This is a genomic window from Sphaerisporangium fuscum (assembly GCF_018531465.1).
Classification (GTDB): Bacteria; Actinomycetota; Actinomycetes; order Streptosporangiales; family Streptosporangiaceae; genus Sphaerisporangium; species Sphaerisporangium fuscum.
Genome location: NZ_JAHDTF010000011.1, coordinates 288,358 through 329,667, shown reverse-complemented (window position 1 = coordinate 329,667; position 41,310 = coordinate 288,358). Strand labels below are relative to the sequence as shown.

38 protein-coding genes are annotated in these 41,310 nt (G+C 72.9%); 15 read left to right on the top strand and 23 right to left on the bottom strand.

Going from position 1 to position 41,310, the window contains the following annotated elements; all coding sequences use genetic code 11:
• Positions 1-139: 139 nt before the first annotated feature.
• The gene (locus KIK05_RS15130; protein ID WP_214411321.1) at positions 140-1,738 is read right to left on the bottom strand and encodes a peptide ABC transporter substrate-binding protein; all 1,599 of its coding nucleotides are present in this window, start codon (positions 1,736-1,738) and stop codon (positions 140-142) included.
• A gap of 138 nt (positions 1,739-1,876) precedes the next feature.
• Here KIK05_RS15130 and KIK05_RS15125 point away from each other — a divergent pair, with 138 nt between their 5' ends.
• On the top strand, positions 1,877-2,851 hold the full coding sequence (locus KIK05_RS15125; protein WP_214411320.1) for a helix-turn-helix transcriptional regulator: 975 nt from the start codon (positions 1,877-1,879) through the stop codon (positions 2,849-2,851).
• Positions 2,852-2,866: 15 nt separating this feature from the next.
• Here KIK05_RS15125 and KIK05_RS15120 read toward each other — a convergent pair whose 3' ends face one another.
• From KIK05_RS15120 to KIK05_RS15105, 4 genes are all read right to left on the bottom strand, one after another.
• A complete protein-coding gene (locus tag KIK05_RS15120; protein WP_214411319.1) occupies positions 2,867-3,334 on the bottom strand; it encodes an ATP-binding protein in 468 nt (155 codons plus the stop codon).
• Between the two features lie 97 nt (positions 3,335-3,431).
• On the bottom strand, positions 3,432-4,373 hold the full coding sequence (gene ppk2, locus KIK05_RS15115; protein ID WP_214411318.1) for a polyphosphate kinase 2: 942 nt from the start codon (positions 4,371-4,373) through the stop codon (positions 3,432-3,434).
• Between the two features lie 40 nt (positions 4,374-4,413).
• Positions 4,414-5,229: an inositol monophosphatase family protein gene (locus KIK05_RS15110; protein WP_214411317.1), complete on the bottom strand. Its 816-nt coding sequence runs from the start codon at positions 5,227-5,229 to the stop codon at positions 4,414-4,416.
• Position 5,230: 1 nt separating this feature from the next.
• Positions 5,231-5,884 (bottom strand): GTP cyclohydrolase II, encoded by a 654-nt coding sequence (locus KIK05_RS15105; RefSeq protein ID WP_214411316.1) that lies wholly within the window; start codon positions 5,882-5,884, stop codon positions 5,231-5,233.
• A 106-nt stretch (positions 5,885-5,990) separates the two neighbouring features.
• Here KIK05_RS15105 and KIK05_RS15100 point away from each other — a divergent pair, with 106 nt between their 5' ends.
• Positions 5,991-6,722, top strand: coding sequence for a creatininase family protein (locus KIK05_RS15100; RefSeq protein WP_214411315.1), 732 nt, complete (start codon positions 5,991-5,993; stop codon positions 6,720-6,722).
• Here KIK05_RS15100 and KIK05_RS15095 read toward each other — a convergent pair.
• The 5 genes from KIK05_RS15095 to KIK05_RS15075 all read right to left on the bottom strand — a co-directional run bounded on the left by KIK05_RS15095 (position 6,636) and on the right by KIK05_RS15075 (position 11,219).
• The gene (locus KIK05_RS15095) at positions 6,636-7,712 is read right to left on the bottom strand and encodes a lysylphosphatidylglycerol synthase transmembrane domain-containing protein (protein ID WP_214411314.1); all 1,077 of its coding nucleotides are present in this window, start codon (positions 7,710-7,712) and stop codon (positions 6,636-6,638) included. The two genes, KIK05_RS15100 and KIK05_RS15095, sit on opposite strands and share 87 nt — an antisense overlap.
• Complete coding sequence (locus KIK05_RS15090; protein ID WP_308249924.1) at positions 7,709-8,641, bottom strand: class I SAM-dependent methyltransferase; 933 nt, start codon at positions 8,639-8,641, stop codon at positions 7,709-7,711. The genes KIK05_RS15095 and KIK05_RS15090 overlap by 4 nt, the downstream gene beginning before the upstream one ends.
• Entirely contained in the window at positions 8,638-9,738 is a 1,101-nt protein-coding gene (locus tag KIK05_RS15085; protein ID WP_214411313.1) for a glycosyltransferase family 4 protein, read from the bottom strand. The genes KIK05_RS15090 and KIK05_RS15085 overlap by 4 nt, the downstream gene beginning before the upstream one ends.
• Before the next feature lie 61 nt (positions 9,739-9,799).
• Complete coding sequence (locus tag KIK05_RS15080) at positions 9,800-10,198, bottom strand: 6-pyruvoyl trahydropterin synthase family protein (protein ID WP_214411312.1); 399 nt, start codon at positions 10,196-10,198, stop codon at positions 9,800-9,802.
• A gap of 31 nt (positions 10,199-10,229) precedes the next feature.
• On the bottom strand, positions 10,230-11,219 hold the full coding sequence (locus KIK05_RS15075) for a zinc-dependent alcohol dehydrogenase (protein ID WP_250562778.1): 990 nt from the start codon (positions 11,217-11,219) through the stop codon (positions 10,230-10,232).
• Between the two features lie 181 nt (positions 11,220-11,400).
• Between KIK05_RS15075 and KIK05_RS15070 the strand changes: the two genes are divergently transcribed.
• On the top strand, positions 11,401-12,120 hold the full coding sequence (locus KIK05_RS15070) for a CDP-alcohol phosphatidyltransferase family protein (RefSeq protein ID WP_250562845.1): 720 nt from the start codon (positions 11,401-11,403) through the stop codon (positions 12,118-12,120).
• Positions 12,121-12,164: 44 nt separating this feature from the next.
• Positions 12,165-12,536, top strand: coding sequence for an STAS domain-containing protein (locus KIK05_RS15065; protein WP_214411310.1), 372 nt, complete (start codon positions 12,165-12,167; stop codon positions 12,534-12,536).
• 84 nt (positions 12,537-12,620) lie between these two features.
• Here KIK05_RS15065 and KIK05_RS15060 read toward each other — a convergent pair whose 3' ends face one another.
• From KIK05_RS15060 to KIK05_RS15045, 4 genes are all read right to left on the bottom strand, one after another.
• On the bottom strand, positions 12,621-13,970 hold the full coding sequence (locus KIK05_RS15060; protein ID WP_308249923.1) for an extracellular catalytic domain type 1 short-chain-length polyhydroxyalkanoate depolymerase: 1,350 nt from the start codon (positions 13,968-13,970) through the stop codon (positions 12,621-12,623).
• Between the two features lie 114 nt (positions 13,971-14,084).
• The gene (locus KIK05_RS15055; protein WP_214411309.1) at positions 14,085-16,469 is read right to left on the bottom strand and encodes a ricin-type beta-trefoil lectin domain protein; all 2,385 of its coding nucleotides are present in this window, start codon (positions 16,467-16,469) and stop codon (positions 14,085-14,087) included.
• A gap of 875 nt (positions 16,470-17,344) precedes the next feature.
• Entirely contained in the window at positions 17,345-18,514 is a 1,170-nt protein-coding gene (locus tag KIK05_RS15050) for a YncE family protein (protein WP_214411308.1), read from the bottom strand.
• A gap of 187 nt (positions 18,515-18,701) precedes the next feature.
• Positions 18,702-19,733, bottom strand: a complete 1,032-nt coding sequence (locus KIK05_RS15045; RefSeq protein WP_214411307.1) for a medium chain dehydrogenase/reductase family protein — start codon at positions 19,731-19,733, stop codon at positions 18,702-18,704.
• A gap of 136 nt (positions 19,734-19,869) precedes the next feature.
• Between KIK05_RS15045 and KIK05_RS15040 the strand changes: the two genes are divergently transcribed.
• Positions 19,870-20,520 carry a TetR/AcrR family transcriptional regulator gene (locus tag KIK05_RS15040; RefSeq protein WP_214411306.1) on the top strand — a complete coding sequence of 217 codons (651 nt, stop codon included), beginning with the start codon at positions 19,870-19,872 and terminating at the stop codon, positions 20,518-20,520.
• Positions 20,521-20,760: 240 nt separating this feature from the next.
• Here KIK05_RS15040 and KIK05_RS15035 read toward each other — a convergent pair whose 3' ends face one another.
• Genes KIK05_RS15035 through KIK05_RS15025 form a run of 3 tightly spaced genes read right to left on the bottom strand, consistent with a single transcriptional unit; the run spans position 20,761 to position 23,773 of the window.
• Positions 20,761-21,201, bottom strand: a complete 441-nt coding sequence (locus KIK05_RS15035; protein WP_214411305.1) for an SRPBCC family protein — start codon at positions 21,199-21,201, stop codon at positions 20,761-20,763.
• A complete protein-coding gene (locus KIK05_RS15030) occupies positions 21,198-22,538 on the bottom strand; it encodes a carotenoid oxygenase family protein (RefSeq protein WP_214411304.1) in 1,341 nt (446 codons plus the stop codon). Before KIK05_RS15030 ends, KIK05_RS15035 begins: the two co-directional genes overlap by 4 nt.
• Entirely contained in the window at positions 22,535-23,773 is a 1,239-nt protein-coding gene (locus tag KIK05_RS15025) for an MFS transporter (RefSeq protein ID WP_214411303.1), read from the bottom strand. Before KIK05_RS15025 ends, KIK05_RS15030 begins: the two co-directional genes overlap by 4 nt.
• A gap of 108 nt (positions 23,774-23,881) precedes the next feature.
• Here KIK05_RS15025 and KIK05_RS15020 point away from each other — a divergent pair, with 108 nt between their 5' ends.
• Positions 23,882-26,506, top strand: a complete 2,625-nt coding sequence (locus KIK05_RS15020) for an ATP-binding protein (RefSeq protein ID WP_214411302.1) — start codon at positions 23,882-23,884, stop codon at positions 26,504-26,506.
• On the opposite strand, the gene KIK05_RS15015 is transcribed toward KIK05_RS15020, so the two are convergent.
• From KIK05_RS15015 to KIK05_RS48865, 4 genes are all read right to left on the bottom strand, one after another.
• Entirely contained in the window at positions 26,480-26,830 is a 351-nt protein-coding gene (locus KIK05_RS15015; protein WP_214411301.1) for a DUF2255 family protein, read from the bottom strand. The genes KIK05_RS15020 and KIK05_RS15015 overlap by 27 nt on opposite strands.
• 242 nt (positions 26,831-27,072) lie before the next feature.
• Entirely contained in the window at positions 27,073-27,372 is a 300-nt protein-coding gene (locus KIK05_RS15010) for a hypothetical protein (RefSeq protein WP_214411300.1), read from the bottom strand.
• 157 nt (positions 27,373-27,529) lie between these two features.
• The gene (locus KIK05_RS15005; RefSeq protein ID WP_214411299.1) at positions 27,530-28,321 is read right to left on the bottom strand and encodes a methyltransferase domain-containing protein; all 792 of its coding nucleotides are present in this window, start codon (positions 28,319-28,321) and stop codon (positions 27,530-27,532) included.
• 32 nt (positions 28,322-28,353) lie between these two features.
• Positions 28,354-30,054 carry an IclR family transcriptional regulator domain-containing protein gene (locus KIK05_RS48865; RefSeq protein WP_214411298.1) on the bottom strand — a complete coding sequence of 567 codons (1,701 nt, stop codon included), beginning with the start codon at positions 30,052-30,054 and terminating at the stop codon, positions 28,354-28,356.
• Positions 30,055-30,207: 153 nt separating this feature from the next.
• Here KIK05_RS48865 and KIK05_RS14995 point away from each other — a divergent pair, with 153 nt between their 5' ends.
• From KIK05_RS14995 to KIK05_RS14955, 9 genes are all read left to right on the top strand, one after another.
• Positions 30,208-31,032 carry a CoA transferase subunit A gene (locus tag KIK05_RS14995; RefSeq protein ID WP_214411297.1) on the top strand — a complete coding sequence of 275 codons (825 nt, stop codon included), beginning with the start codon at positions 30,208-30,210 and terminating at the stop codon, positions 31,030-31,032.
• Positions 31,029-31,778 carry a CoA-transferase subunit beta gene (locus KIK05_RS14990; protein WP_214411296.1) on the top strand — a complete coding sequence of 250 codons (750 nt, stop codon included), beginning with the start codon at positions 31,029-31,031 and terminating at the stop codon, positions 31,776-31,778. Before KIK05_RS14995 ends, KIK05_RS14990 begins: the two co-directional genes overlap by 4 nt.
• 15 nt (positions 31,779-31,793) lie before the next feature.
• Complete coding sequence (locus KIK05_RS14985; RefSeq protein WP_214411295.1) at positions 31,794-32,975, top strand: thiolase family protein; 1,182 nt, start codon at positions 31,794-31,796, stop codon at positions 32,973-32,975.
• 5 nt (positions 32,976-32,980) lie between these two features.
• Positions 32,981-33,763 (top strand): protocatechuate 3,4-dioxygenase subunit beta, encoded by a 783-nt coding sequence (pcaH, locus tag KIK05_RS14980; protein ID WP_214411294.1) that lies wholly within the window; start codon positions 32,981-32,983, stop codon positions 33,761-33,763.
• A gap of 101 nt (positions 33,764-33,864) precedes the next feature.
• The gene (gene pcaG / locus KIK05_RS14975) at positions 33,865-34,431 is read left to right on the top strand and encodes a protocatechuate 3,4-dioxygenase subunit alpha (RefSeq protein ID WP_214411346.1); all 567 of its coding nucleotides are present in this window, start codon (positions 33,865-33,867) and stop codon (positions 34,429-34,431) included.
• Complete coding sequence (gene pcaB, locus KIK05_RS14970; RefSeq protein ID WP_250562777.1) at positions 34,418-35,869, top strand: 3-carboxy-cis,cis-muconate cycloisomerase; 1,452 nt, start codon at positions 34,418-34,420, stop codon at positions 35,867-35,869. Before pcaG ends, pcaB begins: the two co-directional genes overlap by 14 nt.
• Positions 35,866-37,095, top strand: a complete 1,230-nt coding sequence (gene pcaDC / locus KIK05_RS14965) for a bifunctional 3-oxoadipate enol-lactonase/4-carboxymuconolactone decarboxylase PcaDC (RefSeq protein WP_214411293.1) — start codon at positions 35,866-35,868, stop codon at positions 37,093-37,095. Before pcaB ends, pcaDC begins: the two co-directional genes overlap by 4 nt.
• The gene (locus KIK05_RS14960) at positions 37,095-38,270 is read left to right on the top strand and encodes a 4-hydroxybenzoate 3-monooxygenase (protein ID WP_214411292.1); all 1,176 of its coding nucleotides are present in this window, start codon (positions 37,095-37,097) and stop codon (positions 38,268-38,270) included. Before pcaDC ends, KIK05_RS14960 begins: the two co-directional genes overlap by 1 nt.
• Before the next feature lie 484 nt (positions 38,271-38,754).
• Positions 38,755-39,402: an isochorismatase family protein gene (locus KIK05_RS14955; RefSeq protein WP_214411291.1), complete on the top strand. Its 648-nt coding sequence runs from the start codon at positions 38,755-38,757 to the stop codon at positions 39,400-39,402.
• Here KIK05_RS14955 and KIK05_RS14950 read toward each other — a convergent pair.
• Complete coding sequence (locus tag KIK05_RS14950) at positions 39,399-39,884, bottom strand: MarR family winged helix-turn-helix transcriptional regulator (protein WP_214411290.1); 486 nt, start codon at positions 39,882-39,884, stop codon at positions 39,399-39,401. The genes KIK05_RS14955 and KIK05_RS14950 overlap by 4 nt on opposite strands.
• A gap of 42 nt (positions 39,885-39,926) precedes the next feature.
• On the bottom strand, positions 39,927-40,967 hold the full coding sequence (locus KIK05_RS48860) for a PP2C family protein-serine/threonine phosphatase (protein ID WP_308249922.1): 1,041 nt from the start codon (positions 40,965-40,967) through the stop codon (positions 39,927-39,929).
• Positions 40,968-41,310: the final 343 nt, after the last annotated feature.

The following is a 41,310-nucleotide window of genomic DNA, read 5'->3' as shown; positions in this document are numbered from 1 at the left end:
GCGGTCCCGCCACCCTGGGCGGGACGGCCGGCGGGCCCGGGACGGCCGCCGGTCCGGTGGGCGGGACGGCCGCCGGACGCGGCACGGGGGGACCCCGGCCGGCCGGGGGCCGTGTACGGAGTCCCCATCGCGCGCATCCTTACTTGACCGTGGTGATCGTGTCGAGGTTCGGGCTGTAGGCGTCGAGCTGCACGCCCGTGACCTTGTTGGAGTAGCCCGCCTGGTCCTGCCAGTTCCACAGCGGGATCATCGGCATCTCCGCGAGCGCGACGTCCTCGGCCTGCTGGTACAGCGGGATGCTGGCCTCCATGCTGGGCGCGGAGTTCGCCTTGGTGATCAGCTCGTTGAACTGCTTGTTGTCCCAGCCCATCCGGTTACCGGCGCCCCACATGTTCTCCAGGTAGTTCTGGGGGCTCGGGTAGTCCATGACCCAGTTGTTGCGGTAGGGGCCGTCCTCCTTCTTCGCCCGGAGGGTGGAGAGGTAGTCGGCGGCCGGGATCTTCTTGAACTGGATGTCGGCGATGCCGAGGTTCTGCTTGAGCTGGTTGGCCACCGCCTGCATCCACTGTTCGTAGCTGGGGTCGGCGTTGGAGAAGTAGAGGTTCAGCGTGCCCTTGAACCCTCCGGCCTTGTCGAACAGCGCCTTGGCCTTGGCCGGGTCGTAGGTGCACGCCTCGCCGCAGGCGTTGTCGCGGTAGCCGGGCACCAGCGGCGCCACCAGGGAGGCCATCGGCTTGAACGCGCCGTTGTAGACCGCGTCCACGATGGCCTGACGGTCGATCGCCATGGAGAACGCCTTGCGCAGGTCGGCGCTCTGGAACCGCTTGTCGAACGTCGGGAAGCCGAGGTAGTCCATGGTGCCACTGGGGGTCGGCACGAACCGGTCGCCGAGCAGCTTCTTGGCCTCCGGCGCGCTCGCCGGCGGGATCGTCTGCAGCAGGTCGACCTTGTTGGCCCGCAGGTCGGTGTACGCCGTGTCACGGCTGGCGTAGATCTTGAACAGGACGCTCTCGGACTTGGCGGGACGCGGGCCCGCGTACCCGTCGAACCTCTTCACCTTGAGCTGCTTGTTGTGCTCCCAGTCGCCGTCCAGGGCGAACGGGCCGTTGCCGATGGGCTTCTGGTCGTAGGCCTTGAGGTCCTTGAACGCCGCCTTGGGCATCGGCGCGAAGCCGGTGTAGGCCAGGGTGATCGGGAACTGGCTGAACGGCGCGGTGAGGGTCACCTGGAGGGTGTTGGGGTCGACGACCTTCAGGCCGCTCAGCTTGTCGGTCTCGGGCTTGGCGCCCTCCGCCTCGGGGTTGAGCTTGTCGTAACCCTCGATGTTGGCGAAGTAGTAGTTGTTGGTCCAGGCGTTCGGCCCGTAGGCGGTGGCGTTCCAGGCGTCGGCGAAGCTCTCGGCCGTGACCGGCTCGCCATTGTGGAACTTCTGCCCCGGCTTGATCTTGATCGTCCAGACCTTCTGGTCCTGGCTCGTCACCGACTCCGCGGCGCGCATCTGCGGCTGGCCCTTGGCGTCGATCACGACAAGCGTGTCGAACAGCGCCTGCAGCACCGTGACCGAGTAGCTGCTCGACGTGTTCCCCGGCGTCAGGTGGTCGGGCTCGGTGAGCGCGACGGAGAACTGCGAAACACCCTGCTTCCCCTGGTCACCGCTGGAATTCCCGTTGGAACCCCCACAGGCGCTCAAGGCCAGCGCCCCCGCGAGGAGGACGGCGGCACCTCGCGCCTTCTTCATGACCGTCACTGTTCCTCTGCCTCTCCGTCGCTCCGGCGTGATGCCGGAGAGGGTAAATAGGGGGCCAAGGGTCTACATCGGATGGTTTACGTATTCCCTGGGATGATCTGTGTCGGGCAAGCTGATCGTGGAGGATTGATGGACCAGATCACCCTGAGCGCACGCCACCTCCACGCGTTCACGGAAGTGGGCTTCGAGGTGGCCGGCGGGTCGGGGGCGCACGGCGCCATGACGGCGCTGCGGAAGATCGTCCCGGTGGAGGCGTACGAGTTCGTCGCGTTCGACCCCGCGACGGGCCGCCACCGCAGCCTGGTCTCGTCCGGTTACGCCCGCGTGGACGAGGACGCCGCCGAGGAGTACGCCCGCCTCGATCCCTACCGCCGCGCCATGGCCTCCCGCGTGCCGCTGCCCATGGGATCGCCCGGCACCGAGCTCTACTACCGCAGGCACCTGGAGCCGTACGGCTGGCGGTCGGGGCTGACCGCCCCGCTCTTCGTGACCGACGGCCGGTACACCGGCCTGCTGCACGTCAACTCCCGCGAGACGCTGCCGCCGGAGACCAGCACGGTGCTCAGCGCCGTCTCCAGCACCCTCGCGCACGTCACCGACCTGACGCGGTGCGTGATCGACCCGTTCGGCCTGCCCCCGGGGTTCCACGCGGTCGCGTTCGAGCGCGGCGGCCGGCGCCGCTCGGTGGCGGGGTGGCCGCCGTCGGAGGCGATCGAGCGCGAGCCGGCGATGGCGGAGCTGGCCGCCGGTTTCATCGACTCGCGCGAGCTGTCGCGCCGGGGCCTGTGGCTCGACTCCTCCGGGCAGTGGCGGGAGGTGCGCGTCCACCGTGCCGGCGTGGGCTTCCACGGCGCCATCCAGGGGGCGGTCGTCGCCGAGCGGCCCTGCGCCCTGCCCTACGACCTGACCGCGCGGGAGGTCGAGGTGCTGACGAGGGTCGCCCTCGGCGACTCCAACCCGCAGATCGCCGCGGCGCTGGTGCTCAGCGTCCGCACCGTGACCACCCACCTGGAGCACATCTTCGCCAAGCTCGGCTGTGACAGCCGCACCCGCCTGACCACCAAGGTGCTGGCCGAGGGCCTGTGCCGCCTCGACCTGTCCTGACGGCCGGCCGTACGGTCAGCGCGCCCCGCGCAGGACGCCCTGGGGCACGGCCGGCGCGGGGTTGAGCAGGTCCACGTGCATCTCGAACCAGACGTTGTTGGTGCCCGCCTCCCGAATGAAGCCCCAGCGGTGCGCGAGCGCCTCCAGCAGGAGCAGCCCCCGTCCTCCGGTGTCCAGCGGGGAGGAGGGCCGCCACCCGAAAGGGGGGTCGGGCGAGCCCGCGTCCTGGACGGCGATGCGCACCCACTCTCCCGAATAGGAGACGCTGAGGGTGAAGGAGCCGCCGTCGCCCGAGTCGGAGTGGACGACGGCGTTGGTGGCGATCTCGCTGGTCAGCAGCACACAGTCGTCGTGCAGCGGGTGCCCCGTGCCCAGCGCGGACGACACCAGCCGCCGGGCGCGCGCCACGGCGTCGGGATCCCCCGCGAGGTGCAGGACGCGATCACTGCCGGATCCGGCCGTGCCGTACCCTGTTGACGTCATTCGACCCCCTGGTCACCGATCTGCCCGCACCGCATTAAGGACGCCGCAGGCGCCCGCGGAGATGTCGCCAAAAGGTAGGAACCTGGTCCCCCGGGGGCTACGACGTCAGCAGCGAGTGGTCCTCGTCGAAGATGTCGGAGGCGGAGCGGACGATGAGCGGGTCGGGCGTGCCGACCACCTCGTCGTCCCTGTTGTCGTAGTCGAAGAGGCTGAGCACATGGCGCATGGCCTCGATGCGGCCGCGCTTCTTGTCGTTGCTCTTGATGACGGTCCAGGGCGCGTCCTCGGTGTCGGTGTTGAGGAACATGTCCTCTTTGGCCCTGGTGTAGTCGTCCCACTTGTCCAGCGAGGCGAGGTCGGTCGGCGACAGCTTCCACTGCCGCACCGGGTCGACCTGCCTGATGATGAACCGGGTGCGCTGCTCGCGGCGGGAGACCGAGAACCAGAGCTTGACCAGGTGGATGCCGTCGCGGACCAGCATGCGCTCGAACAGCGGGGCCTGGAGCATGAACTCGTCGTACTCCTCCGGGGTGCAGAAGCCCATGACCCGCTCGACGCCGGCCCGGTTGTACCAGGACCGGTCGAACAGGACGATCTCCCCGGCGGCCGGCAGATGCTGGATGTAGCGCTGGAAGTACCACTGCGTGCGCTCGCGCTCGCTCGGCTTCTCCAGCGCCACGACGGTGGCCCCGCGCGGGTTGAGGTGTTCCATGAACCGTTTGATCGTGCCGCCCTTGCCGGCGGCGTCGCGTCCTTCGAACAGGATCACCAGGCGGCCGCCGGTGTCCTTCAGCCAGTACTGCAGCTTGAGCAGCTCGATCTGCAGCAGCCGCTTGGTCTGGTCGTACTCCGGTCGCGACATCCGCTCGCCGTAGGGATAGTGCTCGCGCCAGGTGTCGACGGCGCGCCCGTCGGGGTACAGCAGCACCGGATCGTCGTCGTCGCTGGCGTCCACCCGCAGTCCCGGCGTGCGATCGAGCAGCTCGCTGGATTCGGCGGCTTCCTGAGGGCGGAGAACTTCCGAGGGGCCCGAGTCCATAGCGCACCCATTACCCACATACAGGACGGGTAACGTCGCGCTACAGGCTCTCTCGGCAGGCCCGCGCGCGGGCCTGCCGCAGCGCGGTCATGACGGGCTCCCGCAGGCCCGGGCACACCGCGATCGTGGCCGTGGAGCCGGCGGCGTGCTCGGTGCCGTCCTGGTCGAGCACCAGCCCGCCCGCCTCGCGCACCAGCAGCACCCCCGCCATGGTGTCCCACGGCAGGTTCGCCAGGATGACCGAGGCGTCGAGCCGTCCCTCGGCCACCCAGGCCAGGTCGATCGCCGCCGTCCCGATCATGCGGATCTTCTGCGCGCGGGCGCCGAGCAGCCTCAGCAGCTCGATACGGACGGCGTTCTTCGCCTCCGCGCCGTCGCCGACGGCGAAGTCGCCGATCGAGATCACCGCCTCGGACGGCTCGCGGACCCCTGACGCGCCGATGCGCTCCTCCCCCGCGTACGCCCCGTGCCCGGCCGCCGCCGTGTAGCTCGCGCCGAGGAAGGGCAGCTCGACGGCGGCCAGCACGCTCTGGCCGCCCTGCACCAGGGCGAGCGACACCGCGCACAGCGGAATGCCGCGGGCCAGGTTGGAGGTGCCGTCGACGGGGTCGAGCGCCCACCACGGCCCGTCGCCCCCGGGGCCGCTGCGCCCGTGCTCCTCGCCGAGGATCCCGATGCCGGGGGTCTCCCGCGACAGGAAGCCGCGCATGGCGTCCTCCACGGCGAGGTCGACGTCGGTGACGATGTCGCGCTCCCCCTTGGCCCGGACCGTGCCGAGCGCCCGGGACCGGATGATGCGGGTGGCCGTCGCGACGGCCTCCCTGGCGACGGGCAGCAGCTCGGCGTGGCCGGTCATCTCAGCCGCCGACGCTGTCGAGGCGGCCGGTCGCGGGGGTGCCGAGGTGCGGCAGCTCGTGCCCGAGCCGGTCGCGCTTGGCGGTCAGGTACCTGATGTTGTGGTCGTTGGCCGGGACGAGGAGCGGCACCCGGGACTCCACCACGACCCCGTTGTCCTCCAGGCCGCGGACCTTGTCGGCGTTGTTGGACATCAGGCGGACGGAGCGGATGCCCAGGTAGGTCAGCACCCGCGCCGCGGGGCCGAAGTCGCGGCTGTCCACGGGGAAGCCCATGACGGTCGCCGAGTCGACGGTGTCGAGCCCCTGTTCGTCCTGCAGGACGTGGGTGCGCACCTTGGCGACCAGGCCGATGCCGCGGCCCTCGTGCCCGCGCAGGTACACCAGCACGCCGCCGCCCTCGGCGACGATGGCGTCGAGGGCGGCCTCGAGCTGCTCGCCGCACTCGCACCGCATCGCCGCGAAGATGTCGCCGGTCACGCATTCGGAGTGCACCCGGACCAGGACGCCCTCCCGCCCCCGCGTCTCGCCGAGGACCAGGGCGAGATGCTCGTGCCCGTCGACGGGGTCCCGGAACGCGACGGTGCGGAAGGTGCCGCGGCGGGTGACGAGATCCGCCTCGGCGATGTCCTCACGGGCGATGCCGTGGTCACGCATCTGTGCCTCCTCGACTGTCGCCGCCGGCCCCGGCCGCTCGCGTGACTCCATTCCCGGCGGCTCCACGTGTTGCAAGTTCACGCGCGGCGGCAGACGCTAGCAGGCTATGAACGAATCCGCCTACTTTCTCCCGTTTCATACGACTGCGGACGAACGCGAGCGACGCGCCGACGTGGCGCTGCTGCCCGTCGGGAGTTTCGAACAGCACGGGCCCTACCTTCCCCTGGCCACCGACACGATCGTCGCCTGCACCGTCGCCGACGCGCTCGCCGCCGCCCACCCGGTGCTGCGGCTGCCGCCCGTGACGATCTCCTGCTCGCACGAGCACGAACACCCGGGCGGGGCGTGGCCGGGCACGGTCAGCATCTCCGCCACCACCCTGCACGCCGTCGTCGGCGACGTCGCCGCCTCGCTGCGGCGGTCCGGCGTCGCCAAGCTCGTGGTGGTCAACGGGCACGGAGGCAACTACGTGCTGGGCAACGTCGTGCAGGAGGCCGCCGGGAAGGGGCACCGGATGGCGCTGTTCCCCGGGCCCGCCGACTGGGACGCCGCACGCGCGGCGGGCGGCCTGGAGACCTCGGGCTGGAGCGACATGCACGCGGGCGAGCTGGAGACGTCCCTGCTCCTGCACGCCCATCCGGGGCTCGTCCGCCCCGGCTACGAGACGAGCGACCACGTCGCGGACGATCGCCGGCACCTCCTCACCCTCGGCATGGCGGCCTACACCGAGTCGGGCGTCATCGGACGCCCGTCACTGGCCTCGGCCGCGAAGGGAAAGGCCGTGCTCGAGAGCCTCGTCCGGTCGTTCGGCGACCACCTGCGAGTCCTCGGCGAATGACCCGTCCCCGGCAGGGGGTACGGCCACGGCGTCCGTCCGGTTCACCGCGGGCCGCGCGCCCGCGGTGCCGCGGCGCAGGAGGAGCACGGCGGCGCCGGGCAGGCTCGCGGCGAAGGCCAGCACCCCGTACACCACCGCCGTCGTGAGCCCCTGCCGGGCGCCCAGCCCGGCCGCGCCGAACGCCACGGCGAGGAAGGCCTCCCTCGGGCCCCACCCGCCGACGTTCACCGGCAGGGCCATCACCAGCAGCGCCAGCAGCGTCAACGGCAGGAGCCGCCCGATCGGCGCCGTCGAGCCGGCGGTGCGCGCGGCGACGACGAACAGCGTCAGGTGGCCGAGCAGCGCCGCCGCCGACAGCGCCACCACGCCCGGCCAGGTGTCCCGGGCGAGCAGCCCGTGGCGGGTGTCGGCCACGGCCGCCGTGACGGCGGCGCGCCACCTGGACTGACGCCCGCCGCGCCGGGCGCGCGCCGCCACCAGGACGCCCGCGACGGTGACGCCGGCCAGGGCGGCGACGGTGACGCCGAGGCCCGGCGCGACGTCACGCGCGACCGAGCCGGCGAGGGAGGGGTCGGCGAGCAGGACGACGATCCCGGCGGCGACGAGCACGAGCTGCCCGCCGACCCGCTCCAGCACCACGGCGCGCACACCGCGTCCGACGTCGCCGACGTGCCGTCCGTGGTTGACGGCCCGGTGGGCGTCCCCCAGCACGCCCGCGGGCAGCACCGCGTTGAGGAACAGCGCCTGGTAGTAGTCGGCCAGCGCCGAGCGCGCCGGCAGCGGCAGGCCGAGCCGGCGCGCCACCAGGCACCACCGCCAGACGCTGAACACCGTGGTCAGCAGCCCGATCGCCAGCGCCGCCACCACCGCCCGCCCATCGACGAGCCGCAGCCCGTCCACGAACGCCCCCGTCCCGAGCCGCCACGCGACCAGGGCCAGGATGCCCACCGCCAGCAGCAGGCGTAACCACGGCCACAGCCGCCGCGTCACGGGCGGCCGCCGGTCGCCGGTGCGGGGAGCGCGAGCAGGTCCTCGTGGTGGACCACGACGCCCAGGGCGCCCGACCGGCACGCTTCGAGCCTGCGCCGCAGGTGGTCGTGGGCGCGGCCGGCGAGCTCGGGGCGCTGCTCCACGGCCGCGCCGACCCAGCCGCGCAGCCACTCGGCGGTCAGCTCGGCGTGAGCGGAGCCGAGGCGCCACGGGCTCGGCGCCGTGGTGACCACCGCGCCGTGGCGCTCGAAGGCGGCGGTCGCCGCCGCCACCGCGTCCGGCCCGAGCAGGCGCCGTCCCCCGGTGACGCGGCGCTGGTGGGCGTTGAACGCCTCCTCGATCTCGGCGTCGAGCGGGTCGGCGGGGTCGAACTCGACGCGCCCGGCCACGGAGATGGTCAGCAGCGCGGGGCAGCGGGCCCCGGAGCAGGCCTCGGCGAGCGCCTCGATCTCGCCCGCGGTCAGCAGGTCCAGCAGCGCGGAGGCGGTCACCAGCGAGGTTCCGTCGAGACGCGCGGCGTCGATGAGGCCGATGTCCCCCTGCTCGGTCACGGCGGTCACCGGGCCGCCGTCCGCGGAGGGTCCGGTGACCGCGCCGGCGGCACGGGCGAGCAGGCCGGGGTCCCGGTCGTGCAGGATCCACCGCTGCGGGCCGGGCAGCCGTCCGGCCAGCCAGCGGCCCATGGAGCCGGTGCCGCAGCCGAGGTCGCGGACGACCGGCACCCCTCCGGGCGGTGGCACGGCCGCGAGGTGGGCCCTCAGTGGTCCGAGCAACTCGGCCGCCCGCGCCTCGGCGTCGGCCGGCTCCCGTAACGCGAGCCACTCGGGGGCGTAGCGGGTCTCGCCCCCGTCCGCGTCCGTCCCGGCGGGGACGGCGGCCGCCGTCCCGGCGGTGCCCACCTCGGCCGGTGACCGCTCGGGCTCGTTCACGTGGTCGTCAGGGGACGCCGTCGGAGCGCGTCCAGCACCTCTTCCAGGCGGCGCGTCGTCAACTCCCATCCGGTCAGGATGCCACGCCGATCATGCGCGTATGTCCGGATCCGCTCCCTGAGGGCGGGATCGGTGAGCCAGCGGCCCAGCGCGTCCGCGAGGGCCGCCGGGTCCTCGGGCGGGACCAGCAGACCGGGCACGCCGCCGCCGGGCGCGCGGCCGAGGGTGTCGGGAAGCGCGTCCACGGCCGTCGCGAGCACGGGGATCCCCCGGGCCAGCGCCTCGGTCACCACCATGCCGTACGTCTCGCCGCGCGAGGGCAGCACCACGAGATCGGCGGCGCCGTAGGCCTCCTCCAGCGGCCCGCCCGTCAGCGGCCCGGCCAGCCGCACCCGGCCGGTGAGCCCCAGCGCGCCGATCAGGTCCCGCAGCCGGGCGACGTACCCGCCGTCCCGCCCGAGCGCGCCCGCGAGCACACAGCTCCACGGCAGGCCCGTGAGGGACGCCAGCGCCCGGACCAGCAGATCCTGGCCCTTGCGCGGAGTGACGGCGGCGACGCAGAGCAGCCGGGAACCGCCGCCGGTGCCGGGGGCGAGCGGCGCGGGATCCACGCCGGGCGGCACGACGTGCACGCGGTCCGCCTCGAGGCCGTGGTGGGCGGCCAGCCTGCGCGCGGCCCACGGGCTCGTCGCGAGCACCGCGTGCGCCGCGCGCAGCGTCGCCCGTTCGGCGGCGTCGAGCTCCCCGGCGAGCTCGGGCGCGAGCCCGGTCTCGTCCGCCAGCGGCAGGTGCACCAGGACGGCGAGGCGCAGCCGCCGCGCCGACGGGACGACGACGTCGGGGACCCCGCACGCGACGAGGCCGTCCAGCAGCACCACCTCCCCGTCGGGGATCGCGGCGAGCGTCCGGGCCAGCGCGTCGCGGGCCGCACCGTCCGGGCGCGGCCAGGCGCCGTGGAGGGCGGTCTCGCGCACCGGCCGGCCCGCGGCGGCGAGGCCGTCGCAGACCCGACGGTCGTAGACGTTGCCGCCGCTCGGCACGCTCACGTCGTCGACGTCCCCCGGGAGCACGACGTGCAGGACGCCCCCGGCCGTCATCGCGGGCGCACCGCGGCGGCGAGGGCCGGGACGTGCCCGGCGGTGCCGCGGGACGCCGTGCTCACAGGGTGCGCTCGTAGCTCGCCCAGGCGACGTGGGACTCGTGCAGCGTGACGGTGACGCCGGCCAGGCCGCGCGCCCCCTCGCCCAGGGCCCCGGCGTGCACGCGGTCGGCGAGACGGTCGGCGATGAGCTTGGCCAGGAACTCGGTGGTGGTGTTGACGCCGGCGAGGTCCGGCTCCTCGTCCAGGTTGCGGTAGTTCAGCGGGGCGAGCACGGCGCCGAGCTCCTGGGTGGCGAGGCCGATGTCGACCACGATGTTGTCCTCGTCGAGCTCGGCCCTGCGGAAGGTCGCGTCCACGACGAACGTCGCGCCGTGCAGCCGCTGGGCGGGACCGAAGACGTCTCCGCGGAAGCTGTGCGCGACCATCAGGTGGTCGCGGACCGTGATGCTGAACAACGGTTTCCCCTCCAGGGCGGTCGGCCGTGTGTCACTCGGCCGGACCATACACGACCCGGTGGCACAAACCGGGCAGGGTCCCGTCGGTGAGTCGGGGCAGCACCTCGGGCAGATCGCCGAAATCGCACTCGCCGCTGATCAGCGCGTCGAACGCGGGGTCGGCGAGCAGCCGCAGGGCCAGCGACAGCCGGTCGCCGAAGGTGCGGCTGCTCCGGCGGGACGGCGAGACCATGCCGACCTGGCTGCCGCGCACGACCAGGCGGCGGGAGTGGAAGGCCTCGCCCAGCGGTACGGCCACCCGCCGGTCGCCGTACCAGCTCATCTCCAGCACGGTGCCCTCGTCGGCGAGCAACTCCAGCGAACGGGCGAGCCCCTCCTCGGTGGCGCTGGCGTGCACGACCAGGTCGCACTCCCCCGCCGCGTCGGCCGGCGCGGCGAACCCGACACCGAGCGCCTCGGCGACGGCCGCGCGCGAGCGGTCCACGTCGACCAGCTGCACCCGCACGCCCGGGAACCCGGCGAGCAGTCGCGCCACGCAGGACCCGACCATGCCGGCGCCGACCACGGCGATCCGATCGCCGACGAGCGGCGCGGCGTCCCACAGGGCGTTCACGGCGGTCTCCACCGTGCCGGCCAGGATCGCCCGCCCGGCCGGCACCTCGTCCGGCACCGGGGTGACCGCGGAGGCCGGCACGACGTAGCGCGTCTGGTGGGGGTAGAGGCAGAAGACGGTGCGGCCCACCAGCTCCGGCGGCCCCTGCTCGACGGTGCCGACGTTGAGGTAGCCGTACTTGACCGGGCCGGGGAAGTCGCCCTCCTGGAAGGGGGCGCGCATCGCCCGGCGCTGGCTCTCGGGCACACCACCCCGGAAGACCAGGGTCTCGGTGCCCCGGCTCAGCCCCGAGTAGAGGGTGCGCACCAGCACCTCGCCGGCGGCGGGCGCGGCCACCGGGACCCGCCGGATCTCCCCCACTCCGGGAGCCGGGACCCAAAACGCCTCTGCTTCGAACCCGATCGGCATTCTCTACGTTCCTGCTGAAAGTCGGCTCGGCTCTTCTCAGAGCCAGGTCAGCTGGATGATATTGGACGCCTTGCGTGCGGCGGCACGTGGATGTGGAGGCACGACCGTGGTCACAGTGGGTTCGGGGGTGTCGGTCCGGGGGCCGGCGGCCGGGGTGGGGGCCCAGGCCGTCCTGCTCGCGATGCTGGCGGTGGCCGTGGGGCTGCGCCCGGCGGGCTGGGTGGCCGGGGCGGCGTACGCCGTGATCCTCTCGGCCGTCCTCACCTTCGGCCTGTTCCGGTCGCACCGGCGGTCGCTCGGGCCGGCCGACCGGGTCACGCTGGCCCGCGCGGTGCTGGTCGGCGGCGTGACGGCCCTGGTCGCGACCACCTTCGCCGGCCGGCCGGCGCCCACCGCGCTCATCGTCGCCCTCGCGGCCGTGGCGCTGGTGCTGGACGGGGTCGACGGGCACGTGGCGCGGCGCACCGGCACCTCCTCCCCGCTCGGCGCGCGGTTCGACATGGAGGTCGACGCCTTCCTCATCCTGGTGCTGAGCGTCTTCGTCGCCCGGTCGCTCGGCCCGTGGGTGCTCGCGATCGGCGCCATGCGGTACGTCTTCGTCGCCGCCGCCTGGCTCGCGCCCTGGCTGCGGGCGCCGTTGCCGCCGAGCTTCGCCCGCAAGACGGTGGCGGCCCTGCAGGGGATCATCCTGGCGGTCGCGGCCTCCGGGCTGGCCCCGCTTCCGGTCGCGGCCGTCCTGGTGGGGGTGGCGCTGGCGTCGCTGTCGTGGTCCTTCGGGCGGGACACCGTCTGGCTGTTCCGCACCCGGGTGCCCGCCAGGTCTCGATCCAGGTACATAGCAGGCGAAACCCCGCCTAGGCGCATCGCCCGCTGCGATGATTGGCGGGCTATGATCACCTGAGTCCTACGCCTCCGTCCTGGACGTTCGGCAGAGGGAGCGGCCGGATGCCTCTGAAGCTGGCGGTCACCGAGCATCGTGATCCCGACTGTGTCGTCGTCGGGCTCACGGGCGACCTCGACGCTTCCACCACCCCGATGGCCCGGACACGGCTGCACGATCTCCTGGCCGAAGGGCGGACGCGGCTCGTCCTCGACGTCACCGGCCTGGCGTTCTGCGACTCGGGCGGCGTCTGGCTCCTGCTGGAGGTCCACCGCCGGGCCCGGGAGTCCGGCGGCTGGATGCGCATGGCCGGCGCCCAGGGCTTCCTGCGCCGCCTGCTGGACCTCACCCACCTGACCAAGGCGTTCGACCTGACCCCCGACCTCCCCACAGCCCTGCGAGAGGCGCGGCGGTGGTCTGAGGAGGAGGGAGGGTGAGCGTGATCACCTTCTGGATCGGGGCGGGCGCGGCGGCCTTTGCCGGGGGGCGGTGATCCCTCCCGGACGAAAGACGGCGATGTGTCAGGTGCGAGCCCAGCGTTGGTTGGTGCCGCCGTTGCAGGACCAGATCTGGAGCCTGGTGCCGTTGGCGGTGGTGTTTCCGGGTACGTCCAGACACTTGCCGGCGCCGACCGCAGTGATGCCGCCGTCGGAGTTGAAGCGCCACTGCTGGTTGTTCTGGCCGTTGCAGTCCCAGATGATCACACTGCTGCCGTCGGCGGTGGCGCCGTTGCCGACGTCCAGGCACTTGCCGCCGTACACGCGCAGTTCGCCCGAACCGGTCGGCGTCCATTGCTGGTTGGCCTGCCCGTTGCAGTCCCAGATCTGCGCCTGCGCGCCGTTGGCCTGGGATGCGCCGGCGACGTCAAGACACCTGCCCGACCCCACGTTTCTGATCGCACCCGCGCCCGTGGGGGTGGGCGTCGGTGTCGGGTTCGGCGAGGTTCCGTCGAGGCCGAGGAAGGTGAGGGCGTAGGGGAACATGCCGGTCAGCGGCAGGGAGTGGCCGTAGCCCGCGAAACTGAGCCCCTCGACCGGCGCCTGCGCGCCGGTGCCGCCGTACCGGGTCCGCGTGAGGCCCGGCTTCGGGCTGTCGGTGAACGCGGGGGTCTGGCTCACCCCGTTGAGGTTGGTCCACTGTTTGATCTCTTCGCCGAAGTTGGTGTAGGCGAGGGTGGTGTCGGTGGTGCCGTGCCACAGTTGCATCCGCGGGTAGCGGCCGGTGTATCCGGGGTACATGGCCCGCGCCTGGTCGCCCCACTGCTGGGCGGTCTTGACGAGCTGGCCGCCGGAGCACTGGCTGTTCCACAACGACCCGTTGGTGGTGGCGAAGCACCCGGCCGGGACGCCGGAGAACGCGGCGGCGGCGGAGAACACGTCGGGGTACTGCGCGGCCAGCACGTTGGTCATCATCGCGCCGGAGGAGAAACCGCTGACCACGATGCGGGCCGGGTCGACGTTGTAGCGCTGACGGGCGTAGGCGACCATCGACATGACGCCGGTGGAATCCCCGCCGCCGTTGCGCCTCAACGCGGCCGGGGTGGACACGTCGAAGCACTGACCGCTGCGGGTGGCCTCGGGGACCACGATGATGTACCCGTACCGGTCGGCCGCGGTGACGTAGTCGTGGCCGACGCCGTTGAACACCCCGGAGGCCGAGCCGGTGCAGTAGTGCACCATGACCAGCAGTGCCGGCCGTGCCGCCACCCGGTCCGGGACGTAGATGTACATGTTCAGGTTCGTCGGGTTGTCACCGAAGCCGGTCACCCGGGTCAGCGACGCGGCCGCCGCGGGACGGATCCCCACCATCATGCAGACGGCCACCAGCGATGCGACGGCGGCCGCGAGTACGCGGGGCAATCTTCGTTTCACGCCATGTCCTTCCAGTAGCTGCTCGACTCGGGCTCTGTGGTGGCCCGGTCGCGCGGACCGGGCCACCACAGGCGCGGGCGTCCCACCGGGCGCCGGCGCGTCAAGGACGGGGCGTCAGCTACGGCTCCACTTCTGGTTGGCGCCGCCGGTGCAGGTCCACAGCTCCACGAGCGTGCCGTTGCCCGTCGCCTCGCCGGTGACGTCCAGGCACAGGCCCGACTGCACGCCGGTGACCGTGCCGTCGGCGTTGAGGTTCCACTGCTGGTGGGCGCCGCCGCCGCAGTCCCAGATGATGACCCTGGTGCCGGGAGCCGTGCCGCCGCCCTCGGCGTCCAGGCACTTGCTGCCGTACACCTGGAGCTGCTTGCCCGCGGTCAGGTTCCACTGCTGGTTGGTGCCACCGTTGCAGTCCCAGATCGCCACCTGGGTGCCGTTGGCCTGCGACTGGGCGGGGACATCGAGGCAACGGCCCGACGCGGCGCTTCGCAGCACGTTGGACGGGCCACCGCCCGGACCGGGCGTGATGGACAGGTTGTCGAACTGCGCCGTCTCGGTCGCGCCGGTGCCGATGCCGGCCTGGCCGGCGCCCCACATCGCGTCGGTGGCCGTGCCCACCGTCACACCGTCGATCTTGGCGGTGATCGCGGAGCCCGAGAAGCCCAGGGACAGCGTGTGCCAGCGGTTGGTGCCGAGGGCGGCCACGGTGCCACTGCGCAGGGTCGTGACGACGTTGGCGGCGGTGTTGCGCTGGATCGACCAGGCGCCGGCATCGGTGACCCGTAGGTAGTAGGCGTTCTGTCCGGCCGGGCCGTAGTGCTGGGTGCCCCCGCGCCCGATGAGCTTGACGTAGCCGGCCTGCTCCAGCAGGACGTCGGAGGAGACGGTGTAGTTGCTCCAGTTCACGTCGCCGAGCAGCGCGTACGGATCGTAGTCCCCGTCCCATGTGATCGGCATGCGCGGGGACATCTGACGTACGCACCTGCCCGCACGGCCCCCGCCGCATGCGGTCACCTCGAAGGCCCCCTGCTGGTCCATCAGGTATTTGGCCTCCTTGCCGATCGCATACCCCTCGTAGTCGTCGGAATACGGCAGCGCCATCGACCCGGGCGCCGGACTCGTGGCGGTGCCCTTGCCCTGGCCCGTGGTGGTCGTGACGGTGTACACGCGGCCGGGCTGAACGGTCAGCGAGTACGCGCCGCCCGAGGGCGTGATGTCGCTGCCGCGCACGAGGTGGGCGGCGGGATCGGCGGAGTTGAGGTCGGTGGACCACACGTGCACGGTACCGGTGGGCAGACCGCCGGTGACGGTGAAGTTCAGGGTCTGGGCCGCGCTCGCGTCCACGGTCTCGATGATCGTGCTGTAGGCGGAGTTGTCGGGAGACTTCAGCGAGACGTAACTGCCGTTGCCGCGGACGCCACCGATGTAACCGCTGGAGGAGTCCAGATAACGCCAGCCCGGTGCCGTGAACTGTGTGGTCTGCGCCATCGTCCAGGCGTTCTTGCCCACCGCGTAGTACCCCGACCACGGCTGGGGCGCTATGGCGACGCCCATCGTGGGCCACGGGATGTTCGGGGTGATGGCGGCGACGATCGGCCAGTTCAGGTAGGCGGTCATCTTGCCGTCGATGTAGTCGCGGTTGATGCCGCGTGCGAAGGCCTTGGCGCCGTCGTTGTAGTCGTCGGACCCGTTCTCGCTGGCCCACAGCTGCTTGCCGGAGTTGATCGCGTTGGCGGAGCTGGGGCAGTTGGTCTGCGCGCTGCGATAGCCGCACACGTAGTGCGATCCGAAGATGTCCACGGCATTGCGGAAGGCCGCGTTGTTCACCGCGTCGTCCGCCGCGCCCCAACTGGTGTCATCTGCCACGATCTTGACGTTGCCGAAGCCGTTGGCGTCCAGGGCGGCGTTCAGGTTGATGTACCAGTTGAGGTCACGTCCCCTCTCGTTCCAGCCGCCGAGATAGTCGATGGTCAGCCCGTGGCTGTTCTTCGCGCACCTGAGCCAGTCGACCAGGTAGTTGATCATGTCCTGTGACCAGAAGTTCCGGTTGCCGATCCAGCCCGGCGCGCCCCACGCGAGGCCGGCCAGCCTGATGTTCGGATTGCGCGCCTTGGCCTGCTCCATCAGCCACCACTCGTAGCCCCGCCCGCAGTCCAGGTCGGCGGCGGTGTGCCGGTGGCTCGGCTCGGCGCCGCTGGTCGAGTTGGTGTCGCCGCCGATCTCCACCTTGAGGATCTGCACGGCCGCGCCGTAGCCGGGCTTGAACATGTAGTCCAGGATCTGGCCGCGCTGCGGCTCGGGGTAGTCGACGAGCAGGCGGCTGTTGCCTCCGCCGCCGCTGATGGCGCCGATGCCGTCGAGCGTACGGCCGCCGGAGCCGCCGTTGATGGTGATCGCGACGGCGGCCTGCGCCGGCGAGACACCGACCAGGGAGATCGCGGCCGTCAGTAGCGCGATCACGAGAGTGAAGGCGTACGCCATGGCCATTCGTCGCCGGCTCATGAAGCTCCTTTCGACGTGGGCAGGTGCGCGGGTGGCTGCGCCCGCGTGATGCGCTGCCGCGGCAGCCCGGCGATCACGCATGAGGTGCTCTCTGACCGGCGTCTGGTTCGACGTGGCGGAGGGCCCCTGTGAGTGGGGGCACGACCAGGATCGCTCGTTCAGGGGAAGCGCAGGGTGAGGGACGGCCGGCCGAAGGCGGCCGGGCTCGATCCGGGGGTACGGCGTTTTCGCCCATACCTGAGTCTCCAGTGCTGGGATCGATGGGGACATGGAGGAATCCCCTGGTCCACGAGCGGATCGCCGCCGATCGGTGCCGCAGCCGGGGGTTCCTGCCGCTCACCACCGACCCCGGCAGGAGGAAGCCGTCTTGGGGACTCAGTGTGGAAAGCGCCACGAAACCTGTCAAGGGTGCCGACGAATCGGTTCGACGTCAGGTCAAGGGCTTCCAGCGTGCCCATGCTCCGCGTGTGCGACCGCTCCGCACGTCGTGGGGCGGACGCGCCGCCCGCCGCGAACGTCATGAACGACTGAACGTTTCATCGCCTCGCCCTGTCACGGAAGTGCGGCCCGCGCCCTGTCGGCGCAGATGGCGCGCATCGGCGGCTCGGAGAACCATGGCCGGACCGGAGGCGGGCCCTTGACGAAGCCTCGTCGTGTCGTCTTTGCTTCACCGCACCACCACCTCGTCCGGTTCGAGTGAAGCACGACGCGCGATTCGCTCCCACAAGTGTTAGCGCTAACACCCCTTTCTCTCCCTCCCCGACACCAGGAGATGACATGGCCCGGTCCCGGCATCCGCCAGAGCGGGCCCGACTCGGTCTCCCACCTCGCTGGGGACCACCAGGTGCCGGTGGGCCGACCCGTGGCCCCCGGGATCAGCGGAAGATGCCCGTGTGGCCGAGGGAGTGCCGGCCGGGCTGGGGGTAGACGGCGAGGCCGTGCGGCCCGCGGTCGACCTTGATCCTGCGGATGACGTGCCCGTCACGGGTGTCGAAGACGTAGACCTCGCTGTTGTAGCGTCCCGCGAGCCACAGCCGTCTGCCGTCGGCGGAGACCCCGCCCATGTCCGGCGACCCTCCCCCGGGGATGCGCCAGATGGCGACCGGCCTGCGCTTGGCGAACGAGATGACCGACACCGATCCCGCGCCCCGGTTCGACACGTAAAGCTCGCGGGAGTCCCGGCTGACGTACAGGCCGTGGGCGCCCGCGCCGGTCGGGACGAAGCCGCTCACCTTGAAGGTCTCGGCGTCCACCAGCCAGACCCCGCCCTTCATCATGTCGGCGATGTAGAACGTCGTGCCGTCCGGGGAGAGCTTGACGTCCTGCGGCATGCTGTGGCGGTCCAGCCGCACCACCTCGCGGATCCGCCGGTGGGGCAGGTCGACGACGACCAGGTGCCCGGAGAACTCACAGCTGGCCAGGAAGATCGAGCCGTCCATGGTGAAGTCGGCGTGGTTGATCCCCCTGCAGGGCACGTTCATCGACTCGCGCAGTTCGAAGGTGTGCGGGTCCCGGAAGTCCAGCCGGTTCAGGCGCTCGGCCATGACCAGGGCGGTGGTGCCGTCCGGGGTGAAGTACAGGTTGTAGGGGTCCTCGACCGCGATCGGCCTGCCCGGTTCGCCCGTCGCCGGGTCGATGGGCGTGAGGGTGTTGCCGTCGTTGTTGTTCACCCACAGCGTCTTGAGGTCCCAGGACGGGACGACGTGCTGCGGGCGCCGGCCGACGACGAAGTGGCGGATCACCTTGTAGGTCTTGGGGTCGATGACGCTGACGGTGCCGCTCTCGCTGTTCGGCACGTAGACCAGGGAGGGGAAGCCCGCCACCACCGGGCTGAGCATGCCGGGGCGGTCGTGGGCGTAGACGTCGACGACGGCGCGCTGCTCGCCGTGCGCCTTCGGCAGGCCGACGGGGTCGTTCGTGTCCGAGGCCGTCGGCGACGGCGGGTCCGGGGAGACGGAGGCCGGGCCGTGGGCGTGCGGTGGCGGGCCGGAGCACGCGCACAGGACCAGGGCGAGAACGGCCGCCACGGCCGAGGCCCTGCTCATGACCCGGGCGCCGGTGGCAGGGGGGCGTGGGCGCCCCGTCGTCAGCCGCTGCATCACCCGGCCCGCTTCCCTTCTCCGATGCCCGCCGACCGGCTCCCCGGCCGGACTACGGCAACGCTAGGAGGGGAAGGGTCAGGCGACGTCCAACTGCGGGTCAGCGGCGCGTCCGCCTTCGGCGGGGGACGCGCTACGGGTTGAGCACGATCTTTCCGGCGACGGTGCCGGATTCGGCCAGCCGCAGAGCGTCGGCGACGCGGGCGAGCGGCAGCTCGACGGCGATCTGGGCGGTGACCTCCCCCCGCTGGAGGGCCGCGAAGACCTCGCCGAGGTCGGCGCGCAGCCGGGCCCGGAACCGGTCCTCGGCCAGGGCCCGCCCGGCCCAGACGTTGTAGAAGTAGGCGCGGCGGCGGTTGGGCAGCGCGTTCCACAGCCACACCCGGCCGAGCAGCTTGAGCACGGGCCACTGCTTGGACCCCTCGTCGTCGCGGGTGGAGGCGCTGCCGTAGGAGACGAGCGTGCCGCCGGGCGCGAGCAGACGCCAGGAGTCCACGACGCCGCGGCCGCCGACGTGGTCGAAGACGGCGTCCACCCCGCGGGGGGCGAGCTCGCGGACGCGCGCGGCGACGTCCTCGGTGCGGTGGTCGACCGGGACGACCCCGCGCTCCCGCAGGGCGTCGTGGTGGCGCGCGGACGCCGTGCCGATCACCTTCGCGCCCGCGGCCCGTGCCAGCTGGACCAGGACCGAGCCCACACCGCCGTTGGCGCCGTGCACCAGAACGGTCTGGCCCGCGCGGACCCGTGCCTTGCGGTGCAGCATCTGCCAGGCGGTGATGCCGTTGACCACCACGGTCTCGGCCTCCGCCGCGCCGACCCCCTCGGGAACCTCCACCACGTCCGCCGCGTGGACGATCACGTGGCTGGCCCAGCCGCCGACCTTGATCAGAGCGGCCACCCGTGTGCCGGCCAGGCCGGGCTCTACGCCCGCGCCGGTCGCCAGCACCGTCCCGACCAGGTCGTAGCCGGGCACGAACGGGAACGCCGGCTGGTCGTAGTAGCGGCCGCGGCGCATCTGCTGTTCGGCGAAGGAGACCCCGGTCGCCTCCATCCGGATCAGGACCTGGCCCGGGCCGGGGGCGGGGACCGCTCCGTGCCGGATCTGCAGCCCCTCGGGCTCTACCTTGCCGGGCAGCACGACCTCGACGAGACCTTCGGCGTTCATGACGACCTCCATCGGTTAGCTCATCTCGCTTTCGTTAGAAGATGTAACTCATCCGCCTGGGAGTGTCAATGGGTTTCGTGATAGCTTCTAACTAAACCTTGAAGATGTAGCCCTGGGCGCGGAAAGGTGGCAGGCCATGGCGGAATCCGGCACGAAGGCCCCACGTGAGCGCTACCGCGCGCAGGTGCGCGCGGAGATCAAGGAACTCGCGTGGCAGCAGATCGCGACGGCGGGGGCGTCCACGCTCTCCCTCAACGCGATCGCCAAGCGGATGGGCATGAGCGGGCCCGCGCTCTACCGGTACTACGCCAGCCGCGACGAGCTGATCACCGAGCTCATCAGGGACGCCTACCGAAGCCTCGCCGACGCCGTCCGCGCGGCCGCCGGGCCCGGCCCCGAGGGCGCCGCCGCGCTGGCCCGCGCGATACGCGGGTGGGCGCTCGACGATCCCCAGCGGTACCTCCTCATCTACGGCACGCCCGTCCCCGGCTACCACGCGCCCGAGGACGTCACCGCGATCGCGTCCGAGATCATGGCGGCCCTGCTCGACGCCTTCGCCGCGCTGCCCTCCGAGGGCACGGGGACGCCGTTCGACGCGCACCTCGAAGAGCACCGGCAGTGGGCGGGCGACCACCCCGCCCCGCCCGCGGTCCTCCACCGGGCCCTGACCTTCTGGACCCGGCTGCACGGCGTGCTGTCCCTGGAACTCGCCGGGCACTTCACCGGCATGAGCTTCGACCCCGCGCAGCTCTACGCCGCCGAAGTGGACGACCTGCTGGGGCGCTGACCCCACCCGTTCGTTCCGCCGGGCGGTGGTCCCCGGCATCGCCCGAGGTCCTGCGCCCGTTTCGGCTGCATGATGGCGCGCGGGGTCGTGCGGGCGATATTCGTAGGTGTCGACATGGGGCACCGGCCCAGGCCTCCCGGCAGCTCGCCCAGGCCGAGGAGTCCGCGGAGGTGTACGCCTCGCCCCCGGTACATGTGAAGAGCCGTGCGGTGGTGGCGCACACGGCTCTTCACAGCCCTGTCAGGAGTGCTCGGCCGCTTCCTTCAACCGCTGGAGCCAGGAGGTCAGCGAGCCTTCCAGTGCGGTGCGCATGCCCGCGATGTCGGCCAGGATCGGCTCGCCGTCCCACGATTCTTCGGTATGGACGTGGACCAGGCCGTCCTGCTCTCTGAAGGTCCACTGGTGGATGCCGGTGATGCCGTGGGCGGGGCCGCCCCACAGGATCCGGTGGGGGGCCTCGACGGCGTGAACGGTGGAGGTGATGTCCAGGCCGAAGGTGCTCCAGCGGAAGGCCGAGCCGGGGAGCGGGGGGCCGTCGGCGGAGGCGTCGGTGATGTCGCTCTGCCAGCTGGGCCAGGAGTTCACATCGGTGTGCAGGGCCCAGACCCGCTCCAGAGGTGCGTCGATCACGATGTCCAGGCGGACGACGACGGGGGCCTGCGTGTTGATGGCGGTGATCACTTGTTGTCCTCGATCCAGTGGCCGTGGATGCCCGCCGGGACGCGGCGGGGCAGCTCAACGGTGGCGATGGGGTCGTCGTTCAGGTTTGAGGCGTCCAGCACGAGCAACTGGGAGGCATTCGCCGTCAGGTCGCTGACGATGGTGAGCAGGTAGCCGTCGTCCTCCGAGGTGGCCCCGTCGGCGGGGACGAAGACGGCCTCGCCGGGCATCCGGCCCTCGCCGTGCGCGAAGAGCTGCTGCCGGCCGGTGACGGTGTCGAACTTGACGGTGTGGTAGCCGCTGAGCCCCGCGCCCGGGAATGCGATGGCGTAGCTGTAGCGGTTGGCGCTGCCGGTGTGCGCGTCGTTGATGGACGGGAACTCGGTGACCAGGCCGTCCAGCGCCTCCTCGGTGACCTTGCCGGTGGCCGGATCGAGGATCCAGCGGTGGAAGGTGGATCCGGCGTCGGGAGCGGCGCCGTACCCGGGGGCGCCGATCCACCACTTCCATGAGCTCTCCCATCCGGCGCGGTCGAAGCGCGGCCCCTCCAGGACCACCCGGCCCTGCGGGTCGGCGTAGGAGTTGGTGACGTGGAGGATGGCCCCCTGGTTCTCGACGTCGAACCAGGTGACCTCGGCGGCCCCGGTACGAGGCATGACACCGATGCGGAACGGGACGTCGTCGTGCCAGCGGTAGGGGATGCCGGAGTGCTCGGCGTGATCGAAGACGACGGGAGAGTTGATGAAGACGGCGTGCTCGCGGGTGATGGCGAAGTCGTGCATCAACGAGGGGCCCGACCCGTCCACCACGGTGGAGCGCGTGATCTGCCCGGCGACGTCGGCCACGTGGTAGGTCAGGTACGGCGGGAACGGACTGTAGGAGAAGAAGTGCAGCTCACCGGTGACCGGGTCCTCCTTGGGGTGTGCGGTCATCGAGCTGGTCAGCTTGCCGCCGAAGTCGTACACGCCGACCGTCTCCAGCTCGCCGGTCACCTCCCAGGGCAGGTTGGCCTCCTGCAGGGCCAGGTACCGGCCGCCGTGGAAGATGATGTTCGTGGCCGCGGCGCTGACCTCCAGTTCGGTGCCGGTGAACGGCACGCCGTCCAGGAAGGGCGTCTTCACCCAGCGGTTGCGGTACCACTCGGCCCGGCCACCCGCCAGGCGAACGCCGTGCAGCATGCCCTCGCCTCGGAACCAGTGCGTGGGGGTGATGCCGGGCTTGGGGTTGTGGCCGTTGCGGAAGTAGCGGCCGTTCAGCTCCGGCGGCAGGGCGCCGTGGACGGTCAGCTCCCGTGCGGTGATCTCGTCGGTGACGGGTGTGTAGTGGCCGGTGATGTACGGCTTGGTGAGTTCGTTCACGATGACGGTACTGCCTTTCCGATCATGAGGAGGGCGATGACGGCGCAGGCCAGGAAGGCTCCGCCGTAGGTGGGCAGGAGGGTGAGGAAGGACAGGCCGACGGCGCCGCCGATCTGCCGTGTGGCGTTGACCAGGCCCCCGGCCAGGCCGCTGTCTTCGGGAGGCACGCCGGCCGACGACAGCTCTGTGATCCGTACGAAGGCCACGCCCAGGCCCGCGCCCACGAGCAGCGTCGGGCCCAGCAGGTCGATCAGGAACGTTCCGTCGGCGGGCGTGCGCGCCAGCCAGGCCAGTCCCGCCGCCAGCGCGAGCAGCCCGGCCGGCAGGACGGCACGGCCACGCCGCCCGCTGACCGCCCATGACGAGAGCGTGATCATCAGGGCGAGCGGAAGCTGGGTCAGCCCGGCCTCCAGCGGCGAGTAGCCGAGGGTGCGCTGCTGGTAGAGAGGAAGGAAGTAGAACAGCCCCAGCCAGACCGCGCCCAGCAGTGCCATCAGCGCGTTGGGCAGGACCAGGCGCGCCATGCGCGGCGGCAGGAGCGGGTCGGGAGAGCGGCGCTGCAGCGCGACGAACGCGGCGAGCAGCACCAGCCCCACGAGGACCAGCGGCCAGAAGCCGGTCAGCCCGTAGGTGAGCGCGACCAGCCCGCCGGTGACCGTGACGGCTCCTGGCAGGTCCAGGCGTCCGCCGCGGACCGGAGCCGGCTCGACCAGGCGCCAGACCGCCACCAGGACGGCCAGCGTGAACGGGACCAGGACGAGGAACACCGAGCGCCAGCCGTACAGGCCGGTGAGCACGCCGCCGAGCAGCACCCCGGCCGCCCCGCCCGCGCCGGAGACCGCGCCCCACACGCCGAGCGCCCGCCCACCGGGATAGAGGCTGAGGACCAGCCCCAGCGCGGTCGGCGCCACCAGCGCGGCGCCCAGCCCCTGCAGAGCTCTTGCCGCGATCAGGGTCGCGGCGTCGGGGGCGAGCCCGGCGGCCAGCGAGGAGAGCGAAAACACGCCGGCGCCCGCGAGGAAGACACGCCGCAGACCGTACACGTCACCGGAGCGACCGCCCAGGAGCAGCAGCGCGCCGAAGACGAGCACGTAGGCGTTGATCACCCAGGACAGCCCGGAGGCGGACAGGCCCAGGCCGGTACGGATGGCCGGCAGGGCGACGTTCACGATCGAGGTGCTCAGCACGACCAGGAACTGGGCCGTGGCCAGGACCGCCAGGGGCAACTGCTTCATGCCCTCACGCTCGCAGCGCGGCGTTCACCCTCGCGTCGGTAGTTGTCGCCTATGTCTCACCTATACAGACATGCAGCTACCTAGGCGTTCGAGATAATTGCGGCATATATGGACACATTGGTTGGGCGTAAAGAGGAGCTTGCACGGCTGGACGCGCTGCTGGAGGGGGCCAGGCAGAGCCGGGGCGGCGCGCTGGTGATGCACGGGGAACCGGGCATCGGCAAGAGCGCGCTGCTGGACCATCTGGCGGACCACGCGACTGGCTTCCTGGTCATGCGAGCCTCAGGGGCCGAGTTCGAGATGGAGCTGCCTTTCGCGGCCCTGCACCAGTTGTGCATGCCCGTGCTCAGGCACGTGGCGGAGCTGCCGCCGCCGCACCGCAGGGCCCTGGAGATCGCCTTCGGCCTGGGCACCGGCACCCCCGACCCGTTCCTGGTGGGGATGGCGACGCTGGAACTGCTCGTGGAGCGGGACCGGCCGCTGCTGTGCGTCATCGACGACGCGCACTGGCTCGACCACGCCTCCGCCAGGGCGCTGGCCTTCCTGGCACGGCGGGTGAGCGCGGAACGCGTGGCCGTGGTCTTCGCCGCACGCACCGGCGCGAGGGCGCCGGCCGAGCTGGACGAGCTGCCCGGCCTGACCGTGCCAGGGCTGGCCGAGCCGGACGCCCGCGCGCTGCTGATCGGCGCGATCCGCGCACCCCTGGACGAGCGCGTACGCGACCGCATCCTGGCCGAGGCCCGCGGCAACCCGCTGGCCCTGCTCGAGCTGCCCAGGACCGCCGGCCTGACCGGCATGGCCGGCGGCTTCGACCTGCCACCGCCGGGCGCGGTCGAGCAGAGCTTCCGTGCCCGGCTGGAGATGCTGCCGCCCCAGGCCCGGCTGCTGCTGACCATCGCCGCCGCCGACCCGCTAGGAGATCCGGCACTGCTGTGGCGGGCGGCCTCGCGGCTCGGCATCCGCGACACCGCCACCGACCAGGCGGCCACGCTGGTGGAGTTCGGCACCCGGATCCGCTTCAGCCATCCGCTGGCGCGCTCGGCGGTCTACCTGGCCGCCTCCGCCGAGGAGCGGCGGCAGGCGCACGCGGCGCTGGCATCGGTGAGCGACCCGCTCGCCGACCCTGACCGGGTCGCCTGGCATCGCGCCCAGGCCAGCGCCGGGCCCGACGAGGAGGTCGCGATCGAGCTGGTCCGATCAGCCTCGCGGGCCCAGGCCAGGGGAGGCGTGGCCGCCGCCGCCGCGTTCCTCGAACGCGCCGCCGCGCTCACCCTCGATCCGCGGCTGCGCGTCGAGCGGGTGCTGACGGCGGTCGAGGCCAAGCTGTCGGTCGGCGCGTTCGATGCGGCCGCCGAACTGCTCACGACCGTGGATGCCGCCGACCCCCGCGCCGACCTCCTGCGCGGCCGGCTCTCCTTCGTCCGCCATCGGGGCGGCGACCGGCCGACGGATCACCTGCTGCGCGCGGCCGGCCGGCTCTCAGGCACGGACCCGGCCTGGGCGCGGGCCTGCTACCTGGACGCGATCGAGATGGGAATCCTGACCGGCGGGCTGGACGCCGTCATGGACGCCGCCCGCCAAGCCCCGTCCCCGCCCGGTGAGCCCTCCAGTGCCGACGTCGTCCTGGACGGCCTGGTCACCTTGGCCGGCCGGGGCCATGGGGCCGCCGCCGAGATCCTGCGCCCCGTCATCCGCGACACCGGCGACGAGGTGTGGACCCGGCGGCCCTCGCTCGGCTACCTGATCGCCGCCGAGCTGTGGGACTTCGACGCCATGCGGGACATAGCCGCCCGCACCGCGGCCGCAGGCCGAGAATCCGGCTCCCTCCATACGCTACCGATCGGGCTGGCCATGCTGGCCACCGTCACCGCGCACTCCGGCGACTTCGGCGCCGCGATGGAGATGATCTCGGAGGAGGAGGCGATCGCCGCGGCCACCGGCGCGGCACCGCTGATCTACCCGCGGATCCACCTGACCGCGCTGCGCGGGCGGGGCGAGGAGGCCGCCGAACTGTTCGCCGGTGTCGGGCCGCACATGACACTCAGCATGCAGTGGGCGACGGCCGTGCTCAACAACGGCTTGGCCGACTACCCGGCCGCGCTGAAGGCGGCCGAGCGGGCGGTAGCGCACGGCGAGGTCGGACTGGCCGGGCTGGCGCTGCCCGAACTGGTCGAGGCCGCCGTACGCTGCGGCTCGGACCAGGCGGCCCGCTCGGCGCTCGCCTCGCTGAGCGAGCGCAGCCGGGCCGGCGGGCACGCCTGGGGGCTGGGGGTCGAGGCGTACTCGCGGGCGCTGGTCCACGACGACGAGGAGGGGTACCGGGAGGTCGTCTCGCTGCTGGAATCCGGCCCGGCGATCTACCTCGGCCGCGCTCGCCTGCTCTACGGAGAGTGGCTGCGGCGGAAGGGACGGCGCCGCGACGCCCGTGCCGAGCTGCGACTGGCCCACGAGCTGTTGTCCGGCATCGGCGCGGCGGCCTTCACCGAACGGGCCGCGGGAGAGCTGCGGGCCACCGGCGAGCACGCGCGCAGCCGCTCTTCACAGGCCTCGGACCTGCTGACAGTGCAGGAGGTGCACATCGCGCGGCTGGTCGCTGAGGGGGCCACCTCCAAGGAGGTGGCGGCCAAGCTGTTCCTCAGTCCGCGTACGGTCGACGCGCACCTGCGCAACATCTTCCGCAAGCTGGGGCTCACCTCCCGCCGGCAACTACGTGACCTGCCGGACATCCGTTAGCCGCATCGTGGTGCCGGCGGCTTCCGGCCCCGTCATCGTCTCGGCCGGTCCGGGCCAGCTCGGGCCGTACTTGGCCCGGTAGGCGGCCGAGACCCGGTCGATCAGTCCGGCGTCCTCCACCAGGTCAAGGCGGGCTTCGTACACGGCGCCGCCGGCCTCCACCAGGGCCGCCGGGCATGTCCGCGCCCGCCGGTACCAGGCGCTGCGCTCGCCGAACGCGGAGCGGACATACGATTCGCCGGTCACGGTCACCACCCAGATGGGCCGGGCCGACCAGCTCCCGTCCGCATGCCGTACGCACAGCGTGATCTCATACGCTTCCATGGGCTCACGATCGTCCAGCCGCGCGGTGACTCGCGTCGGTGATGCTCACCTACGTCATTGATCTCGGCCTTTAGGCGGCTTTCACCGACGCGAGCCGGTGGCATGCTTCGCGAAGGTCGAGCCATGACCACCACAGAGAACCCCGCCATCACCGAGACGCGAGCACAGGCCGAACCTCCCGCAGAAGCAGCCGGTCGCCCCCTCTCGGGCCGCCGATCCCGCGGGAAGACGACCTCAGGCGGCTAGGACGTTCCGCCGGGACGCTCGCCCAGCTTGTCGACGATGCCGCGTGCGAAGATCGCCGATGTCTTGAGCAGGGCGCCCTTCTTGAGCCACTTGGTGTCCTGGACCTGGATCTTGCGCTGGCCGAGATATTCCAGAGTGTCCCGGGCGAAGATACATTCGGTACGGGTGCCGGCGTCCTCGCGGGCGACCGCGATCCCTGCGCGCCCTGCCGCGTCCTGGGAGTCGTCCACGATCGTCACACCGGGGATCCTGGCCACCGCTCTGTACAGCGCCGCGCCGAGCTTGGGAGGCAGCACTTCATGCTCCAGCAGGTCGCCGATGACTCACACCGCACGCCGTCCGAACCGGTGAGGAGGCGGTGACGCTGCTCACCGCACACCTCGACGAGATCCTGGGCACCGGACAGCCGCCGGACGGCGAGGCCCCGCTGAGAATCGCCTTCGGCGGATGCCCTCAGACCGACGCCACCCACAGCGTCCAGTGGTCGCTCTCGCGCACGGGGGCGGCGGCGTCGAGCCTGCCGCACACGTAGGCGGCCAGGTCCTCCAGCTGGGCGTCGTTCAGCTCGTGCAGGATCGAGCGGCCGGTGCGGGCGAGCAGGTCCGCGCGGACCTCCTCCACGCCGGCGTACTCCCTGCGCGTCTCCGCCAGCTCCAGCGTGCGGACGGCCCGGAAACCGGCCTCCCGCATGGCCGCCTCGACGGCCGCGCCGGCCGGGCGCCGGGCGCGCTCGGTCTCCAGCAGTTCGGGGAACCTCTCGAAGAAGTAACCGCGCAGGTGGGAGGGGGTGCCGGGGCGCGTCACGTCCTCGATGGTGCGGTCCTGCACGATGAGCGTCCCGCCGGGCGCGAGCAGCCTGCGGGCCTCCCGGAAGCAGGCGCCGAGGTCGTCGAGGTGGTGGATGAGCGCCCGCTCGAAGACGATGTCGGCGGCGGCGTCCGGCAGGCCCGTGTCGTACGCCCCGGCGTGCCGGAACGTGACACCCCGCAGGCCTTCGCAGTACTCCCGCGCGGCCGAGAGCATGGCGGCGGAGAAGTCGACGCCCACTACGGACGCGGCGCCGAGGCCGAGCCACGCCTTGCAGTAGACCCCGCCGCCGCAGCCGACGTCCACCACACGCCCGCCCTCCGGCGACACCACCGAGCGGATCGCCCGCGCCCAGTCGTCCCCCGCTTCACGCCCGGCATAGGTCAGGCGGTTGCTCTCGCTGTGGAAGTCGATGGCCATGAGATCCCCAGTTGTCATCTTGACGTCAACTGTCTTGACGTCAAGATAGCTCATCCCGTCGGGATGCGGGCGAAGCGCCCCGCCACGTGGAACTCCTCCTCGATGCGGGCCACCGCCGCCCTGAGCGGCGGCAGCACCTGTTCCCGGGCCTGCTCGGCGCTGCGCCGGCTGGCGTGCATCGAGACGTTGACCGCGGCGACGACGGCGCCCGTCCGGTCGCGCACCGGGACGGCGATGGACCGCAGCCCCTCCTCCAGCTCCTCGTCGACCAGCGCGTACCCGTCGGCGGCGACCTGCTCCAGCACCGCCGCCAGCCGTTCGGCCGAGGTGATGGTGTGCCGGGTGAGCGGCCGCAGGTCGGCACGGGCCAGCGACGCGGCCCGGACCTCCGGGGCCAGGCCCGCCAGCAGCACCCGGCCCATCGAGGTGGCGTAGGCGGGGAACCTCGTGCCGGTGGTGATGTCGACGCTCATGATGCGCACGGTGGGCACGCGGGCGACGTACTGGATGTCGTCCCCGGCGAGGATGGCCATGGACGCCGAATCGTGCACCTGCTCCACCAGCCACGCGATGTGCGGCTCGGCGATGCGGGGCAGGGTGAGCCGGGACAGGTACCCGAAGCCGAGCTCCAGCACCCGGGGCGCCGGCCGGAACAGCCTGCCGTCGAAGGCGACGTAGCCGAGGTGCGCCAGGGTGATCAGGGAGCGCCGCACGGTGGCGCGGGGAAGGCCGGTGGCCTCGGCGAGCGCGGCGAGGGGCGCCTCGGGGCGGTCCGCGCCGAAGGCGGTGAGGACGGAGAGGCCCCGGGCCAGCGACTCGACGAACTCCGGGCCGAGCTCCTCCTTGGAGGCCCGCGCGCGTGAGGCGGCGAGCGAGCCCGCCGCGGGCTCCGCCACGCCGGGGCCAGGGCACGGCGGGGAGGAAGGTCCGGCGGACGGGGTGGCCTCGATCGCGGCGGGCGGCGGGGCGGCCAGGGCGGCCTCCATCGCGGCGACCGCCTCGCGCAGGCGCGGCAGCATCGCCTCGCGCAGGGACCCCGCGTCGTGCCTGCTGGTGTGGCTCACCACGCTCACGGCGCAGACCTTCCGTCCCGCGCCGTCGTGCACGGGCATCGCGACCGCGACCAGGCCCGGTTCGACCAGTTGGTCGTCGAGCGACCAGCCGTCGCGCCGGGCGGCGGCGACGCGGTCCTCGAACGTCGCCGCGGCCCGCTCGGCGCCCTCCGGCAGCACCGTGAAGCCGGCGCCGCCCGGGCCGGCCTGGTGGCGCCGCAGCTCGTCGGCGGACCGGTCCGCGGCGAACAGCGCGCCCGGCGCGGCGCGCTCGGCCGGGATGAGGTCGCCGACGCGGAAGGCGATCGACATGGCCCGCCTGCGGGTCGCCTGGTGCACGAACCGGACGCCGTCGCCGTCGGGGACGGCCAGTGAGACCGACTCGTCGAGCTCGTCGGCCAGCCGGTCGGCGAGCGGCCCGAGCAGGGCGGGGAGCCGGGACGCGGCGAGGTAGGCGTTGCCGAGCTCGGTCACCGCGGGGGCGAGCACGGCGTCGCGGCCCTCGAGCCGGACATAGGCGAGGCGGGCGAGGGTGCTGAGGACGCGGTCGACCGTGGAGCGGGCGAGCCCGGTGTCGCGCACGAGGTCGCCCACGCTGCGCCGGCCCCCGGCCAGGGCCAGCCGGCGGAGCACGGCGAGGCCCCGGATCAGCGGGCCCACCGCCTCCCGGGGCGGCGCGTCGGGCGTCTGCTGGGTCATGTGCACTCCACGGTGAGCGGATCTCAGCCCGGAACGGTACCGCCCCCGCCCATTGACAGCACCCGTGACCCGGACCATATCATGAAATGAACTAAAGTTCACTAGGCGAACGACAATGGCCGCCGTTCACGCGGCGGCACGAGGGCGAGGGACATGGCCGAGATCCGTACGCTTCCCGAGGCGGTGGCCGAGCTGATCCACGACGGGGACACCGTCGCCATGGAGGGGTTCACCCACCTCATCCCCTTCGCCGCGGCGCACGAGATCATCCGCCAGGGCGTCACCGACCTGACGCTGGCCCGGATGACCCCCGACGTGATCTACGACCAGCTGATCGGCGCGGGCCTGGTGAAGAAGCTGATCTTCTCCTGGGGCGGCAACCCCGGTGTCGGGTCGCTCCACCGCTTCAGGGACGCCGTGGAGAACGGCTGGCCCCGCCCGCTGGAGATCGACGAGCACAGCCACGCCGGCATGGCCAACCGCTACGTCGCGGGCGCCTCCGGCCTGCCGTTCGCGGTGCTGCGCGGCTACCGCGGCACCGACCTCGCGCGGCGCACCGGCACGGTCTCCACGGTGCGGTGCCCCTTCACCGGCGAGGAGCTCGCCGCCGTCGCCGCGCTCAACCCCGACGTCGCCGTCATCCACGCCCAGCAGGCCGACCGCCACGGCAACGTGCAGATGTGGGGCCTGACCGGGGTGCAGAAGGAGGCCGCGCTCGCCGCCGGCCGGGTGCTGGTGACCGTGGAGGAGATCGTCGACGAGCTCGAGCCGCGCCCCGGGGGCGTGGTGCTGCCCGGCTGGGTGATCACCGCCGTCGCCCACGTGCCGGGCGGCGCCCATCCGTCGTACGCCGCCGGGTACTCCGTGCGCGACAACGACTTCTACCAGGCGTGGGACCCGATCTCCCGGGACCGCGAGAAGTTCACCGCCTGGATCCAGGACAACATCCTCGACAGCGAGGGAGCCGTACGGCGATGAGTGAGTGGACCCCCGACGAGGTGATGACGGTCAACGCGGCGCGCGCCCTGGCCCGGGCGCGCACCTGCTTCGTCGGCATCGGCCTGCCCAGCACGGCCGCCAACCTCGCCCGCCGCACCGGGCGCCCCGACCTCGTCCTGATCTACGAGTCCGGTGCCCTCGGCGCCAAGCCGTCCAGGCTGCCGCTGTCCATCGGCGACGGCGAGCTCGCCGAGACGGCCGACGCCGTGGTGTCCGTGCCCGAGATGTTCAACTACTGGCTGCAGGCGGGCCGCATCGACGTCGGCTTCCTCGGCGCGGCCCAGCTCGACCGGTACGCCAACATCAACACCACCGTCGTCGACCGCGGCCCCGGCCGTCCCGAGGGCCGGCTGCCCGGGGCCGGCGGCGCCCCCGAGATCGCCGCCAACTGCGGGGAGGTGCTCATCGTGCTGCGGCACTCCACCCGCAACTTCGTCGACAGGCTCGACTTCGTGACCTCCGTGGGGCACGGCACGGGGCGGGGCGACCGTGAGCGGCTCGGCCTGCGCGGCGGGGGGCCGGTGGCCGTCATCACCGACCTCGGCGTGCTGCGCCCCGACCCGGAGACCGCCGAGCTGATCCTCACCGACCTGCACGAGGGCGTGACCGTCGAGCAGGTCCGCGCCGCCACCGGCTGGCCGCTGAAGACGGCCGACGACGTGCGCACCACCCCTCCGCCCACCGAACGCGAGCTCGCCGCGCTGCGCGCCCTCAAGGCCGCCTGAAGGAGGAGCGCCACAATGTCAGAGGTGTACATCGTCGACGCCGTCCGGACGCCGTTCGGCAAGTACGGCGGCGCGCTGTCGGGCGTCCGTCCCGACGACCTGGCGGCACATGTCGTGCGGGCGCTCGCCGCGCGCACCCCGGGGCTCGACCCGGCGCGCGTCGGCGACGTGTTCTTCGGCAACGCCAACGGCGCCGGGGAGGACAACCGCGACGTCGCCCGCATGGCCGTGCTGCTGGCGGGCCTGCCCGTCACCGTGCCCGGCACGACGGTCAACCGCCTGTGCGGGTCGGGACTGGAGGCCGTCGTCCAGGCGGCCCGCGCCGTCGCCGCCGGCGACGTCTCCATCGCCATCGCCGGCGGCGTGGAGTCGATGTCCCGCGCGCCCTGGGTGCTGCCGAAGCCCGAGCGGGCGTTCCCGGCCGGTCACCAGGAGCTGTACTCCACCACCCTCGGCTGGCGCATGGTCAACCCCCGCATGCCGTCGGAGTGGACCGTCGCCCTGGGCGAGGGCGCCGAGCTGATCGCCGACAGGTACGGCGTCAGCCGCGAGCGGCAGGACGCCTTCGCGCTGGCCAGCCACGAGAAGGCCGCCCGCGCGTGGAAGGACGGCGCGTACGACGGCGAGATCGTCGGCGTGGAGGGCGTCGACCTGCCGCGCGACGAGGCGATCCGCGAAGACACCTCGCCGGACAAGCTCGCCAGGCTCAAGCCGGCGTTCCGCCCGGACGGGGGCACCGTCACCGCCGGGAACTCCTCCCCGCTGAACGACGGCGCGGCGGCCCTGCTGCTGTGCGACGAGGACGGCCTGCGGGCCCTCGGCCGCGAGCCGCTCGCCCGCGTACGGGCCTCGGCCGTGACCGGGGTGGAGCCGCAGTACTTCGGGCTCGGCCCGGTGGAGGCGGTGAACCGGGCCCTCGCCAAGGCGGGCAAGGGCTGGGCGGACCTCACCGTCTTCGAACTGAACGAGGCCTTCGCCGCCCAGGCCCTCGGCTGCCTCGGCGAATGGCCCGACCTCGACCCGGCCGTCGTCAACCCGCGCGGCGGCGCCATCGCCATCGGCCATCCGCTCGGCGCCTCCGGCGCCCGCCTGGCCGGGGCGGTCGCCCACCAGCTCGCCGCCGCCGGCTCCGGCACCGGCGTGGCGGCCCTGTGCATCGGCGTCGGACAGGGCCTCGCCCTGGTCCTGGAAAGGTGACGGCCATGACGACCCCGCAGCCCCGGCCCGTTTCCCAGGAGGTCATCAGCGCCGAGATCGGCCAGTTGCGCGAGGCGTACTCCAAGGCCGTCGAAGAGGGCGGCCCGCGGCGCGACCACCCCGACCGCGGGTACGCGCCGTACCGCAGCAGCGTGCTGCGCCACCCCAAGCGGCCGCTGGTCGCCGCCGGCGATCCCGAGGCGGTCGAGCTGAGCGGCCCGGTCTTCGGCGTCACCGACGTCACCGAGCTCGACCACGACCTCACCCGGCAGCACCACGGGGAGCCGCTGGGCGAGCGGATCCAGGTGACCGGGCGGGTGCTCGACCGGTACGGCCGGCCGGTGCGCGGGCAGCTCGTCGAGATCTGGCAGGCCAACGCCTCCGGCAGGTACGCCCACCAGCGCGACCAGCACCCGGCGCCGCTCGACCCCAACTTCACCGGCGTCGGCCGCTGCCTCACCGACGACGAGGGGCGCTACGCCTTCACCACGATCAAGCCCGGGGCCTACCCCTGGCGCAACCACGACAACGCCTGGCGGCCGGCGCACATCCACTTCTCGCTGTTCGGGACGGCCTTCACCCAGCGGCTGGTCACCCAGATGTACTTCCCGGGCGACCCGCTGTTCGCCTACGACCCGATCATGCAATCGGTGACCGACGACGCGGCCCGCGCCCGGCTCGTCGCCCGCTACGACCACGACCTGTCCACGCCGGAGTGGGCGCTCGGCTACCGCTGGGACATCGTGCTGGACGGCCCGGCCGCCACCTGGATGGAGGAGGGCCGATGACGAACACCCCGGATCTTCCCCGGACGCCGTCCGCGGCCACGCCGAGCCCCGCGGCGACCGGCCCCGGCACGACGCTCCCGGCCGCCGGGGCGGCCACGCCGATGGCGCCCACCCCCTCGCAGACCGTGGGCCCGTTCTACGGGTACGCGCTGCCGTTCGCCGGGGGCGGTGACCTCGCCCCCGCCGGCCATCCCGGGGCGGTGACGATCCGCGGGCGGGTGTACGACGGGGCGGGGGCGCCGATCCCCGACGCGCTGCTGGAGTTCTGGCAGCCCGCCCCGGACGGCTCGCGGACCGGCGCGCCCGGCTCGCTGCGGCGCGACCCGGTGACCGGTGCCGTGGCCGGCCGCACCGGCCTCGACTTCACCGGCTTCGCCCGCGTCCCGACCGACGCCGACGGTCACTACGCGCTGCGCACCCTGCCGCCGGGCGGGGCGCCGTACATCTCGGTGTGCGTCTTCGCCCGCGGCCTGCTGCACCACCTGTACACCCGCGTCTACCTGCCCGAGCCGACCGACCCGGAGACCGAGCCGCTGCTGGCCTCCCTGCCGCCCGAGCGCCGGGCCACGCTGCTCGCCGTCCCCGAGCGGGAAGGGGTGTACCGGTTCGACATCCGGCTGCAGCACGACGGCGTCCACGAGGAGACGGTGTTCCTTGCCTTCGACTGACCACCTCGAGCCTCCGCGCGACGAGCCGGGCGACGTCGGGCTGCTGGCGCCCGTGTGGGCCGGTTCGGAGGTGGAGGCGGCCACCGGGGACGGGGCGTTCGTCCGCGCCATGCTGGAGGCGGAGGCCGCCCTCACCCGGGCCCAGGCCGAGCTCGGGCTCGCGCCGGACGGCGCCGCGGCGGCCGTGACCGAGGCGGCGTCCGACCACGGCCGGTACGACGCGCGCGACCTCGCGCTGCGGGCCCGTTCCGGCGGCAACCCGGTGATCCCGCTGGTCGCGGACTTGACCTCGGCCGTCGCCGCCCGCGACCCCGGTGCGGCCCCGTACGTGCACCGGGGCGCCACCAGCCAGGACATCTGGGACACCGCCGCGATGCTCGTGGCCGCGCGGGCGCTGGAGACGGTCCTGCGCGACCTGGACCGCGCTGCGCGGGCCCTGGCCACACCGGCCGCCGAGCATCGTGACACCCCCATGCCGGGCCGCACGCTGACCCAGCACGCGGTGCCGACGACGTTCGGGCTCAAGGCCGCCGGCTGGCGGAGCCTCGTCCTGTCCGCCCGCACCCGGCTGGCCGCCGTCCGCACCGCCCTTCCCGCCCAGCTCGGCGGCGCCGCGGGCACCCTCGCCGCCTTCCACGCGTTCGCGGAGGCCCCCCTCTCCCCTGCCGGCGATGACACCCGGCAGGGGGACGTCGGCCTCCGGCTGCTGGCCGCCTACGCCGCCGAGACCGGGCTCGCCGAGCCCGCGCTGCCGTGGCACACCCTGCGTACGCCCGTCGCCGACCTCGCCGGGGCGCTGGCCTTCGCGGCCGGGGCGCTCGGGAAGCTCGCGGCCGACGTGCTGGTGCTGTCGCGGACGGAGATCGGTGAGGTCTCCGAGGGCAGCGGCGGCGGCTCCTCGGCCATGCCGCACAAGGCCAACCCCGTGCGGGCCGTGCTGATCGCCGCCGCGGCCCGCCAGGTCCCCGCTCTGGCCGCGGTGCTGTACGGCTCGCTCGCCGCCGAGGACGAGCGGCCCCCCGGCGCCTGGCACGCCGAATGGCAGCCGCTGCGGGAGGCGCTGCGCCTGGTCGGCGGGGCCGCGCGCGCCGCCGCGGAGCTGGCGGAAGGCCTCCAGGCGCATCCGGAGCGCATGCGCGCGAACCTCGGCGCGACGGGCGGCCTCCTCGCGGCCGAACGCGTGACCGCGGTCCTGTCCGCGCTCATGGGACGCGACCAGGCCAAAAAGGCGGTGACGGACGCCTCCCGCCGCGCGGCCCGCGAGGGCGTCCACCTCGCGGACGCCCTGCTCGCCGACCCGGCCGTGGCCGGCGCCCTGCGCGCCGTGCCGGGCGAGCGGGCCGGGGAGAGGCTGCGCGACCTGACCGACCCCGCACGCTACCTCGGCTCCGCCGGCGCCCTCGTCGACCGCGCGCTGCAGGCGAAGGAGACCTCATGACCGGCACCGCGCCGCGTGTGCTCCACCATCGGATCGACGGCCCGCGGGACGCGCCGCCGCTGGTCCTCGGGCCCTCACTCGGCACGTCGCTCGCCGTCTGGGACCCGCAGGTCCCCGCGCTGGCCCGCGGGCACCGGGTGATCCGCTGGGACCTCCCCGGGCACGGCGGATCGTCCCCCGCCCTGCTCCCGGGCACCGCGCCCGGCGACGTCACCGTCGCCGGCCTCGGGCGCCTGGTGCTCGATCTGGCCGACTCGCTCGGCGTCGACCGGTTCGCCTACGCGGGCGTATCGCTCGGCGGAGCCGTCGGCGCGTGGCTCGCCGTCCACCATCCCGGGCGCGTGACCTCGCTGGCGCTGGTGTGCTCCTCGGCCCGGTTCGGCGAACCTCGCGGATGGCACGACCGGGCCGCGCTGGTGCGCGGCGAGGGCTCCACCGCCTCGGTGGCGGACACGGCCGCCGCCCGCTGGTTCACCCCTACCTTCGCGGCCTCGCCCGCCGCCGAGGCACTGACGGCGGACCTGCGCGCCACCGATCCCGCCTGCTACGCCGCCTGCTGCGACGCGCTCGCCGCCTACGACCTGCGCGCCGAGCTGTCCAGGATCACGGCGCCCACCCTGGTCGTCGCCGGGCGCGAGGACCCGGCCACGCCGCCGTCCCATGCCCGCGAGCTGGCCGACGGGATCCCCGGGGCGTCCCTGGTCGAGGTCGCGCACGCGTCCCACCTGGCCGGGGTCGAACGCCCCGCGCCGGTGCTCGCGGCCCTGCTGACGCACCTCGCCGGGTACGGCGCCGGCGGCCCCGGCGAAGAGGACGCTCCCGCCCGACCCGGGACGCCGCTGGGCGATGACCGGTCGCGGTACGCGGCCGGGATGGCCGTACGGCGGGCGGTCCTCGGGAACGAGCACGTCGACCGGGCCGTGGCCCGTACCACCCCGTTCACCGCGCCGTTCCAGGACTTCATCACCCGCTACGCGTGGGGTGAGATCTGGACGCGCCCCGGCCTGAGCCGGCGCGTGCGCAGCTGCGTGACGCTCACCGCCCTGGTGGCGCGCGGCCACCTGGAGGAGCTGGCGATGCACGTGCGGGCCGCGCTGCGCAACGGGCTCACGCCGGACGAGATCCAGGAAGTCCTGCTGCAGACGGCGGTGTACTGCGGCGTCCCCGCCGCCAACGCCGCGTTCGCCGTCGCCGACAAGATCCTCCGGGAAGAGAGGGAACACTGATGCGCACCACCGTCGGCATCGTCGGCGGCGGTCCCGCGGGACTGCTGCTCGCCCGGCTGCTGCACGAATCCGGCATCGACAGCGTCGTCCTGGAAAGCCGCGACCGCGCCTACGTCGAGCGGCGGCAGCGGGCGGGGATCCTCGAGGACGGCACCGTGCGGGCGCTGCGCGCGTGCGGCGCGGGCGAGCGGATGGACCGCGAGGGTCTGGTCCACGACGGCATCGAGCTGCGGTTCGGCCGCCGCTCGCACCGGATCGACTTCCCGTCCCTGACCGGCGGGCGGCGCGTGATGGTGTACGCCCAGACCGAGGTCGTCAAGGACCTGATCGCCCTCCGGCTGCGCGAGGGCGGGCCGCTGCTCTTCGAGGCCGAGGTGCGGGCCGTGACGGGCGCCGACGGCGACCGTCCGGTCGTCCACTTCGTCCACGAGGGACGCCGGCAGACCCTGACCTGCGACTACGTGGTCGGCTGCGACGGGTTCCACGGGGTGACGCGGGGGGCGGTCCCGGACGGCGTGCTGCGCACCTATACCCGGGACTATCCCTACTCCTGGCTCGGCATCCTGGCCGACGTCCCGCCGTCCTGCGACGAGCTGATCTACGCGCACTCGCCCCGGGGCTTCGCGCTGCACAGCATGCGCTCCCCCTCGGTCAGCCGGCTCTACCTCCAGGTGCCCAACGGCACCGAGCCGGACGAGTGGCCCGACGAGCGCATCTGGGACGAGCTGGACGCGCGTTTCGCGATCGACGGCGACTGGAAGCTGGCGCGCGGCCCGATCACGTCCAAGGCGGTGCTGCCCATGCGCAGCTTCGTCGCCGAGCCGATGCGGTACGGGCGGGTGCTGCTGGCGGGCGACGCGGCGCACATCGTCCCTCCCACGGGGGCCAAGGGGCTCAACCTCGCGGCGAGCGACGTGATCGTGCTCGCCCGGGCCTTCGCCCACCTGCGGGAGACGGGGTCGGCGGAGCTGCTGGCCGCCTACTCCGACACGTGCCTGCGGCGGGTGTGGCGGGCCGAGCACTTCTCGTACTTCATGACGACGACCCTGCACACCGACCCGGGGCAGTCGGAGTTCGACACGCGGCTGCAGCTGTCGCAGCTCGACCGCATCGCCACCTCCACGGCGGCCGCCACCGACCTGGCCGAGAACTACACCGGCCTCCCCATCCCCTGACCCAGCCCCAGAGGCCGTCACACAGCACCCACGCAGCGCCGCTGATACCGCACCGCTGCCGCTGTAACCCCCCTCCGCCCCACCCCGAGCCCCCTCCCGCAGCCCTCACTGCCAACCCACCCCGTCCCCGAACCCCTCTCCGCCCCACCCCGAGCCCCCTCCCGCAGTCCTCACCGCCACCCCCCTCAAGCCCCCTCCGCCTCACCCACGGCCCCCGAGTCCCCTCCCACGGTGCTCACCACCAACCCACCCCGTCTCCGAACCCCCTCCGCCCCACCCCGAGTCCGCTCGCCGTGCCCCTCCACCGCAGCACATGGGGGCCTTTCAACGGCGCCGGGTCGGCGGGAGGTCGTGCGGCGGGGTCGGCGCCGGGGTGCGGCGGGGAGGTGGGCCTCGGACTGCGACTTGACACGTCAAATCGTAGCGTTCTAGCTTGTGCCGGATCCCGACGGCCGGGATCGACGGCGCATCACCAGGAGGATCGATGAATCTCGAACCGCTGACCCCCGCCAACACCACCATCGTGCTGATCGACTTCGCGGTCGGGTTCGCCAACGTGCTGCGGTCGCACGACCTGCCCACCCACATCGGCAACGTCGTCGGTCTCGCCAAGACGGCGACCTGGTTCGAAACCGGCCTCGTGGTGACCAACGGGCTGCCGAGCAAGCCGTCGGGCCCGCTGTACCCGGAGCTGCTCGACGTCATCGGCGACCACCCCGTGGTCGAGCGCCCCGGTGCCATCAACGGCTTCCTGGACGAGGGCTTCTCCTCCGCCGTCCGCGCCACCGGGCGCAGGAAACTGGCCGTCGCCGGAGTGTCCACCGAGGGCTGCGTCCTGCAGACCGTGCTGGGCGCGCTGCGGGAGGGCTACGAGGTGTACCTCGTGGTGGACGCCTGCGCGAGCCTCACCCCGGAGACCCACCAGGTCGCGGTCCAGCGCATGGTGCGGGCCGGCGCGGTGCCCGTCACGTGGTTCTCCCTCGCCGGCGAGTTCCACGCCGACCACCGTAACCCGACCGCGCCGCTCTACCAGCGCCTCATGCGCGAGCACATCCCCACCATGGCCATGGGCGTCAACGGCTTCCTCGCCGCCCAGCAGCAGGCCCGCCTGGCCGAGTCCCCCGCCGTCTAGTGGTCGTCCGGCGGCGCCGGAGGCGTGGACAGCAGGAACGCCCGCATGTCGGCGGGCAGCACGTCCAGGAGGCAGCGGCGCACCGCCGCCGCGTGTGCCGCGTCGGCGGCGGCCATCACCTCCCGGCCGTCGGCGGTGATCTCCACGTTCACGTACCGGCCGTAGCCGGCATCGTCACGGCCGACCAGCCCTCGGGCCTCCATGCGCCGCAGCTGGTGGGAGAGCCTGGACGGCGACCAGGACAGGCTCTGCTCCAGGGCCTGGCGCGACAGGCCGCCACCCGCCTCGAGGAGACGCTTGAGCACCTCGTAGTCGGGCTGGGAGAGAGCGGCCTCCGCGGCGAGGCTCTGCGCGATGCCCGCGGTCACGTTCTCGCTCCACCGCAGGAAGGCGCGCCACACCCGCAGTTCGTCGGCGGACAGAGCGGACGCGCCGGAGCCGGAAGCGGGCGCGTCGTCCACGCCCGGTCCTCTGGGAGCCATGCCGACATTGTCCCCCGATTTGACGTGTCAAGCGAGACGTGCTCAGTTCATCGCCGCACGGGCCTGCCTGCGGACGAGCAGCATCGCGGCGTCGTCCCCCAGCGGGCCGCCCACGTGGGCGAGCAGATCCGAGCGCAGCTCGTCGAGAGCCGCCTGCGGGTCGTCCCTGCCCGCCAGGACGTTCGCCCTGTCGGCCAGCGGGTAGAACGCGCCGACGTGGTCGCGCGCCTCGATCACGCCGTCGGTGTACAGCAGGATCTGCTCGCCGTCCCCGAAGGGGACCCGGTGAGGCTTGGCCATCTCGGGGCCGAGGGACACCAGGCCCAGTGGAGGCATCTCCATCTCGGGCTCCGCCAGGCGGATCTTCTCCTCACCGCGGATCAGCAATGGAGCGGGGTGCCCGAAGTTGAGCAGGGAGATCTCCTCGTCGTGGACTTCGGCGAGGATGGCGGTGACGAATTGTTCCGTGCCCAGGTGCCGCGTGAGGCTGTTCTCCAGGCGGACCCCCACGCGGGCCAGTTCGGCCTCGTCGTAGGCGGCCTCGCGGAAGGCGCCGAGCACCCACGCGGCCGTCTCCACGGCCCCCAGCCCCTTGCCCTGGACGTCACCGATGAGCATGCGGACGCCGTTCGGCGTGGTGACCACCTCGTACAGGTCACCGCCGATCTGCGCCTCCGCGGCCGCCGAGGTGTAGGACAGGGCGATCCGCAGGTCGCCCGCCCTGCGCGGCACCGGGCGCAGCAGAACGCGCTGGGCCGCCTCGGCGACCATGCGGACGTTGGCCAGCTCACGCTCCCTGCGGATCCGCAGATGGCTGGCCAGGGCACCGGCGCCGGTGACGGCCAGGATCGTCGCGATGGTGAGGTTGTTCTGTGGCGTGAGCAGGAGGTCGTTGTACCGGGCCAGAGGGATGCAGACGATCAGCGCCAGCCCGCCGACGGCAAGGGTCCGGTGGACGCTGCCCGACACCGAGGCGAACGTCGGCCCCAGCGTCAGCAGGGGCAGGAAGCCCAGCCGGGGGCCGGCCAGAAGGTCGACGAGCGCCACGACGGCAATGGCGACGAAAGGCAGTGATCGGAGCACGGTCTGCGACATCTTTTGCGCACTCGTCGCCATAGCGTTCAGGGTCGCCCTCCAGTCAATTCGTGACCAAGGTAGCGCCAGGCGCTCCCCCGACGCCATCGACGACACGCGCACGCACGCGCTCCCCGCTCAACGACGCCCGCGGCCTCCAAAACCCTCCCACCCCCACCGCCGTCCCCCGACATGAGAACACCGACGCCCCCCACCCCGCCACGGACCGCCGCATCCACTGAACCCCGCCACCACCCCCTAAACGGGTCCACCGAACACCCGAGCACGGGCGTACCCGACCCCGCCACGGGGAGGCCGATCAGCTCGAACCCCATCGCCGTTCCGGGGCGGG

Bases quoted from the DNA above. Each gene is read 5' to 3' on its own strand.
- pcaDC (WP_214411293.1), top strand. From the start codon at position 35,866: ATGACCGGCACCGCGCCGCGTGTGCTCCACCATCGGATCGACGGCCCG.
- KIK05_RS14960 (WP_214411292.1), top strand. From the start codon at position 37,095: ATGCGCACCACCGTCGGCATCGTCGGCGGCGGTCCCGCGGGACTGCTG.
- KIK05_RS15065 (WP_214411310.1), top strand. From the start codon at position 12,165: ATGCCTCTGAAGCTGGCGGTCACCGAGCATCGTGATCCCGACTGTGTC.
- KIK05_RS15105 (WP_214411316.1), bottom strand. From the start codon at position 5,884: ATGCGTGACCACGGCATCGCCCGTGAGGACATCGCCGAGGCGGATCTC.
- KIK05_RS15055 (WP_214411309.1), bottom strand. From the start codon at position 16,469: ATGAGCCGGCGACGAATGGCCATGGCGTACGCCTTCACTCTCGTGATC.
- KIK05_RS15130 (WP_214411321.1), bottom strand. From the start codon at position 1,738: ATGAAGAAGGCGCGAGGTGCCGCCGTCCTCCTCGCGGGGGCGCTGGCC.
- KIK05_RS15020 (WP_214411302.1), top strand. From the start codon at position 23,882: ATGGACACATTGGTTGGGCGTAAAGAGGAGCTTGCACGGCTGGACGCG.
- KIK05_RS14995 (WP_214411297.1), top strand. From the start codon at position 30,208: ATGGCCGAGATCCGTACGCTTCCCGAGGCGGTGGCCGAGCTGATCCAC.
- KIK05_RS15100 (WP_214411315.1), top strand. From the start codon at position 5,991: ATGAACGAATCCGCCTACTTTCTCCCGTTTCATACGACTGCGGACGAA.
- KIK05_RS48865 (WP_214411298.1), bottom strand. From the start codon at position 30,054: ATGACCCAGCAGACGCCCGACGCGCCGCCCCGGGAGGCGGTGGGCCCG.
- KIK05_RS14985 (WP_214411295.1), top strand. From the start codon at position 31,794: ATGTCAGAGGTGTACATCGTCGACGCCGTCCGGACGCCGTTCGGCAAG.
- KIK05_RS15085 (WP_214411313.1), bottom strand. From the start codon at position 9,738: ATGACGGCCGGGGGCGTCCTGCACGTCGTGCTCCCGGGGGACGTCGAC.
- KIK05_RS15015 (WP_214411301.1), bottom strand. From the start codon at position 26,830: ATGGAAGCGTATGAGATCACGCTGTGCGTACGGCATGCGGACGGGAGC.
- ppk2 (WP_214411318.1), bottom strand. From the start codon at position 4,373: ATGGACTCGGGCCCCTCGGAAGTTCTCCGCCCTCAGGAAGCCGCCGAA.
- KIK05_RS14950 (WP_214411290.1), bottom strand. From the start codon at position 39,884: ATGGCTCCCAGAGGACCGGGCGTGGACGACGCGCCCGCTTCCGGCTCC.
- KIK05_RS15025 (WP_214411303.1), bottom strand. From the start codon at position 23,773: ATGAAGCAGTTGCCCCTGGCGGTCCTGGCCACGGCCCAGTTCCTGGTC.
- KIK05_RS15040 (WP_214411306.1), top strand. From the start codon at position 19,870: ATGGCGGAATCCGGCACGAAGGCCCCACGTGAGCGCTACCGCGCGCAG.
- KIK05_RS15005 (WP_214411299.1), bottom strand. From the start codon at position 28,321: ATGACAACTGGGGATCTCATGGCCATCGACTTCCACAGCGAGAGCAAC.
- pcaH (WP_214411294.1), top strand. From the start codon at position 32,981: ATGACGACCCCGCAGCCCCGGCCCGTTTCCCAGGAGGTCATCAGCGCC.
- KIK05_RS15120 (WP_214411319.1), bottom strand. From the start codon at position 3,334: ATGACGTCAACAGGGTACGGCACGGCCGGATCCGGCAGTGATCGCGTC.
- pcaG (WP_214411346.1), top strand. From the start codon at position 33,865: ATGGCGCCCACCCCCTCGCAGACCGTGGGCCCGTTCTACGGGTACGCG.
- KIK05_RS15125 (WP_214411320.1), top strand. From the start codon at position 1,877: ATGGACCAGATCACCCTGAGCGCACGCCACCTCCACGCGTTCACGGAA.
- KIK05_RS15045 (WP_214411307.1), bottom strand. From the start codon at position 19,733: ATGAACGCCGAAGGTCTCGTCGAGGTCGTGCTGCCCGGCAAGGTAGAG.
- KIK05_RS15075 (WP_250562778.1), bottom strand. From the start codon at position 11,219: ATGCCGATCGGGTTCGAAGCAGAGGCGTTTTGGGTCCCGGCTCCCGGA.
- KIK05_RS15050 (WP_214411308.1), bottom strand. From the start codon at position 18,514: ATGAGCAGGGCCTCGGCCGTGGCGGCCGTTCTCGCCCTGGTCCTGTGC.
- KIK05_RS14955 (WP_214411291.1), top strand. From the start codon at position 38,755: ATGAATCTCGAACCGCTGACCCCCGCCAACACCACCATCGTGCTGATC.
- KIK05_RS15110 (WP_214411317.1), bottom strand. From the start codon at position 5,229: ATGACCGGCCACGCCGAGCTGCTGCCCGTCGCCAGGGAGGCCGTCGCG.
- KIK05_RS15070 (WP_250562845.1), top strand. From the start codon at position 11,401: ATGCTGGCGGTGGCCGTGGGGCTGCGCCCGGCGGGCTGGGTGGCCGGG.
- KIK05_RS14990 (WP_214411296.1), top strand. From the start codon at position 31,029: ATGAGTGAGTGGACCCCCGACGAGGTGATGACGGTCAACGCGGCGCGC.